This is a genomic window from Streptomyces iconiensis, assembly GCF_028657195.3.
In the GTDB taxonomy this organism is placed as follows: Bacteria; Actinomycetota; Actinomycetes; order Streptomycetales; family Streptomycetaceae; genus Streptomyces; species Streptomyces iconiensis.
The window spans coordinates 1-56,551 of the sequence record NZ_JANCPR020000029.1 but is presented as its reverse complement, the minus strand read 5'-3'; the positions used below and the strand labels follow the sequence as shown (position 1 = coordinate 56,551).

Genomic DNA, 56,551 nt, shown 5'->3' with positions numbered 1-56,551 from the left:
TCCCCCGTCCTCGTGCCTGACGAGGAGCCCGTCGCGGTCGCGCCCTTCCTCATCCCTCTCCTGCTCCTCGCTGCTTGCTCGGTGCATGTGGCCGTCCTCGTCGGAGAACAGCGCCTCCAGTGCCGGGTCATATCCGAGCGTGCCCTCACTTCGTCCCCCGGGCTGGTGCGCGACGTGAGCCAGCGAAGTCACCTTCAACACGCCTCTGGCCAAGGGAAGTGTGGTACCTGGTTGTCCGCCGAGCACCGTTGTCCATACGCGGCCGTTCCTGTCGACCGCCCCCAGTGCGATGAGAGGGCTCTGCGTCATCCAGGGCACGTACTCCATGGGCAGCCCGGGAGCCGTGGGATTGAATTCGTACGGCACCTTGAGAAGCCGGTGCATGGCTTCTTCACCCTCGTGCCACTGGGGCCGCGAGTGCGAAAGATTCGTCGTCATAGGCTCTTCTCCTCCCACGGTGGTTCTGCGAGAACCGCTGGGCTGTTCATCGTCGAGAACCCATGTTCTGGGCGTTGGTCCCCAAAGGTGCCTCGGTGCGGGGTTCCGGCCTGCTCGGGATCGCCGAAAGCACAGCCGCGCCGGCACTCAGGAGGGCGGTCCACGCCAGTGGCGCGGCGGTGGCGGCCATTCCCCAACGGAAGACGCTCGCGGTGCCCCACCTGCGTACCAAGGCAGCAGTCGGCACCGCACCCACCACGTAACCGAGTCCGTTCGCGGTGCTCAATGCGCCCGCGTCGGCAAGGGTCCACCCCAGATCACCCTGCATCGCCAGCACGAGCAGTCCGTAGGCGAAGCGGGCAAGTCCCAGCGCTGACGCGGTCCCCAGCGCCAGCCGCGCGGCGGTGGCCATACCCACTCCCAGGATCGAACCGACCAGTACCATCTGAGGCTAGCACGACGATCGAACCGGTTGGTACCATCACCTCATGCCTGTTGCCAAAGGTTCGACCATCGACCCCGAGCGAACCCGCGCCACGATCGTGCACGCGGCCACCCAGGTGCTGTACGAGCGAGGGCTGGACGGCATCGGGGTGGCGGAACTCTGCGCACGTCTTGGCGTGTCCAAGGAGACGCTCTACCGGCACTTCGGCACCAAGGACGGGCTGGTGCACGCCGTGCTCGACACGCGAAGCGACCGGGTCATCCACTGGCTGACGGATACGGTCTCATCGAGCGGAGACCGTCCTGCCGACCAGCTCACAGCTCTGTTCCGGGCTCTCCAGGGCTGGTACGACGGTCGTGAGTTCCGCGGCTGTGCGTTGATCAACGCCGCCGCGCAACACCACACCGACGCCGTCCGCGCCATCGCCGCGCGCCATGTCGAGCGTTACCTCGAACTGCTCACCGGCATCGCCAAGCAGGCCGGCGCCGACGATCCGCACCGCCTCGCGCTGCAACTGCTCATTCTTGCGGAGGGTGCCACCGTCGTGGCCGACCATCACGGCTCTGCGCGGGCGGGTGAGCTGGCTTGCCGGGCCGCCCTGGCTCTCCTCGCCGCTGCGGAGCGATCCTGACCAGTCCCGCGGGTCGAGCCCCAGCGAAGGAGTTCTTTATCTACCAAGATCTTCCGGGCTTGCCGATGGCTTTGAGGGTCTCGGGACGTTTGACGGTTTTGCCGACGTCGTAGCGGGGTGCCCTGTGTCTGTTCTTGGAGCCGGGTGGCCGTCCGGGGCCGGCGCCTTGGGGTTTGGGAACACGGGCTGGACACAGCATGTGGGGACGGATGTTCCTGAACCCGCGGCGAACACGGGCCGGGGTCGACCGCATGCCTGGATCTTCCTCGCCAGGTGCCGCGCTTAGCCGACCGGGGATCGAGGTTACGTCCCCGCCCCTGGTCGGGCGCGGGCGTCCGTGGCCAGGGTGGGTCGAGAACGGCCGCGGCCAGGGGTGCGTGGACCGCGCGGGGCAGAGCGTGCCCCATTCCCGGTATCTCCACCAGCCGTGCCCCGGCGATCACTTGGGCAAGATGGTCGGGGTGCGGCGCGGGGAAGACGGGCTCGGCCGGGGCGGAGATAACCAGGGTCGGCACCTCGGTGCGCGCAAGTTCCTCGGTGCGGTCCATGCCGGAGTGGTCCGCGCGCCCGTGGGTCATGGGCGCCTCGTAGCGCCCGGCGTGCTCGATGATGCGGCGCTCCAAGGTCCGGAACTCCTGGGAGTCGAAGGGGACCTGATCGCCGTTGAGCAGCCGCCAGTGCTCTACGCGATGGTCCAGCTCGCCCTCCGGGCCACGGTCCTCGTGGGGGTGGGACCACAGTTCGAGCACCCGTGCGTCGATGGGCGGCAGTCGGTCTACGGGAGTTCGGGAGCCGTCCGGGTGCGACAGTGGGGTGCTGCTGAGAGCGCCGGCGCCCATCACTGCCGCGCTGAGCAGCCGTTCGGGGTGATCGGCGATCAGCAGTTGGGTGAGCATGCCGCCCAGGGAGTGACCGACGATGTGCGCCCGCTCCACTTCGTACGCGTCGAGGACGGCGATCGCGTCCGAGGCGAGGTCGACGATGCGGTACGGGTGCGTGTCGAAACTCAAGCTGGAGCGGCCGGTGTCCCGGTGGTCGTAGCGGACGACGCGGTGGCGCATGGCCAACGCGTCAACCAGTCCCTCCGGCCAGCCCAGCCCAGACGCCCCGGCCACCATGATCAGCAACAGGGTGGAATCCCGGGGGGCGCCGCGCACCTCGGACCACAGCCGCACCGCCGGGTCGACCTGGACAGACCGCTGATTCATGGCACCGCTCCCTACATCCACGATGCGACGGCGAGACGAGCCGTCTCGTCATCTTGCGTCGTCATCATGACGCACACTTCCGATTTGATGCAATACGACTCGTCTCGTCTCGTTGCTGACCGGACACTCGAAGGGGTGCCAGAACTCATCTCGACACCTTCTGAACCCCGTCGCACACGAGCCGTGTGCGCCATCCGGTCCGCCCCGGCGGCGACAAACCATGTGCCTGACACAGGCGAGCAAGCATTACTCTGCGTGACGCCCGAAGATAAAGCACAAGCTGACTGCCAGGGAACTCTTCAGGGCGGCCACCCGCGAGGTACCGGGGCGGTGAAGGCTGGGCCGGGGCCGGCTGGTGGCTGCGGTCCGTCGAGGGCCGGGCGGACCACCGTGGCTTCGCGCTGCGCGTGTCACTGCTGCAACGGCGTGCTGGGCTGGTCGATCCACAGTCGCTGGCGGCCGTCGTCGTCCACGGTGATTCCGTGCCGGTCGATACCGGGGCGTCCGCTCTCACTCCATCCCCGGTACGCGGTCTCGATCTCCTCCCACAGTCGTCGGGGGCCGTGCTGGGCGACGCGGAAACAGCTGGCGTCCGATCCGTCGTAGTCGACGGCGGCCCAGGACGTCGCCTCCTCGTCGGCGACCCACAGCCGGGTGTGTGCCTCCTCGACCCCGGTGTCCCAGGAGTGCCAGGCGCCGGGCACGCGCAACCCGATGGCGAACTGCGCGGCCAGGTCCTCGCCCGCCACCCGCCAGGGCGACAGCGTGGTGCCGGTCACGGCGGGGACGTCGCGGGGTCCCCGGGCGTCGGCCAGGGAGGCGACCGTCCGGCCGCGCAGCCCCATGTAGGAACCGCCGGGGTGGAAGCGGCCCTCGGCCCGGTCGCGGTGCCGGTCAAGGACGAGGGTGCCGTACGGCAGCCAGGCCGTCGCGAACGGCGTGACGATGCGGCCCCCGTACCGGACCTGGGCGGTCCACGCGGCCGGGACGGTGCTGTGGACCGCGACCGTGGACAGGATCCGCGCGTACGGGGCGCCTGGCTGGTGGCCGCCGGTGCCGTCGGTCGCGGCCAGGGTGGGCTCGTAGCCCGCCGTGCGGAGCCGCTCCTTCGCGTCGTGGACGAGACCGGAGTCGATGTCGATGCTGGTGACCTGCGCGGCGCCGAGCCGATGGCACAGCAGCGCGGCGTGGAATCCGGTGCCGGTGCCCACTTCCAGGACCGGTCCGTCGTCGTCGAGTTGGGCCAGTTCCAGCATGCGCAGCATGGTGCTCGGCGCGGACGCCGCGGAGGTGGGTTCCTGGAAGCCGTCAGGGCCGGTGGCGAGTTGCACGACGAGGGTCTGATCGCGGTAGGCGGCCCGCCACCAGCGGTCCGGCTCCCTGCCCCGGTCGCAGGAGGCGTAGCCGCCCGCCCCGTCGCGCAGCCACAGCCGCTCGGGCAGGAACCGGTGCCGCGGGACCGCATGGAACGCGCGCACCCACTCGCCCGGGACCGGGTATTCCAGCCGCTGCTCGCACTCGGCGAGCAGCCGCGCCGTGCCGGCCCCGGCCGGGGCGCTCAGGGTCACTTCTGGTCCGGGCCGGGCTGGGGCTCGGACGGGGGCACCGGGCGGCCCGGCTGGTCCCCGTCGTCCCCGATCGGTGAGCGGTGTTTGCCGTCCATGGCGCCTCTCTTGCTCAGCGTGCCCGAACCGTATCGTCGCCGTTCGTCGCGGGACAGGCGCACGGGCGGAGCACAGGAGCACCGCTTCAGGGGCATGTTCGCGTGGCGCCCACTCCGGGACGGGGCCGTCGCGTGTGCGACGCCCGCTACCGTCCACCTGGGCGCAAGGTCCCCTCGCCTACCCCGTCGGGCAGTGGTCCGCCGAACAGCGACGGGCCTGGCGCCGGGGCGAACTGGCCGACCGGCTCCCGAGTTGCTGTCCGGAGCAGGCATGGTATGGGGTCCGCGTGTCGTCGGCAGGCCCGAGCCGAAGCGCCGGTTTCGAGGTCGTCGCCGCCGACTCGTCCCCCGCCGCGACGGCCCTCGCCCAGGAAGCGGACGACGGTCTCGGCGTCACGTACCTGACGGCACCCGCGGAGCAACTCGGCCTGCCGGACGACTCCTTCGACCTCCTGTACTGCGCCGACACCCTCGAGATCACCGAACGGCCGGACGCGGTTCTCGCGGAGACGGCACGCGTGCTGCGCCCCGGTGGAACCTTCGTCTACGACACCGTGAACCGCACCCTCATCGCTCGCCTCATCTACCTCGGCGCCTTCCAAGCTTTCCCTGGCACACGGATCATGCCCCGCGGCCGCTACGCCGCGCACCGGCTGCGCCGCCCGGCAGACCTCGCCGAGGCCCTCGACCAGGCGGGGCTGTCCGCGCAGGACGTCTCGGCGTTCAAGCCGCGCGACGTACGCAGCCTGGTACGCGTGACGCGCGGGCGCAGGCGCGGCACGCTGACCGACGAGCAACTGTCGGAGCTGGTCGACATGGTGCTCGAGCCTGAGGGCAGCCCGGTGGTGACATATCTGGGCCACGCGATCCACCCGGCATGAGCCACCGCCCGGTCCCGGTCCGGTCACCCATGGCGCACCTCAGAATGGCGTCGGTAGCTTTTGCCCAGCCGGCCTTGCTACGACGGAACCCGATGACGAAGTGGCCTTCTTCAGCCGTCGCCAGCAGATGAGACTGCAGGCCAACGAGACGAAGGCGTCGTGGAGTTCGCGGCGCCGTTCCCAGCGCACGGCCAGTCGTTTGAACTGGTGGAGCAGGGCGAAGGTCTGCTCGACGACGTAGCGGAGCCTGCCCAGACCCTTGATGTTCGGCCCCCCTTGCGGGAGATCACCGGCAGGATCCGGCGGCGCCGCAGTCGTACAGCCCTGGAGTCGTACGCCTTGTCACCCAGCAGGGAGTCGGGGCGTCGGCGCGGATGCCCCACCCGTCCGGCGATGGGCGGGACGCCGTCGGCCAGGGCCAGGGTCTGGGGGATGTCGTTGACGTTCCCCGCGGTGGTGACGGCATGCAGCGGGATGCTCCGGCCATCGCAGATCAGGTGGCGCTTGCTGCCCGTCTTGCGCCGGTCGACCGGCGATGGACCGGTCGCGGCTCCCCTTTTTCGCGCGGACATGGGAACCGTCCACGCAGGTGCGAGGCCAATCGGGCTCGCCGGCCGCGTTCAATTCTGCGAGCAACAGACGGTGCAACCCGGTCGAAAACGCCAGCCCGCTGCCACCGCTCCAGACGCCGCCAGCAGGTCTGTCCGAAGCCGAACCCCAGCTCCAGCGGCAGGAGTTGCCAAGCGATGTCCTCATGCAGGACGACCAGAATGCCCTGCAGACACCGCCGATCATCCACCGGCTTCGGACCTGGCGACCGTTCCGGCCAGGGCGGCAGCAGCGGCTCGATCAGCGCCCACAAGTCATCATCCACAATCAACGGCCGAGTCGTCACGCACCACGAACGGCCCGATCGGCACACAAGTCACGCCCCATCGGGACCGTTCAACAAGATCCTGTTACGAGCTCCAAGTATCGTTCCATCTTTCCGTTCTATCTGGAGGGTAATCAGGTACACGTCCTTCGGTCGGCAGAAAAGCCTGGCGGGTCGCACCAGATCGGTGGGAAAATTCTGCCCGCCGGGAAGAGTTTCGACTTTGGGTGCAAGGCAACGGACGATAAGTGCCGCCTCTGACTCAAGACCGTCACTGGCAACCACTGGTACGAGGCCACTCATATCGCACCCGTAGGTGACTTCACCACATCTGACATGACATCTGACATGCGGACTTGCTAACAACCGGTAACACAATGATGTGGGACGGCGCCGGTGGCCGTGCCAGTGTGGTGAGTTCGAAAAGCGTGGCGGCGTGCCTCCCTGGACTCAGACGGGCGCGCTTTCTGACCAGCAGGGGTTTCTGGATGGGTGGAGGTGCGTTACGCAGGGCGCGGCCCACCTCCGTAGCGGGGGACGGACCGTCTCGCGGTTCACCCCCAACGACGCGGCCAGCTCGCTCTTCGAGCGGCCGGCGTATCAGTGGACGTAGATCTCGGTGATGTCGACCGCGACGAACGTTCTCCTTGCCATCCGGGCTGCCATCGACCTTCGAAGGACATGCACAGCTCCGCGATGACCAGGTGCCCTCCGATCCTGAACGCCGCCGTACCCATGGCCAATCAGGAGAATTCAGGATGGGGAATTACGTGACGCTCAAACCACACCAGATGGGGAAAACTTGACCGTCGACAGATCCGAAAGCCACGATGCCAATGATCGTGGACTCGGCTGACAAGGGCCGCAAGAAGTGGACGGAAAGGTTCCCCGGAACACTTTCCAGATTGTTCTTGATGGCTGCCGCACCCCTACCGACCACTGAAAATAGCGACAACGGAAGATCGACTTACCAGTTGACACACCCGCGCACTGTTGCACAGGAGTCACCATGCTGGCACGCTAGCGAACGGCGGACGGTGACAACTCGATCAATTACGTCCACAAATGGCGTTCCCACTCGCGAGACCAGCACTGCCACATTCATCGGGCACTGACGTGATTGGATGACCTTCAATGAGTGCAATACGTGGTTTGATCGATGTGCGGGTAGATGATGCGACGAGTGGAATCCGAGACCTCATAGCGGGTCTTTCAAAAACTCCGCGCGTAATTCCGACGGTGTATGGGTACGACGAACGAGGGTCGGAAATATATGCGCAAATCTGCGACCTCAAAACTTACTATCCGTACCATGCCGAATGGGCGCTACTTACACGCAATATTGACTCAATTTGCGATCAAGCGGGCACCCGCGAAATAGTCGAATTAGGTTGTGGCACAGCCACAAAAACCGAACTTTTATTGAGTCGCATGGCCATCAATTCTCAAGCACCGCTAAGGTACGTGCCGATCGACGTGTCGGAAGAGATGCTGAGGAGGACATCCGTACGGCTCGCAGATTCCATTGAGAGCCTCGAGATCCACCCCATCGCTGGTGACTACCACAGCGGCCTGAGCATTGTCGGCCAGCGGCCGGAGGCATCGCGGTTGTTCTTGTTCATGGGCAGCTCACTGGGAAATATGAGCGAAGAGAAACGACGTGAGTTACTCGGCGACATAAGGTCGGCGGGCCGGCGCGGCGACCTTATGGCTATCGGCGTCGATTTCGACAAATCTCGCTCAACACTTGAGAATGCATACAACGATCCACCTGAATATGACCTATGGCACAATTTTTTGACCAATAGGCTAACATGCTTGAATCGCACGTTTGACGGTAACTTCGATCCGTCGGCGTTCGACAGCAGACTGACATACAATACGGACGCCTGTCGCATGGAAGCGCAGATCTGGCCACGGGTTGATGTCGAGTTCCGGCTCGACGGCCTGGATCTGCAAGGTGTGATCAAGGCAAATGAACGCGTGACTGTCGACACGTCGCACAAGTTCAAACCGGACGAGCTCAATGAACTGCTGAGTTCGACAGGCATGCGCATCATGGCCTCGTACGACGAGTCGGCCGTTAAGTACTCGCTGCTGCTCCTGGAAATGATGTGATACCAGATGGGTATGTAGACAAGCGGTCATTTGGCCGAGCAGGAAGCCACCAGCGCTCCCGCTGGCCAAGCAAGTTGACGCGGTCGCCCCCGGGCTCGGCAGGCCGTCTTGGTGAACGCGTGTTGGCTGGGAGATCACGGGAGCTTCACGATGACCGCTGGCACATCAGCGCGCAGGATGCCCGGCTTCATCGGCAGAATGGCGGGGCGCCGGGGCGGTGGGCGGACGGCGTCAGGGCCACCGGATCGCACGGTGCTCCTGCTGCTCGCGCTCTACGCATGCTGGGGCTCGGCGATTCCGGCGATGAAGCTCATGGTCGAGAGTGTGCCGCCGTTGGGCGGAGCGGCGCTCATCTTCCTGCTCGCCGGGATCGTGCTCCTCGGCGCCGCGCGCGGGCGTCCCCGGCCGACGGACGTACGACCACTGTGGTTCCTGGCGCTCGCCGGTGTGCTGCTGCTGGTGGGCGGACAAGGGCTCGCCACGGCAGCGCTTACTGCGGTGACCGCCAGCCTCGGGGCGATCCTCGCTGCAGCGATCCCGCTGTGGGTGGTGCTCCTGGGCGGGTTGATCGGAACGCGGGTATCGGTCGCGTCGCTGGTGCGCCTCGCGGCGGGGTTCGGCGGCATTGTGATCGTCGTGCTGACGGCACCAGGCAGTGCGATCGGCGGAGCGCCGTGGGCGGTCGCGGCATTCTGCGTCGCGCCGATCCTGTGGGCCGCGGGGAGCCTGCTGACGGCGAACGTCACCCAGCCGGTCGACCGAGTGGTCGCCAGCGCGGTTCAGTTGCTGGCCGGCGGGAGCGTGTTGCTGCTGGTCGCACTGTCGTTCGGTGAGTTCGACCCGACCGGGTGGTCGGACGTGAGCTGGACGTCGGCCGGGGCGGCGGTATTTCTGATCGTCTTCGACTCACTCGTCGGCTTCATGCTCTACACACGCCTGTTGGAAAGCACACCGGCGCCGCTGGTCAGCACCTACGCCTATATCACGCCGCTTGTCGGCGCCGCGATCGGCGCGACCATGCTTGACGAATCGCTCTGGGCCGGCGCATTCGTCGGCGGGGCCCTGGTGCTCGGCGCAGTCGCACTCGAACTGCGCAGGCGGTAAGGCCGAGAGCGTCACAGAGAATCGGCTCGTTTGCGGTAAAGCGTTCCTGCGTTCGGTGAATTCAGTCCGTTTGATCTTAGGGGGATCCGATGTGTGAATTCCAGGCGCAGGCAAGGGAATTCACTCTGTTCCGGCCGACCCTGCATCGGTCGATCCGTCTCGTGGCCGAAGCTTCTCGTGTCGAATCGTACGACAGGCGGCATCGCGCCGCGCCGGAGCTTAGAGTAAGGCGAACTCATCGGACGCGAAAGCGACTGACGATGACTTCGCATGCCGACCACCACATTTGACAGATACTCGTCGCACTCTTTCCTCGAACGCCGATACGTATGGCCGTCGCCGTTGTCGCGTCTTATCGCAATCGGGAGAGTTCACATGGTTTCAGCGGGAGATGTTTCAACCGAAAAGCCCGACCTGAACACAGCCACAATGATACAGAGCGCGCGCCAGGTAGTCGGCGACGACGAAACAGAACTCCACAACCTGGAGCCGTTGAAGCACCTTGTCCGCGCACTTGACGCAGAAGCGCGGCTGACACCGGCGGGACGCATCCGGGCACAGCGGTCGCTGATCCGGTCGCTGGTCGAGCAACTGGAGACCAGCCATCGGATCGCCGAGCGCCCCGAGATGACGAATCGGCTGTTGCGACCGATCATCATCACCGGGATGCTGCGCACCGGAACCACCTTTCTGCAACACTTGCTCGCTCAGCATCCCGGAATCCGGGCTCCGACGCTGTGGGAGATGATGGCCCCCGCCCGCCGCGACCCACCCGTGGAACTCATCACGCAGTGCGCGGCCTACATCGAGGAATACGATCGGATCGCCCCGAAATTCAAGCACATTCATCCGCTGCGCGCAGATCTTCCCGAGGAGTGCCATCGGCTGACAGGCAACACGTTCTGCGACCCGATTTTTGCACTGCGATATCACGTGCCCAGCTACGCGAAATGGCTGGACCGGCAATCCATGGTGCCGATTTACCGTTATCACCGCACGCAGTTGCAGATTCTGCTGGACCGGGCCCCCGGTGACCATGTTCTGCTCAAGGGGCCGTCGCACCTGTGGTATCTGGACGAACTGGCCGCGGTCTACCCGGACGCGTTGGTCGTCCGTATGCACCGCTCCCCCTCGGTGGCGCTGCCGAGCGTCTGCAGCCTGACCTCCGTCGTGCGCGGCGCCAGCGCGGACCCCGTGGACGACCATGAGATCGGCCGCTACTGGCTGGAACGGGTCACTCCGGTGCTCAAGGGCCTGCGCCGGGGAGCGGGTCCGTTCCAACGGCCACCACTGGACATCCGCTACGCCGACCTGGTCGCCGATCCCATGGCGGTGGTGGCCGGGATCTGTGCCGCTGCCGGGCTTCCGCTCACCGGGGCGGCACGCCAGCGCATGGACAGCTACCTCTCCTCCGGGGACGTGAAGGGGCAGCACACCTACCGCGCGGAGCAGTTCGGGCTCCGGGCAGGCCAGTTGGCCGACCGCTTCTCCGATTACCTCGACGAGTTCGCCATTCCGTCCGAAACCTGAGATCAAGGGAGTAGAAAGTGCCGCACAGTAGTCATTTGGAGCGTGCCCGAGTCCTGGCGCGTGACGTGAACGCGGACGTGGGTTCCGACCCGGTACGGATCGGAATCGTCACCCCACTGAGTGAACCCGGCGACAGCACGGCAGGCGAACTGGTCGTTCGGGGTGCCTGTCTGGGTGCGGAGTACGTGCGCGAGCACGGTGGTGCCCGCGACAACCGGGCGGTCGAGTTAGTGCTCTACGACGATCAGGCGACAGCGGCAGAGGAGGGCATGTTCCGCTCCGCGTCGGCGCAGATGACCAAGCTCGCCCTCGTCGACGACGTGGTCGCGGTGATGGGGCAGTGGCATCTGCGCACGACCCCATGGGTGGTCGACGTGGCGACGAAGTACAACGTCCCGATCTTCGTCGAGAACGGCTACAGCTCGATCACCGCGCAGAAGCGGAGCAATGTCTTCCGCTCGTACTTCAGCGTGGAGGACCGGGTGCCGTTGATGCTGGACTTCGCAGCCGTGCTGGGGCTCCGCACCGTGGGGATGGTGTGTGCCGACACCGCATTCGGCATCCACACCGGGGATGTCCTGGAACATTACGGCCGCACGCGGCACGGGATGGAGTTCCTGCGCCTGGACTACGAACAGGACGGCACACCGGACTTCGACGACCTGCTGGGAAAGGTCCGGGACTACCAGCCGGACCTGCTCATCAACGGCGGCGTGGTGCGGACCAACTACCAGATCATGCACGCCGCGGCGAAGGCCGGACTGCTGCCGGACACACCGTTGATGGTCCCCTTCAGTTATCCGCTGCGGTCCAACGACTTCTGGCGGCTGTCTGGGGCCGCAGGTGTCGGCGCGATGTGGCCCGCTATGCAGTATCGCCCGTCGTGGCCCGGGATGTCCGAGATCGGACGCTGGTTCACCGATCGCTATCGCCAGCGGTACGGGGAATTCCCGCCGGACACGGCGCTGACCCATTTCACCGATGTCACCATCGTCGCCGCCGCTAGCCGAGCGGCTAGGTCCACCGACCGGGCCGACATGATCGACGCGATGGAGGCCATGGAGTTCCCGACCTGGCGAGGCCCCATCCGCTACGAGCGCGGGCCGGCCCACTGGCACCATGCATCGCCCGATCTGGTGCTGCTCCAGTATCAGAAGCAGGGGCAGGGATTCGACGAATCAGCGATCGTCTACCCCCAGGACAAGGCCACGGCGCAATACGTTCCCGTGCGCTCAGCGACCGGACTCTGATGCCCGCGCCGAACCGGACAGTCGCCGAAACCCTGCTGCACAGCCTGCGGGCGCACGATGTGGACAGGATCTTCTGCGTGGCCGGGGAGAGCTATCTGCCGTTGCTCGACGCCCTGTACGACTCCGAGGTCGATGTGCTGGGGTGCCGGCACGAGGGCTCGGCCGGGTTCGCCGCCCTCGCCGATGCCAAGCTGACCGGCCGGGCGGGTGTGTGTCTGGTCAGCCGGGCCCCCGGCGCGGCCAACGCGGCTATCGCGGTGCACGCCGCGGCGGAGGACGCTACCGCGCTGGTGGTGCTGGTGGGTGATGTTCCCACCAGGGAGCTGGGGCGTGAGTCGTTCCAGTCCGGCAGGCCACTGGGCGACCTGACCAAAGCGGTGTTGACGCTGTATACCCCCGAGGCCACCGGCGAGACCGTCCGGCGGGCGTTCCGGGTGGCCGAGTCGGGGACACCGGGGCCGGTGGTGTTGCACGTACCGGAGGACGTGTTCGACCGCACCGGGGCCGACCAGCCGGCAGGCCGGGTCACGCTGGGGCACACGGTCCCCGGCGAACGAGACTTCGAATCAGTCCACGGCCTGCTCACCGCGGCCCGCCGACCGCTGCTGCTGGCCGGTTCGATGCTCGACACCGCGAGCGGCCGGACCCTGCTGCGGCAGACGTCCCAGCGGCACAGTCTCCCCGTGGTGACCAGCAACAAGAACCAGCACCTGCTGGAGAATCGCCATCGGTGCTACGCGGGCCACCTGCACAACTCCACACAGCCGCAGCAGCTCGCCGAGTTCGACCGCGCCGATCTCGTCCTTGCGGTGGGCACTCGGCTGGGGCAGATCTCGACGAGACGGCTGCGCTTCCCCCGCGGCCCAGAACCGGACCAGGCGCTGGTGCACGTCCACCCAGATCCGGCCCGAATCGGCCGGTACCACCGGGTCACCGCCGGGTTCGCGATGGATCCGGTGGACTTTCTCGGGCGACTGGACGCCGCCGGCCCGCCCCACCGGCTGCCGAACGGCCGCGACCGGTGGTGCGAGGGGCTGCACGCCCTCGAGGAGGACAACGCCCGGTGGGTCCCACCGGACTCCGGCGAGGTGACGGTCGGCGAGATCGCCTCGGCGCTGGACGAACTGACCGAGGGCGCCGTGACAGTGATCGTCGACTCCGGCACATTCACCAGTTGGACCTACCGCTTCCTCCGGTTCGCCCAGAGCGGCAGGCTGGTCGGCATCGACTCCAGCGCGATGGGGTTCGCTCCCGGAGCGGCGCTGGCCGTCGGGGCACGCACCCGCACGGTGCCCACCGTTGCGCTCGTCGGAGACGGCGGTTTCGTCATGAACGGCGGCGAGCTCGCGACCCTGTGCGAGCGGCGCCTCCCCGTGGTGTTCGTCGTGTCCGACAACGCCTCGCTCGGCACCATCCGGCTACACCAGCAGCAGCGCTACCCGGACCGCGGTATCGCCACCGACCTGGAGAACCCCGACTTCCCTCGACTGGCCCAGGCCTTCGGTGCGCTGGGGCTCGCTGCGACCACGGCTGACGAGGTGCGAACCGGTCTGGCCAAGGCGCTCGACCACCCGGGCCCCTCGCTCCTGTCAGTGCGCACCAGCCGCAAACACCTGACCCCCTACCACCACCTGTGACCGTCCGCCGGTGCCCGGGGATGCGATCGTCCCGACCGGCGAAGAAGGGGCAGCCATGCGATTCCACGACTCTATGCTTGACCTGGTGGGCCAGACGCCGCTGGTGCGGTTGGTCGGCGTCGCCGACGGCTCCGGGCCGCTGGTCCTGGCCAAGCTGGAGCAGTTCAACCCCGGGGGTTCGGTCAAGGACCGGATCGCGGTCGGCATGGTCACGGCCGCTGAGCGCGACGGCAGTCTGCGTCCCGGTGGCACCATCGTCGAGCCGACGTCGGGCAACACCGGCATCGGACTGGCCCTGGTCGCCGCCCGACGCGGCTACCGGTGCGTGTTCACCTGTCCGGACAAGGTCTCGCCGAACAAGATTGCCGCGCTCCGGGCCTACGGAGCCGAGGTGGTGGTCTGCCCGGCCGCCGTCCCCATGGCCCATCCCCGCTTCTACCGCAACGTCGCCGCCCGGCTGGCCGCCGAGATCCCCGGGGCTCACTGTTGCGACCAGTACAACAACCCGGCCAACCCGGCGGCGCACTATGCCGTCACCGGGCCGGAGATCTGGGAGCAGACCCAGGGACGCCTGACGCACTTCGTCGCCGGGCTGGGGACCGGCGGCACGGTCTCCGGCGTCGGCAGGTACCTGCACGAGGTGTCGGCGGGCGCAGTGCAGGTGATCGGGGCGGACCCGCAGGGATCCGCGTACAGCGGCGACGAGGTGCGGCCGTACTACGTGGAGGGCGTCGGGCAGCCGAGCATGCCCGACGCTTTCGATCCGGCCGTTCCGGACGAGATACTGACCATCGGCGACGCCGAAGCCATCCGGGTGACCCGGCGCCTTGCCCAGGCCGAGGGCATCCTCACCGGGGGCTCCGGTGGCATGGCTGTCGCCGCGGCGCTGCGGGTGGCCGAGCGCGCCGATCCGGACGCAGTCATCGTTGTGCTGATCCCGGATTCCGGCCGGGGCTACCTCACCACGATCTTCGACGACGACTGGCTGGCCGGGCGCGGCTTCACCGAGCCGGCCGATGGTGTGCCGGTAGCGGCCGCCATCGGCCCCGACCTCCCCGTGCTGCAACCACAAGAGCAGCTCGGGAGCGCGCTGCGGCGCATGCGGGGCACGAGGGCAGGCCACATGGCGGTCAGCGTGGCCGCACCGCCGATCAGGCTGCCGGAGATCGTGGGATTCGTCTCCGAGCACGACATCGCCGTACGCGTCGCGACCGGCCAGGCACGGTTGGACGCACCGGTCGCCGAGCACCTGATCGACCCGCTGCCCACGGTCGGCTGGGGCCAACAACTCGACACCGCAGCAGCGCGCATCGCCGAGCACGGCGCGTGCGTGGTGCTGCGCGACGGACTCCCCGTAGCAATCCTGACCGCCACGGACATGGCCGCCGCACTCGAACCCGAGCATGAGACCACAGGGAGTTCACTGTGAGGCCAGACCTGATCAAGTACGACGACCCGGTGGACGGCACCCGGGGCTGGCTGGTCTACCGCGACGTCCCGCAACGGCTTGCCGCAGGCGGCTGTCGGGTACAGCCCGGCCTGGACGCGGCCACCTTGGGCACGCTCGCCGAGCGGATGGCGCTCAAGCAGCGAGTGCTCGGCATCAACGTGGCTGGAGCCAAGTGCGGACTGGACCTCGACCCCGGCGCGCCGGGCAAGAGCGCGGTGCTGAGCCGTTTCTTCACCTTCCTCCACGACGAGCTGGTCACCCGCTACAGCATGGGGCCGGACATGGGCACCGGCTGGCTGGAACTCAACCGGCACGCCGAAGCGGTCGGCTTGCCGTCGATCAAGTATGCGATCAAGACGGCCCAGCGGCTCAGCGACGACGAGTTCGGGCGACGGATGGCCGTGCTCGAGGCGCCCGTGCGCGGGGTCCCGATCTCGGCCCGCCGTGCGGGGCACGCGCTGGCTCACGCCGCGATCGCCGCCGCCCGAGGTACCGGCACGCCAACCGTAGCGCTGCAGGGATTCGGCAACCTCGGCCGCGGAGCCGCGTGCACGCTGCTCGAGGCCGGGGCCCGGGTGGTGGCGGTCGGAGACAAACACGGCACCGTGGCCGACCCGGCCGGTGTGGACATCGCAGCCATGCTCGGTCGTCCTTCTGGAACCCCGGTTCCGGCGATGCCGTCCCGCGGCCGGGTGGCCCATCTGTTCACCGTGCCAGCCGATGTGCTCATCCTCGCCGGCCCATCCGACGCGATGACCACCGCGCAGGCAGCACAGGTCCCGGTCTCGACAGTCGTGGTGGGAGCGAACTGCGGCCTCACCGAGAGCATCGAACAAGCCCTGGCAGCACGGGACATAGTGGTCGTCCCCGACTTCATCGGCGGAATCGGGGGATCCGCCTCGATGGAGGTCCTGTTCAGCCCGCTCGCGTGCCCTGCCCCGCAGCAGGTGCTCGACGCGCTCACCGCCCTGATGAATGAACTCGTCGCGGATGTCCTCGCGCAAGCGCGCCGCAGCGGTGTCACCCCACGTGTCGCCGCCACACGCCTGGCCGCGGCCAGCACTGCCGAGCCGGAATCCCCGCCCTACGGCAGTTGCCCCTATCTCCGCTCGTCCCTGTCCACCGTCCGCTGACCCGGAGGTCTCTCCCATGCCGGAACACTGTTGGCACGAACGCGGCCACATCACCGACTCGCGGTTCTTCGGCAACCGCTATGCCACCGCGGCGAGCAGGCAGATTTTCTGTGACACCTGCCGAAAACAGCGCTGGCTGGATATCGAGGCGGCGCTGGCCCTGACCCAGAGCGAGCTGGGCGTGATCCCGGCCGAGGTGGCTGAGCAGATAGCCACGGTGGCCGACCTCGATCACGTTGACCTCGATCAGGTTCAAGCGGAGACCGAGCGCTCAGGGCACTCGCTGATCGGGCTGCTTCGCGTGCTGGAAACGGCATGCGGACCGACCGCCGGACAGTTCATCCACTTCGGCGCCACCACCCAGGACATCCAGGACACAGGACAGTCCCTGGAGATCAAGGATGTCCTCGACACGCTCTCGCCCGTGCTGGACGGCATCATCCGCAGCCTCACCGAGACTGCGGGGCGGCACGCCAGGACGATCGGCCTGGGCCGCACCCACGCTCAGCCGGCACTGCCGATGGCGTTCGGCCTCAAGGTGGCGGGCTGGCTCGACGAACTCCTCCGGCACCGGGAACGGCTGAGCCTTCTCCGTGCCCGCACCCCGGCCGCCCAACTGTTCGGCGGGGCCGGGACGATGGCCAGCTTCGACGGTCAGGGCCGGGCCACCCTGGAGCGGTTCGCCGAACGGCTGGGGCTGGTCGTTCCCGACCTCGGATGGCACGTGACCCGGGACCGGGTCACCGAATACGTCAGCACGTTGGCGATGGTCACCGGCACGTTGGCCCGGATGGCCGACGAGATCCGCACGCTGTCCCGGCCCGAGTTCGGCGAAGTCGAGGAGGCGTGGTACTCCGGCAAGGTCGGCAGCAGCACGATGCCGCACAAACGCAATCCCGAGCGCTGCGAACAGATCGTGGTGCTGTCCCGGCTGGCCGCCGCGCAAACCGGGCTGGCACTGACCGCGATGGTCGGCGACCACGAGCGCGACGCGCGCTCGCTACGCCTGGAGTGGGCCTGCGTACCGGACGTGTCGCACTACTGCCTGGCCGCAGCCGAGATCGCGACCGAGATCGTCACCGGACTGATCGTGCACCCCGACAGGCTGGCCGTCAACGTGGAGACGGTCACCGGACAGGTGATGTCCGAGCGGCTCATGTTCGCCCTCGGCGAGCACATCGGGAAGCAGCAGGCCCACGAGTACGTCTACCAGCTCATGCAGAAGGCCCGCAGCCGAGACGTCCCGGTCCGCAAGCTGGCCGCCGAGGACCCGGTGATCACCGACTGGTTCACCGACGCCGAACAGGAGCACCTGTTCGAGGCGGCCAGCTACCTCGGCGAATCGCCGGAGCTGACGATGCGGGTCGTGGAACGCGCCCGGGCTGCCGTCTCGTGACGGCTGCCGGATCAGCGGACGGAGCAATGAGTGTCGCCGTGGTGTCCGGGGCCGCGACCGGGATCGGCCGTGCCGTCACCGCCCGCCTCGTCGCGCGGCGGGCGGGGGAGGTGATCGTGGTGGGGCGCAGGCCCGACCGGCTCGCCGACCTCGCCGGTCAGCTCGGTCCACGCGTCGTGGTGGTCGCGGCAGACCTGAGCAAGCCGGACGGGACACGGCGCGTGCTGGCCGCGGTGGCCGGACGGACGGTGGACGTCCTGGTGAACAACGCTGGAGGCAACGCCGATCCCCACCGGGTGCAGGAACTGGACGAGGTGGCCGATGCCTGGTACGCCAACCTGCGCGCCAATGTGCTCCCTGTCGTCCTGCTCACCCACGCGCTGCTTCCGCTGCTTGCGCGGCCCGGCGGCCGGATCGTCACGGTCGGCTCGGTGGCGGCAGTACGTGGACCGGCTACCTACGGCGGGGCCAAGGCCGCGCTGCACCCGTGGTCTGCGGAGCTCGCCGCGCAGATGGCCGGCGACCAGATCACTGTCAACGTCGTGGCCCCGGGGTATGTCACGGACACCGAGTTTTACGGGGACCGGATGTCCTCGGACCTGCACGCGGACAGGTCGAGACGGTCACCGATGGACCGGGGGGCCACGCCGGAGGAGGTCGCTGCCACCATCTGCCATCTCGCCGGCCCTGACGCCGGGTTCATCACTGGTCAGGTCGTTCACATCAACGGTGGAGCACTTCTGCCCCGCCCCTGACGGCGGATCGGACACACCGGAGGAACCAATCGATGCCCCCAACGCACGAGCTGTCCTACCTGCAGCGTCTGGAATCCGAGTCGGTGCACATCCTGCGCGAGGTGGTGGCCTCCTTGGAACGGCCCGCGCTGTTGTTCTCCGGCGGGAAGGACTCGATGGTGCTGCTGTATCTCGCCGCCCGGGCGTTCTGGCCCGCACCGATTCCGTTCCCGCTGCTGCATATCGACACCGGACACAACTTCAATGAAGTCATCGCCTTCCGCGACCGGATGGTCGAGCGGTTCGAAGCGCGGCTGCTGGTGGCGCGGGTGCAGGACGACATCGACGCCGGCCGGGTGCTGGAGGAGACCGGCCCGCGCGCGACCCGCAACCGCCTGCAGACGGTCACCCTGCTGCGCGCCATCTCCGAGCACCGGTTCGACGCCGTTTTCGGCGGCGCCCGCCGGGACGAGGAGAAATCCCGAGCGAAAGAACGAGTGTTCAGCGTCCGCGACCAATACGGCCAGTGGGACCCGAAAGCGCAACGACCGGAACTGTGGCGCCAGTACAACGGGCACCATCGACCGGGCGAGCACATCCGGGTGTTTCCGCTGTCCAACTGGACCGAACTCGACATCTGGCAGTACATAGCGGAACAGGACGTCGAACTGCCCTCGCTGTACTACGCGCACCGGCGCAGCGTGCTGGCCCGGGACGGGATGCTGCTGGCCGAGAACACCTTCGTGCAGCCGCTGCCGGGAGAGGAAACGATCATCGAGTCGGTGCGATTTCGCACCATCGGCGACGCGACCTGTACCGGATGTGTCGAATCGTCAGCAAAAACCCCTGACGAAGTACTCGCCGAGGTGGCTGCCAGCACCATCACCGAACGTGGTGCCACCCGCGCGGACGACAGGATATCGGCCGCTGGAATGGAAGACCGCAAACGCGAAGGATACTTCTGATGGCGCCACTGCTTAGGCTCGCCACTGCGGGAAGCGTCGACGACGGGAAATCGACCCTCATCGGACGGTTGCTGCTCGACTCGAAAGCGATCCTCGAGGACCAACTGGCATCGATCGAGCAGCCCGTCGGACCGGACCTCGCCGCGCTCACCGACGGACTGCGTGCCGAACGCGAACAAGGAATCACCATCGACGTGGCGTACCGGTATTTCGCCACGCCGAAGCGGAAGTTCATCATCGCCGACACTCCCGGACACGTGCAGTACACCCGCAACATGGTGACCGGCACCTCGACGGCAGACCTCGTACTCACGCTGGTCGACGCTCGGTATGGCGTGCTCGCCCAGTCCCGGCGGCACGCGCTGATCGCCAGCCTCCTCGGCGTCAGCCACCTGGTGCTGTGCGTGAACAAAATGGATCTCGTCGGCTGGTCGCGGGAACGTTTTGAGGAGGTCCGCGACGAGTTCCTCCGCATGGCCGCACGCCTGGAGATCCCGGAAACGACCGTCATCCCCCTTTCGGCGCTGCGCGGGGACAACATCGTCCATCGCAGCACGGAGATGCCGTGGTACGAGGGTGCACCCCTGCTCCAGCACCTGGAGGAGGTGCCCATCACCACCGATCGCAACCTGACCGACCTACGCCTTCCGGTCCAGTACGTGATCCGGGGAGCCAACGGGTACCGCAGTTACGCCGGAACGATGGCCAGCGGGGTACTGCGGCGCGGCGACGAGGTCACCGTACTCCCCAGCGGCCTCACCACCACCGTCGAGGCGCTGCACGGCCCCGGTGGAACCGACCTCAACGTCGCTTTCCCATCGCAGGCGGTGGCGGTGCGGCTAACCGGCGAACTGGACATCGGACGCGGCGACCTGCTGTGCCAGCCGGACAATCGGCCCACGACCGGGCACGACTTCGATGCGGTGATCTGCTGGCTGACCGACGCGGGCGACCTCACCCCGGGAGCACACTACCGGTTACGCCACACCACTCGGTCGGTACGGGCCAAGGTACGTGCGTTGGATTACCGGCTGGACACCGACACGTTGCACCGTGACGTCTCGGCGACCGCGCTCTCGCTCAACGACATCGGGCGGATCAGCATTCAGACCCACCAGCCGCTGAACTTCGACGCCTACCGGCGCAACAGGGACACCGGAAGCTTCATCCTGGTCGACGAGGCCACCGGCAGCACCGTCGCCGCCGGCATGATCGACGACAAGCCTCTGCCGGCAAGCAACATCCGGTGGCATTCCTCCGCAGTGACCCGAGGGGGCCGCACCAGTACCGGGGGAACCGTGTGGCTGACCGGGTTGTCCGCATCCGGGAAATCCACCATCGCCACCGAACTGGAGCACCGACTGGTCGCCGAGGGCCGCGCCGTGTATCTCCTCGACGGCGACAATCTCCGCCACGGCCTGAGCGCCGACCTCGGGTTCAGCGCCGCCGACCGGACCGAGAACGTCCGCAGGGTGGCCGAGGTCGCCCGGCTGTTCGCGGACGCGGGCATCGTCGCCATCGTGTCCCTGATCAGCCCCTACCGCACCGATCGCGACCGCGCCAGGCACCTGCATGAAGCCGACGGCCTCTCATTCGCCGAGGTGTACCTGGACGCTCCTTTGCGGGTATGCGAGCAACGCGACCCAAAGGGACTCTACGCCCGCGCCCGAGCCCGGGAGCTTGTGGAGTTCACCGGCATCGACGCACCGTACGAGCCACCCACAGATCCCGAGCTCACCCTCCACCCGCACCGCGCGACCCCAGTCGAACTGGCCGAACAGATCGTCACCCTCATCGGCCAGTGGTGAGCATCCGGGGACCGGCAGCACAAAGCGCGCGGCCGCGACGGCATCAAAAGATCCCGTTGCCTCAACGGACTCATGGAGCCGCCACCCGCCGAGGCGGGCACGCGCACGAACCGTTCCACATCCCGATCACTCGCGACGGCGGCCTCGAAGACTCGCTCGCCCAAGCCGAACGCCCCGGCCGGCGATCGGATCATGCCAGACGCGAGTCGATCGAACGTACCGCCCATCGCCCACCCACTCGGGAGCCCAACCGTGCTTGCTGCCGCTCCAGTCCCACCGTTGGCGTCGCACCAGGTCCTGGTCTTCCTGCTCCAGGTCGCGGTCCTGCTGCTCCTCGCACTGTGCCTGGGGCGCCTGGCCAGCCGGTTCGGCCTGCCGGCCGTCGTCGGGGAGTTGCTCGCCGGAGTGCTGCTCGGTCCGTCGCTGCTGGCGCAGCTCGCCCCTGGCTTCTCGGAGTGGTTGCTGCCCCGTGAGCCTGCACAGATGCATCTACTCGACGCGGTCAGTCAGATGGCAGTGCTCCTGCTCGTTGGTATCACCGGCGTCCAGGTCGATCTTGGCGTCCTTCAACGACGACGAAGAACGGCGATCCGAGTCAGCCTCGCCGGCTTGCTGGTTCCCCTCGCGCTGGGGGTGGCCACGGGCTATGTTCTGGTCGACTCGCTGATGCCTGGTGGAACCGACCGGTCGGTGTTCGCCATGTTCTTCGGCGTTGCCATGTGTGTCAGCGCCATACCCGTCATCGCGAAGACGCTCACGGACATGGGTCTGCTCCACCGCGACGTCGGGCAGCTCACCTTGGCCGCCGGAACCATCGACGATGCGGTCGGCTGGTTCCTGCTCTCGATCGTGTCGGCGATGGCCACCGCGGGGCTGCACGCAGGCAGCGTTTCCTTGTCGGTTCTGTACTTGGTGGGCTTCGTCGCCGCGGCGTGGTTCATCGGCCGGCCCGTCGTCCGGTTCCTCCTGCGTCTTGCCACTCGATCGACCGAATCAGGCGTGACCATCGCCATCACGGTCGTCATCATTCTGCTGGGCGGCGTGAGCACCCACGCGCTCGGCATGGAAGCCGTCTTCGGCGCCTTCGTCGCCGGCGTCCTGGTCGGCACGCCCGGCGCCGCCGACCCGGCCCGACTTGCGCCGTTGCGCACCATGGTGCAGTGGGTCCTGGCCCCTCTCTTCCTGGCCAGTGCCGCTCTGCGAATGGACCTCACCGCGCTGCGGCACGGGGAAGTACTGGTTGGTGCCATCGTGGCACTGTTCATCGCTGTCCTCGGTAAATTCGCCGGCGCCTACATCGGGGCTCGCACCAGCCAGCTCACCAAATGGGAGGGCCTGGCGCTGGGGGCGGGAATGAACGCTCGCGGCGTCGTGCAAATGGTGGTCGCCACGGTCGGCCTGCGCATCGGCGTGCTCGACACCGCGTCCTACACCATCATCCTGTTCGTGGCCATCGCCACCTCGGTGACGGCCCCTCCGCTGCTGCGCATGGCCATGGCGCGAGTCGAACACAGCGCCGAAGAGCAGCTGCGCAAGAGCGAGCACGACGAGACCTGGTCGACAGCGGAGCCAAGACCACCGAAGTGCGCGTCGGCTACCCCAAGATCCGCAGAATCGCCGCCGGGGACATCCTGCACTTCACCAGCGAAGACGCCTCCCTCAACACCGGCATCACCGACGTGAAGGAGTACGGCTCCTTCCAGGCTCTGCTGGAGGCCGAAGACGCCGCCGCGATCGGCGGCCCGGACATGACCCCAGACCAGCTCACCACCGCGATCCGCGCCATCTACCCGCCCGAGAAGGAAGCCCTCGGCGTCTTCGCCCTGCACCTGACCCGGCTGCCCGAGTGACCGCTTCCCCTCCTCGAGGAGGGGAAGCAACGAGCAACCTGCCGCCCCGTCACCTCAAACGCCGTTGCAGTACTAGCGGTGGTTTGTTGACGGCGGGTCAGGGTCGTATTAGGCCGGTAGCAGAGGAACGTCGCCTCGCTGCCCAGGAGTTTGTGATGACCCGTCGTCTGCCGTGTCCGCCCGCTCCGGGCCCGCTGGAAGCCTATGCCGCACGCTTCGATGACCTGTTCTCCACACTGGCACAGCGCCACGGGTTCCGCGAGTACCTCGCGGGGCTGCTGCTGCCGCGGGACCGCAACAAGACGCTGACCTGCCTCGCAGGAACCGAACCCGTCACTGGTGCCCAACATCCCTCGGTGCAGCGGCTGCAGTTCTTCCTGTCCGAGTCGACGTGGGACCACGAGCAGGTCAACGCCCGCAGGGTGGCACTGCTGCTGGCCGACCCCGCGACGGCGGCGCACCCCGCCGGGGTGCTGGTGATCGACGACTCCGGGGACCGCAAGGACGGGAAGACGACCGCTCACATCGGCCGGCAATGGCTGGGCCGGCTGGGCAAGACCGACAACGGCATCGTCACCGTGACCACCTGCTGGGCCGACGAGAACCGCTACTACCCGCTGCACGCCGTGCCCTACAGCCCCGCCCACCACTTCCCCAAAGGCAAGAGCGACCCCGCCTTCCGCACCAAGCTGCAGATCGCCGCCGAACTCGCCCGCACAGCCAAGGCTGCAGGATTGACCTTCCGGGCCGTGGCCGCCGACTGCGCCTACGGCGACCAGGACGGCTTCCGCAGAGACCTCTACGCGGCGGGACTGCCGTTCGTCATGGCCCTCAAGCCGGGCCACGGCACCTGGGCCTACGGCAAGAATGCCTACACCCCCGTCGACGCCGCCCGCGCTCTGACCTGGACGGACCCCGAGCACCCAGGGGACTGGACCGCGGTGGAGCGCACCTTCCGCGACGGGCACACCGAGACCTGGTGGGCCGCCGACGCCCGCCTCGGCTGGTGGGGACCCGACGGAAACGTCCGCCTGGTCGTGGCCACCACCGACCCGGCCACGCTGCCCGCACAGTCGACCTGGTACCTGGCCACCGACCTGCCCCGCCCCGGCAGCCCACGCGGGGACGACAGCCCCGAACCGGCCGCCGACCTGCACGAAGTCGTCCGAATCTACAGCATCCGCCACTGGATCGAGCAGAGCTACAAGCAGGTCAAGGACGAACTCGGCTGGGCCGACTTCCAGGTGCGCTCCGACACCGCCATCCGCCGCCACCAGACCCTGGTCACCTGTGCGTTCTCCTTCTGCTGGGACACCTGGTCCGCCCAACCTCCGGAGCAGGAGCCCGTCGCCGTCCCCACGGTCGTGCTGGCTGCCACGCCGGTGGGACCAGACGAGAGGGGGACCAAGCAGACCCCACCAGCCCCAACCAGCCAGCTGGCCGCAGGCGATCCGCGCCGTCCGGGCCTGGCTCGACCCCTGGACCACCCTCCAACGCTGCTGGCGAGCCTGGACCAACGCGCCCCCGCCACCCGAACTCCAAGCCCTGATCAACGCCGTCGGCGCAGGTCACCCGCTTGATCTCTACTCCCCGGTTTAACAAACCACCGCTAGGTATGTTGTTCGGGGAGGTTGGTGACGCGGCCTGTAGTGCGGTCCAGATGCGACAGCCGGGCGATTCGGTATCGGCTGAGAACTCGGTGCACGGTGGCGGGGCTGAGGCCGAGCAGGTAGGCGATGCGGGCTGGGCCCCAGGGGCGCAGGACGCGGACTTTGATGATGCGCCGCTCGGTTTGTGTCGGCGTCTGACGGGGGCTGAAGTGCGGGCGGCTGGAGCGATCCGTCATCCCAGCTGCTCCCTGCTCGCGGTAGCGGTCAGCCCCCGTTTCGCAGTGGTGGGCGAGACTTGGAAGCGTTCAGCCGCGCGGCGGAGTGGCCATCGATCGTCGACCACGCACTGCGCCAAACGCAGGCGGCCGGTTTCGGTCAGGGGCGCGTTGCGGTGGGCCATGCCGGTCTTTCCGGCTCAGGGGATGACGATGGGCACGAGTGATGTCTCGTGCACCCCGCTGGTAGGTGGCGCCCGATCTGGTCCCCGATCGGAGGGGCGGCGTGAAGTCCGGCGCGATCGCCGGTGCGGCGTGAGAGGGGCGAGACACCCGCCGAAGAGCTGGTTCGGCGGGCACCTCGCCGTCCTCAGGCCGGGTCGGCGGGCAGAGCCGAGTACGGGTGGACTTCGATCCGCAGGGGCGGCTCGGCGAGGAGGGCGATGATCTCGTCGCGCAGCTCGTCGGCGAGAGGGCTGTTCTCGTAGGCGTCCTTGGCCTCGTGACTGCGGAACACCTCCATGTTCCACAGCACGTCGGGGTCGGCGTCCTCGCGGGCGATGATGAACCGGTCGGAGGACCCCGACTTCTCCATTCCTTCGGTGGCCAGCGCGAACAGCTTGTCGCCGAGTCCGGGCTTGGCGCGCATCTTGATGAGGTAGGCGGGCTGGTCCTGCAGTGCCATGTCTGTCTCCTTGTGTGTAGCGACGGGGCGTCTGGCGCGAGCCGCTCCTCCGCTACTGGTATACCGTTCCATAGCAAGTATGGAACAACGTTCTAATCATGTCAAAACGGATGTGGGCGCCGGGCTCGACCACGGCGGCCCCCGACGGAGTACGCCGCATCGATCTGCCCACCGGAGGCTGGTACTCGCCCTGCCCCTGCCCCGCCTCGAGATGGTTGCCATCACCCACGTCACCCACATCACCCCGCCCCTGCCTCACCTGTAGCCGCCCGGCAACCTGCGCAGCACGGCACGGTAGAGCTCAGTGCCTGGTCTCAGCGCGGAAGAGGGGCGCGTCGCCGGGGGACATCTCCAGCCGGGGCCGCACAGGGCGCACCGGGTGACGGAAGCGCCCCATGTCCACGGCGGCGTCGCCGGAGAACTCGAAGACCAACTCCGGGGCGACGCACCGGTGGTCGAGGATCTCGTCGGTGACCCACCCCGCGGAGAAGCGTGCGTGCTTCCACGGATGCCCGGACGCGCCCGGTGTGAGGAGCGCTCCGACCTCGCGGGCCAGGGGGCCGCGGACAGCGGGTTGGTGCGGGCTACCAGGCGCAGTGTGCCGCTGGTGTTGTAGCGGCCGAGCAACAGCGTGGTCGGTGCGGTGAGCGGGCCGGTGACCGCGCCGGTGACGGCCTCGGCGGTCTCCCGGGAGCGCAGCTTCGTCCAGGTGCCGCGCTCGCCGGGACGGTAGGGGGCCGAGAGGGGCTTGATGACGCAGCCCTCGCATCCGATCCGTGCCCAGGCCGGGTGCAGCCACTCGGCCGCCGTCTCCGGGTCGGTGGTGGCCGGGCACAGTGTCCACGGCGCGAGGAGGCCGAGCCGGGCGAACAGATCCTCCAAGAGGCTGCGGCGCTCGCGGTAGGGCAGCCGCATGGTTGCGTGGCCGTCGAGCTCCAGGATGTCGAAGACGATGACGTGGGCCGGCTGCTTGCGCGCAGCACGTTCGGCGCCGGCGCCCGTACGCCGCGCCCGCGCCTGCAGCGCGCCGAAGTCCAGCACCGCCTCGTCGGGGGCGAGCACGACCAACTCGCCGTCCAGGACGACGTCCTCGCGGGCGGCGAGTTCGCCGGCGGCGCGGGCGACCTCGGGGAAGGCCCGGCCCAGGCCGGAGCCGCGGCGCGCCTGGAGGAAGGAGGCGTCCGGGCGGGCGAAGACCAGGCAGCGGTGGCCGTCCCATTTCGGTTCGTACGACAGCCCGGAACGCCGGGGAAGGCTTTCAATGCTGCGGGCGAGCATCGGCTCGAGCGGCGCGGCCAGGCGCGTCCGGCTCACTCCTGGTGGGCTCTGGTCCGCAGACCCCAGGTGCTCCCCGGGCAGCCCGCGGGGAGGGGCGGGAAGGTGTGCCCGCGCACGTCGGTGCTCCAGTGGTGCTCCTGGCCGCAGTCGCACTCGTAGATGCCGCTGGCCGGGACGGTCTCCCCCGGCCGGTACCGCTCGTTTTTCTCCATATGCCACGTATAGCCCGGGATGCTCCGGCTCACCTCCCGGGTGCCCGGCGCTTCCGGGTGCGCCCGTAAGGCGTCCGCCGGTGGATGCCGTCGAACAGTGGTGCGCCCGGGGCATGTTGCTGTTGTAACGGGTGGGGTGAGAGAGATGTCTGTGACGAAGTGGACAGGTCTACGCCGGAGTGTAGGTAAACATGATTTCCATGTGGTGCCGGTCACAACTCGTTCGTGAATGTGCAGGTGAGGGGCACTAACCGTGTGTGGCCGGTCACCGTGGGCTTTTTCCTTCCGGAGCACTTCCACGTTTGCCCCTTCCCGAACGCTTAGCTGGTCACCGAGGACATCGAAGTCCTCGGGCACAAAGCCAAGTTGGCCGACGGGGGAGCGCCGACAGTGCCTCCGGATGAAAGGAATCACTCTGTGTTGCAGATGCTGCTGATCGGTGTGCTGGCGGCCACAGCCGCTCGGGTGTTCGTGCCGGACGCCGTACGTCTGGTGCGGCGCGGACTGGCCGCGGGCGTCATGGCGGGGGTCGCGTCACTGACCGAGCGCGGCCGCGACGCCCGCCCGCAGCCCCCGGCCTCCGAGGCCGGCCTGAGCGCCGAAAAGGGGGAGCGGGCGTGACGCACCCCGGGGATGACCCCAGGACGCTTCGTGCCGCCGCGCAGGAACACCGGCGCCGGCTGGCCTTCCGCGCCTTCCACCGGCACTATCAGCGCGCCTACCTCCACTACGCCGAACTCCAGCTCGGCGACCGCCAGGCCTGCCGCTCGCGTGGTCCACCTGGTCTTCCTCAGCCTCCTCAAGGGCTGGAACCGGCTGGTGGAAGAGGCCAACCCGCACGCGAGCGCCTGGGCCCATCTGAAGGAGGCCGTGAACGAGGTCCTCCTCCTGGAGGACCGCCCCTCCGCCCTCCCCGAGACGGCGCTCTTCGCCAGGGTCAGCAGGGCGGTGCTGGAGGACACCCGCGGCGAGTTCGCCGCGATGGAGAGCAGCGTGGGCCTTTACCCGGCCATCGCCCGCCTCCCCGCCCGCCAGCTCGACACGGTGGTCCTGGACTACGTCCTGAGCTACACCACCGCGAAAACCGCCCGCATCATGGGAGTCGACGAGGCCACCGTGCGCTCCCACCGCCAGCACGCCAAGCAGCGACTCGCCCAGGAACTCGGCATCGAGCTGGGCGCCAACCGCGACGAGAACTGAGGAGCACCGCCCATGCCGCCCACCCTGGACGAACTCCTGAAGGACGCCTACATCCCCTTCCTCGACGCGGAACTCGAAGGGCAAAAGGAGCGGGCCGCCTACCGCAGAGTCGTCGACGACTACGCCGACACGGTAGAGCGCGGCACCGGGGGCGGATTCCCACAGCCCGCGCTCGGCCCGGCCTCCCTCGGCCCTTCCCCCGGCGCGGGCTTGGCCGCGCCCTCTCCCCGCCGGGAGAGGGCCGCCCGGGAACTGCGCGCGCTCGCCTCGCTGACCATCCGCGCCCCCCACGCCGCCGAACGCATCCAGAACCTGGCCGCCACCCACCAGATCGACCCGGACAGCGCGTTCGTCTTCGCCTGCCTGCTCCACCTGGCCGACCGCGACGAGCAGGCCGAGTTCCTCTGGCAGTTCTCCGCCGGCGCGGGCAAGCCCGCCTCCGCGGAATGCCTCTACCTCCTCCACACCACCCGGGGGAACTGCGCACCGGCCAGCACTGGGCCTCCCAGGTCACCGAGCTGGAGTCCGAGGAACGGGGCTCCGAGATCATCCACACCGTCCCGGTCACCGCGCCCGGGCCCCTGACCTCGCTCATGCTCCTGCGTATCTGGTACGCCCTGCGCAGTCAGGAGACCGGCACCCTGACCATGGCCGCCTTCCACACCTGCACCGGAACCCTCTCCCGTGCCATGACAGCCGCGATTCAAAGCCTCAAACCCGAGGGGCTGGACGAAGGCGGACTGATGCCCTGGCCCGACCGCGGCCTCGCCGCCCAGATGCACCGTGCCCTGCCCTGACCGCACCAGCCGGGGAACGCCGGGCGGATGACAGAATCGCACACGTGAGCGAATCAGATCTTCCGCCCGACGTTCCCCGGCTCGAGGTCGTACGGGAGTGGCTGGCCGACCAGCACGCTCGCAGTGTCGTGCTGGAGACGTCCCTGCGCCTCCAGCTGGAGCGTACGGACGCCGCGCTGAGCGCTGCCCGCGACCGCGCCACGCGTACACAGGCCGGAGAGCGCTACCGGCTCCTCCCCGTACGCCTCCGCCCCGGCCACAGCGAGCTCCACCGGGACTCGTGCCCCACCCCCGGCGGCGCGGTCCTCACCCGGCCGAGGCGAAGGACGCACTCACCGACGAAAAGGTCGGCCCCGGACTGGAGCTGTGCACCACCTGCCGCCCCCAGGACGCACTCAACTGACTGGTTGTCCCGTTCCCGCCCCGCGGCTCGCGCCGGGTCGGTAGTTTCGCTGCCCATGAGTGTGCATCGCGCGTCACCGGGTGAGCCGTGGCCCGGCTGGATGACCAGCCGGGCGGCCCAGGCCGCCTACGGCGAGCACCTGGTCCGTATCGGCGAACTCATCCCGGTGCTGCTGTTCATGCACGCCCGCGACCGCAAGGACCTGGCAGACGCGTACCGCGACTCCCGCCCGGGCCTCGATGTGAAACTCGACCTTCTGGCCCTGGATTCCCGGGACGACCTGCTGGAGACTGCGGCCGTCCTGGACGCGCTCGCCCTGTGCCACGGCCACGGCGGCTACCTGCCGCGCCCCTACAAGGAGGACTCCCGCAACCCGGTACCCCGCGACGTGGAGCTGCGCACCGACGCCTCCGATCTCGCCGGCGACCTCGTCGCCCACGACCGCGAGCACAAGACCAGCACAACCGGAGCTGTCCCGCCGCCCCTGAAGGACGGCTGCAGCGACGCCGAACGGGACGCGGTCCGTTCGTACGCCCGCCGGGAGTGGATCGCTTCCCTGGAGAACTGAGCCACGCTCCAGGCGGCACCCGGCGGGCTGATCTCCGAAGCGGCAACACGGGGTTCGCACGGCCTGGTTACAGGTGTTCGACCGGCGGGACGATCCTGGTGATCTCGATCAGGCCGAGCCGGGGGAGAGGCAGGACGAGGACCCAGCCGCCGGTGGGAAGGTCGATGCGGCGCACGCCACCGGGCCCACCGTGGTCCGGGCCGTGGCCGATGTCGGTGATGTCCACGCCCACCTCGGCGAGGCCTTTGAGGTCTTCGGCGGTCCGCTCGGCGGCGGCGACGATGTGCTCGGGCAGCCCGTCAGTGACCTGGGCCCGGTCGGGCGTGTACTCCCAGTCCCAGCCGCTCACGCCCGGCGGGCCTCCTGCCCGGCAGCATGCTGGAGGCCAGCGAGCTCGGCGAGCAGCGGCCGTACGGCCTCGCGGGTGTCGGCCTTCTCGGCCTGGCGGGCGAGTTCTTCCATGCGGCGGGCGGTGCCGAGGCGTTCGGCGGCGACACGCTCGGCCCACTGGCCGAGGATCTGCCGCATCGGGGTGGGGGAGAGCTGGTTACGCGCGGCCGTCTTGGCGGCGGCGAGTTCGCGGTCGAACTGCGGCAGTGCCTGCGGATACAGCGCGGTGAGGGCATCGCGCAGGGCGTCGGCGGTCGCCGGCGGCTGCGGAATGCCCGGACCGTGGTCCGCTGTCGCTTCGCTCACAAGCCCCTCCCAGTCCCAGGTTCCACCACCGCTTCACCCTATCGGGAAGCGGCCGGTCACAAAGCCGGCTTCCCAGGCCCGCCGCCAAGCGGATGCTGCTCCCTTCGAAGCTCCACCGCCTGCGCCCCGCTTCTCGGCTCACGGTTCGGCCTTCCAGCCGGACAGTGCCGCCATCTCATCCTCGGCGAGCACGGCCAGCTCGCTGTCCAGATCGCGCATCCACGGCCGAACCTCTGCAACGGCTGGGGTCGATGCCAGAAATCAGCACCTTCGGCCTCGGGGAACAGCGGAGCAGCCGATATCGGCTGCTCCGCTGTTCCCCGAGGCCGAAGTCGAGCCAGTACTCTCCTGCCTTGTCATGGTCATACTGTGTGCGACCGATTCGTGGGGGCGTCATGGTCTGGGAAGCAGGTACATCCGCTGGTGGCATGGACAGGGCCGGACAGGTCAGGGTGCGGGCGGTGGTCCGCGATGTGGTTGCGGTGGTCGCACCGGCCGAGCTGGTCCTGGTGGACGGCTTAGCCCTGTTCGACGACGCGACGGCGGTGCGGCGGCTGAGTGGCCGTGGTGGGCGTCGGGAGCCTCTCGGGTTCGGTCTGGGCGAGATGGCGGCGCTTGTGACGCCGGTGGTGTGGCTGGTGCTTGACCAGACCGTGAGGAAGTTCGCGGAGTCTGCGGTGGACGGTTCACTCAGGGGCGCCCGGGGGTTGTTGCGCAAGGCGTTACGCAGGGCTGACGAGCCGCTGGTCATTCCCCCGCTGACTGCTGGGCAGCTCGCCGAGGTGCGCACGCGCGTGCTGGAGAGCGCGTCGCACCGCGGGTTACCCGTGGAGTGTGCGGAGGCGGTCGCTGATGCGGTGGTGGCCAGGCTGGCGTTCACGTCGGCGGGCGCGGCTCCGGAAAGACGGGAGGATCCAGCTGACGGCAGCCCCTCGGGCGGAAGCTGAGGGGCATGGCCACCGACGGATCTCTTCGGGCGTGGTCGGGCGAGCGGGCGCTACCGGCCGGCACGACCATGCGTTTTGTGCTGCTGGTCGTCCTGATGCTCGCAAGTGGCGTCTCTCTGGTGCCGGTGGCGTTCACCGCCGCTGGGCTCAACAAGGGCGCCAGTTGCTTGAGCGCGGCCGGTGTCGGCACGGGTGAGGTGCCCCCTGGTGACGTTCTCCGCAGCGCTGCCTACCGGGCGTGCGTCGACGAGCACGGAATGGTGTCCTGGTGGGTCGGGCCTGCGGTGCCCGGTGTTCTGGTGGTCCTGGCCTGCGGGCTCTTCTTCGTCCTTCCTCTCTGGAAAGCGCGCGGGAACCGGGTCGTCTCCCTGGAAGCGGTGGATCACGACGGCCAGATCCTGCGGCACTTGACGCACTTGGCACAGGCGACCGGGCTGAAGCGGATGCCGCGCGTCGTCGTGGACCCGTCCGCCGCCTCGACCGGCGCTGCGGTGTTCGGACGCACCGGCCGTCCGACAGTGTGCCTGCACGGTGGTCTCCTCGCTCGCAGAACGACGGTGCCGGAGGACTTCGACGCGGTGCTGCTGCACGAGCTGGCCCACATCCGTAATCGTGACGTCACGCTCACCTACGCCACCGTCGCGCTGTGGAGGACGTTCATCGCGGCCGTACTCGTCCCCTACGCGGTGGGTTTCGCCATCCTCGTCTTCAACTCCTATGCTCCCGAGACGCCGCCCTATGAGGTTCTGCTTCCGGCGTGGCGTGCCCTTGTTCTCCCCGTGTTCATGACGGTGGTCGTCTACCTCGCGAGGTCGGACGTTCTGCGTAGCCGGGAGCTCCAAGCCGACCTCACCGCTGCCCGTTGGGGTGCGAATCCACGTGTCTGGGGTTTCGTCGAGCCGGCTCCGCCCGCGCGGGTGCTGCCTGGCGCGCTGCGCTCGTTCACGGAAGTCTGGCGCACGCACCCGCGGTGGGACTTGCGGCGGGAGGCCCTGGCCGACTCCACGCCGCTGTTCGAGGTGCCCGGTCTGCTGATGTTCCTGACGGGAGCCGCCGTTGTCATGGTCAACGGGCAGCTGTGGTTCTTCGCCGGGAGCTCCCACCGCGTGGGCCAGTGGGAGTGGAACGTGGCGATGGCGCTTCCTTGCGCCGTGCTGGTCACCGGGATCGCGGGCACGGTCCTGTGGCGTTCGACGGTACATCGGCTGCTGAACGGGCGGCGCAGGCTCTCCGGGGCGTGGGCGGGTCTGTGGCTCGGCATCGGAATGACGGTCGGTGAACTGTTCGGGAACCGGATCGCCATCTTCCGGTGGCTGCCCGGCGAGCCCGTGGTGCTGCTGCTGTTGGCACTCGCGGGACTGACGTTCACCTGGTGGGTAACCCAGTGCTCCCATCTCTGGGTCACTGCCTGGCGAGGTCGGACGATCCGCACGCCGATGATGCTGACGCTGGCGGGAGCGTGCCTGGCACTGTGCGCATGGTTTTGGTGGTGGCAGAACTACGGCGTGATCCTGGCGAACGTACCCGGACTCCTGACCAACGTCCCGGGGGCAGGAAACGACGGACTGGTGCTGGACCCAACAGGGGAAAACACCGCGATCCTCACCACGGCTGAACGTGCGGTGGCGCTGCTGAGCACCACCGTCGCGGTCCCGCTCGCGCTGCCGGCGGTCGCCGTGCTGTGGCTGCTGCCGCTGCTGGCCTGGACGGTTCACCCTCTGTCCGCAGTCCGTCGACGCGACACGGCGCCGGACCCCGACAAGCCGTTAATCCCTGACGGGCCTCTGCCGCCACTGCGCCGAACCTTGTCCGCCGGACTGTTCGGCGGAGTTGCGTGCTGGGCCGGCATCGTGGGGATCAAGGCCCATATGCATGCCTGGCAGCCACCGGTCCGGCTCCGGGGGGTTGCCGGTGCTCTGCTGTACCAGTACGGGATGAGCGCTGCTCTTCTTGCGGGAGCCGCGGTCGCGGCTCTCACCGCGAGTCTGCTCGCTGGCCGCTACCGGCTGATCGCCGCGCTTGCCGCGGCCCATACCGCCGCGCTGGCGGGCTACAGCGGAGTGTGGGCGCTGACTGCGTCGGACGGTTGTCTTCAGGGCATCAGCACGTTCCTCTCCACCTGCGGTTGGAGGCCGGCCGGGACCTGGCAGGCATTCCAGTACCTCCTGGGCATGCTCCTCATCCTCGTCACCATCGGAGGCATTGTCGCGGCCGCGGCCATCTCCGTCGCCCGACGGGCATTTCGGCGGTCGACCCACCCTGCGGCCTCCGCTCAGGCCGGGTACGAGTCCCGGAGGCTGAACCTGCGCCGCCTGGCCGTAGGGGCGCTGTGCGCGGGAGCCATCGGGGTTCCCGCTGCTCTTCTGTCCTCGCCGGAACTCCATGGCAACAGCGCCACAGCGCCGGGCAGAGCGAGGCCCGTTACACACCCGCGGTTCGCAGCCCAGGAAGCGTCAGTGCAGGCAGAAGCCTGGTACAGCTTGGGCGGCCTAGACCTCCTCGCCCGCTACGACGACAACCTCGGGAAGCTGCGTGCTCTGGGGCCAGAGGCACAGAAGTCCTCGGACGGTGCTGCGCTGATCACGTCCCGACTCCCGGTGATCTGCACCGAGTTCGGGAAGATCGCCAAGGACGCCGACGCCTACTTCCCCGCCCCGGCCCCTCAGATCCAGCCGAGCTGGAAGACCTTCATAACGCAGGCGGCCAAAGGCAGTGAGGACTGCCTGACCGGTCTCCGTCGAAATAATGCCGCCCTCCTCACCGCCGGGGTGAAAGAGATCAATCAGGCGACACGTGCCGCCGACACGATCAAGGCATGGATAACCTCGACCAGGACAGGACGCCCCTGACCTGAACAGATGGCGGAGGGGCGTACGGCAGGGGCTGCCGCAGTGCGGCGAGGGGGGAGCCTCATCCAGAGGCGGGCCAGCCCGGCACCACCCGCCTGCTGCCCCGCCTGCTGCCCCGGCTGCTGCCCCGCCTGATCAAGGGCCGTACCCGCGGGCCGGTGTTCGTCACCCACCGCAAGCCAAGCCCCGGGAAGGTCGTCAGCCCGCGCGACGTGTGCCCGGACACCGGGCTGGTCCGGCTGTCGTACGGGCAGGCTCGCGCCCTCCTGGACGCGCACACGGCTGTCGGGGGCGTGGCGGGAACGGGCTGGGACCTGCACGAGTACCGGCACTTTGTCTCTAACTTGATTCTGTCGGGGATCTTGGAGTTTCGTGACGCGGCAGCATGATCAACGGGCATGCTCGGGTGGTTCCGATGACCGTCGCAGCCGTCGAGGTGCCCGTTGTCCCTCCGTCCCCGTTCCGGTGAGCAGGTCCCGTCTCTGACTGCGCAGGTCGCGCGGGCGAGCAACCCGGGCGGCACGACGGCGATATGGGTGCGGGACCGCCTCGACGGTCTGTGGTGCGACGAGGATTTCGTCGACTGGTACCCGTGTGACGGGCGTCCGGGGCTCTCGCCCGCTCAGCTGGCCACCGTCTGTGTGCTGCAGTTCCTGCTCGGCCTGTCGGACCGGCAAGCCGCCGAGGCGGTCGGATGCCGCATCGACTTCAAGTACGCCATGGCCATGGAGCTGGACGATCCCGGGTTCCACCACAGTGTGCTGACCGACTTCCGCGGCCGTCTCGCCGAAGACGACCGTGCTGACGGCCTCCTCGATCTCGCGCTCGCGCGTCTCAAGGAGGCCGGGCTGGTGCGCGAGCGCACCACGCAGCGTACCGACTCCACCCACGTCCTGGCCGCGGTACGCGACCTGACCCGCATGGAGCTGATCACCGAGGCCGTCCGCGCCGCACTCGAAGAAGTCGCCGGTTCTTCCCCGCACCTGCTCGACGGACTGGTTGACGAGGACCGGGGGCTCCGCTACGGCCGGCCGGTCCGTCTGGGCAAGAACCCCACCAAGCCCAAGACCAGGATCCTGGCCACCGGTGATGACGCCGTCCGGCTCCTGGAACACCTCGACCGGCACGGAGCAGACCGCGCGTCCGGTCCTCGCATCCAGGCCCTGCGTCAGATCATGGTGCAGAACTACCACCGTGACGAGGCAGGGCACCTGCTCTGGCGCACTGCCGAGAAGGAAGGCGGGCCCGGACTGCCGCCCTCGTCCCGGGCGATCGTCTCTCCCTACGACACCACGGCCCGCTACGCACGGCACGGACACATCATCAGCTGGAAGGGGTTCGCCGCTCACCTGACCGAGGCCTGCGCTCCCGACGGCCCCAATGTGATCACGGACGTGGCCACCACAGCGGCCACCACCCACGACAGCCAGGTCCTGCCCGGCATCCACACCCGCCTGGCGCGTCGCGGGCTGCTGCCCGCCGAGCACCTGGTCGACGCCGGCTACACCTCCCTGCCCCACCTGGAACAAGCCGCCCGTGATCACCAGGTCACCGTCTCCGGGCCGCTGCGGAGCAACCCCACCCGCCAGCACCGCCGGAACGAGGGTTTCGCCCGGGACGACTTCCACATCGACTACGACCGTCAGCAGGTCACCTGCCCGAAGGGGCAGGTCAGCGCGGGCCGGCACGGCCCCTATCCGACCTCCTCGCCTACTGCGGCCCCGCTGATCGTGGCCCGGTTCGCCAAGAGCCAGTGCCGTCCCTGCCCGGCCCGCGCCCAGTGCACCAGCACCGCCGACAGCGCCCGCACCGTGGGCTTTCCCCCGCGAGAACTCCGTGACCTGCAACTCCACGTCCGCGCCGAACAGCAGACGCCCGAGTGGAAGGCCCGATACGCGGTCCGTTCCGGGGTGGAGGGCACGGTCAACGAGTTCGCCCACGGGCACGGCATGCGGCGCTGCCGCTACCGGGGACAGGGGAAGGCACATATCCAGCACGTCCTGACGGCCATCGCCGTCGACATCGAGCGACTCAGCGGACTGCCACCGGCCGAGGAAACCCTCATGCCCCGACGACCGACCTCCTTCCAGAACTACCTCGACCAGCGCGAGATACCCCGGCTGAAGTCCTGGCGAACCCTGGGCACCTGACCTCGGAAGCCCCAAGATCCCCGACAGAATCAAGCTAGTGGCGCCGCGCGGGTGGAGCGATGAGCGGCGCGCGATCCTCCCGAGCCAGGGCGCTGACGGCAGTAGTTGAAGCCAGTAGGTGGGCTGGGATGTAGGGGTGGAAGTGGGCTGGGGTTGCAGGTTGGGTGAGAGCGGGCCGGGCGCTTTCCGGTGGGGCGGCAGGTGGCTGGACTGACGTTGCTCTCAACTTCGTTGAGAGCAACGGGGTTTCTTGCAGATGCTCTCGTCTAATGGAGACCTTTCAGAATGATCTTGCGTGGCACGTTGGGGAGAGGTATCTGAGCGCGGTGTAGGGGGTGTTGGTGGCACGGGCGAAGCCGTGGGAGGTCTCTGACGAGTGGTGGGCGGTGATCGAGCCGCTGCTGCCCAGGCATCAGCGCGGTTTTGGCATCCGGGCCGACGGCGGATCGATGACCGCAAGACGCTGCAAGGCGTCTTGTTCGTGCTCTGCATCGGTATCCAGTGGGAGTACCTGCCGCAGGAGCTGGGCTTCGGGTCGGGGCCGACGTGCTTGCGGCGGCCGGCCGAATGGCAGGAGGCCGGTGTGTGGGAGGAGTTGCAGCGAGTGCTGCTGGCCCGGTTGCGGGCGGCGGACCGGCTGGACTTCTCCCGGGCGACGGTGGATGCCTCGCACGTGCAGGCGAAGAGGGGGCGAAGCCGCCCAAAAGCCGGACCGAGTCCGGTTGACCGGGGACGGCCGGGCTCGAAGCATCACGTCCTGACCGACACGCACGGCACCCCACTGCGGGTGTCACTCACCGGCGGGAACCGCAACGATGTGACCCAACTGCTGCCGCTCGTCGATGCGGTACCGGCGGTACGCGGAAGACGGGGCCGCCCGCGCCGCAGGCCCCGATGACTGTACGCCGACCGTGCCTGCGACCAAGACATCTACCGGCACCGACTCCCCGAGCGGGGCATCACACCAGTCATCGCCCGCCGCGGCACCGAGCACGGCTCCGGCCTGGGCCGCACCCGCTAGGTCGCCGAAGCGGCCATCGCCCGGCTCCACGGACCCCGCCGCCCGCGCACCCGCTGGGAGACTCGCGACGACATCCACGACGCCTTCCTGCAACTCACCCACTGCATGATCCGCACCCGCAAGATGCCCACATTCTGAAAGGACCCATGACAGGCAGGACATCGCAGCAGGATCTTGCCACCGTGCTGAAGAGACTCACTCAGATCACGCGCGGTTGGGCCAACTACTTCAAGCACGCGGTCGCCAAGCATGTCTTCGACAGGCTCGACGCCTTCGTGTGGTGGCGTCTCATCCGCATGCGGCGGGAACGTCACCGATGGAGTTGCGGCGACGTCCGCCGCCGCTTCACCACCGCCACCGGGCCGTGGCGACCCATCGCGGTAGACGGGATCGAGCTGTTCCGGATCGCATTGGTCACGGTCAGCCGCTATCGATACCGGGCCAGCACGATCCCCAACCCATGGCAGCCTGCGCACCCCGCCTGACGGCAGAACCGTGGAGAGCCCGTTGCGTTGAGAGACGCACGGCGGGTTCGGCGAGAGGTCCGGAGAAACGGACCGGGAGCAATCCCCGCACCGCGCTCCGGGTCTACTCAGCGGAGGACTGACTCACTGTAATGTCATGTGCTCATGACGCTGACCGGTATGACCAGTAGAGAGGGGCTGCATTGAGCCAGTACTACGACATGGGTGACCAGACCCTATGGAACCCGTCCAACGGGGCGTCCCGGCTGTTCATGAGTCAGGTGAGCGTCTACCAAGCCGAGCTGGGTCTGCCGTCCGGTATCGGGCCCATGCAGGCTGACGAGTGCCGGATCGACCCCCTTGTGTTCAAAGCGTTCGTCGACGCCCTGCTCGCGTGGCACCGGGAAACGAGTCACGCAGTCATGGCTGCCCTGTCCGAGGGGTTCGTTGCCACGGTGCTGGTCCTGGCGGAGCGAGCAGGCATCGAGATGAAATGGCAGCCGGCGGGCTTCGCTGAGGTCGGCGGCCTCAGGGATGTTCTGGTCCCGACGGTCCCGGGCCCCTCTGAGGGGGCTTGGGCAGCCGCCCTTCAGCAGAAGTCACGCGAGCTGGGCCGCTTCATGGCGGCGTAAGCCTGGTCTGCCAACACCCGCGAAGGGCTCGGAAGCCATCAGAAGGCGATGTTCTATGAGTAGAGCAGGACACGATACGCTTGCGGGGAAGATCGAAGCTGGCTCGGCCGACATCTGGCGCTTGAGCATTTTGATCCGGTTGACGTGTCCTTCGACGACGCCGGAGTTCCAGGGCAGGGTGAGGTCGGCCGTGACGGCATCACGGTCGCGGTCGATACCTGCGGCCAGGGTGTGGAGGAGCGGCAGATTGTCCTGCCGAACGGCGTCGAGCTATTCCGGTAGATGTTCGCCCTCGCGCTCGGTGGGCATCCGGGCAAAGGACCGGACGTGCCTGGTGAGGGCGTCCAGTTCCGGGCAAGTTGTTCGTTCTCTGCGAGACTATCGGGGTTCCGCAGAATTCATTCGGAGACCGACCGCATGGTCGGCGGCCGGGCGAAAACCGGTCCAGTGAGAGGCGTTTCTCCCGCAGGTAAGGCTTGTCCCGTAACTGCTGGTGACGGATGAGACGATCTCGTTGTGGCTGGTGTGATCGCGGCGTCGGAGCTGTCCTGGATAGCTCCGTTCGCTGGGTTGAGTGTGCGTCAGTTCGGGAAGTTGATCACCGCGCTCCGGCGCGAGGGCGCCGATCCGGTGCGCAGGGGCCGGCCGTGGAGCCTGCCGCTGGAGGACCGTGTACTGCTGGTCGCCGCCTACTGGCGCACGAACCTGACTCTGCGCCAACTGGCGCCGCTGTTCGGGGTGTCGAAGCCGGCCGCCGACCGCATCATCGACCACCTCGGGCCCGCGCTTGCCCTCCAGCAGCGCAAGCGGTTCCGCAAGGACGCCGTGCTGATCGTGGACGGCACCCTGGTCCCCACCCGCGACCACGCCGTCGCCGAGCAGTCGAAGAACTACCGCTACTCGACCAACCACCAGGTCGTCATCGACGCCGACACCCGGCTCGTCGTCGCCGTCGGCCGCCCGTTGCCCGGCAACCGCAACGACTGCAAGGCGTGGGAACTGTCCGGCGCGAAGGGCGCCGTCGGCAAGACGATGGTCATCGCGGACGGCGGCTACCGCGGCACCGGCCTGGTCATCCCGCACCGCCGCGAACCCGGCCAGGCCCAACTCCCCGACTGGAAAGAGGAACACAACACCTCCCACCGCAAGGTCCGCGCCCGCGTCGAACACGCCTTCGCCCGGATGAAGACCTGGAAAATCCTCCGCGACTGCCGCCTCAAGGGCGACGGCGTTCACCACGCCATGCTCGGCATCGCCCGCCTGCACAACCTCACGCCGGCCGGATGAGCGGGCAACGACGCTGGCCAACCAGCATGCCGTAGATCATTTACGGGACAACGCTTAGGGCAAGGTGGTCTCGCCCAACGACTTCACCGACTGGGGCGAGGCCAGAGACCCGCTTCGAGACTTCGAAGACCGCTACAACGCCACGGCAAAGCCATTCCAGTGGAGGTTCACCGCCTCCGACCTGGACGATCTGCTGGCCAGGCCCGACCGGCACACCGCCGATCGCCACGAAGAATCCTCCGTCGCACTGACGGCATGATCACCCCCCCCGAAGAACTTACGGCGCCGACCACTTAGCGGTGGGGGCGGCGGGGGCGGGTTGCAGGGGGGCCTGGCTCGCGTACGGGGTGTTGGCGGGGGTACTACGACGGGCGTACGCGAGGCGTGCCTGGTAGGCCTGTTGCTTGCTGTTCGGGGGTGATGGCCGAGGTGGGGGAGATGATCCGGCCGTAGAGGTAGCCGGGGAGGTCGCCGGAACGTAGCAGGGGTGCGGGGTCGGCGAGGGCGGCGGCGAACGCGGCGGTGGCGTGCGCGGGTGCCTCGCTGTCGATTTGGGCGCCCCACACCCACTCTGCGCCGCCATCGTCATGGTGCAGCATCGTTTCGGCTTTCCACCGGAAGTGCGGGGCGCCTTGGGCGCTGGGGACACGGATGAGTGCGAGGAGCGCGGTGTTGTCCGGGAGATGGCGAAACGGTTGTCCTCGCGATGTCCGAGTCGCCAGCCGTCGTCGTTCAGGTTCTCCCAGATCGCTGCACAGCGGGGCCGGTCAGGTTGTCGGTGAATGCCCCGACGAATTCCACGGGCGTGTTCGCGCCGAAGGACGCTTGCCACCGGCGGTCGTGGCGACCGGGGGAGGTGATGCGCCACCAGCTGTCCCGTGGTTCGGGCTCGTTGGGCTCCAGCGCGAGTTGCACCTGTTGGTCGGGGCTTTGTAGGAGGACGTGGGGGAGCCGGGGGCGGAGTGGTCGCTCCATCCGGCGGCCAGCAGGTACTCGGTCACGTGTCGGGGGTCGCCTTGCACGGCCAGATGCCGCGGGGCGATCTCACGGAGTGTTTGCGGGCGGTTGGTGGGGCTTAGGAGAGGGGCCGTTGGCCCGGGAGTGGAAGTCGTGGTGGCTCACAGCAACTCGCAGGGGATGAGGCCAGGTTCAGCTTCGGCGGGGGCGTGACGCCGGGCCGGTTCGGGCCCTTGGGGGAGGAGCAGGGGCGGGAATAGGAGGAGGCGGGGCTGCGGCTGCCACTCTTGCCGTCGGAAGAGGGGCTGTACCCGGGCAGCGGCGCCTGCTTCGGCGATCGTTGTGCAGCGGCCACAGACGCCTGCGTAAGCCGCCCGTGCGCACGCAGTGGTCACCAGCGGATTCGCCGGAAGGATCGGTGTGAAGGCGGAACGTGGGTATGCCGGGGGTTGTGCTGTCGGTGCTGTTGCGCGGAGGTGCCGGGTCCGGGCAGGCGTGCCGATGCGGGAATGCCGGTCGTTGTGGCTCGGGGTGCGGGTGACCTGTCGGGTGTTGGGAGTTATACAGACGGGCGGGTGCGGATCGGGCGGGCTTCCAGTTCCTGGGCCACCTCGTCCCCGGTCAGGGCGTCGGCGGTCAGTAGCCGTCCCCGTCCAACGAAAGGCCCCATGTTCGTGACCGAACCCCAGCCCGGCAGACCGCGTACACCGCAACTGGACTGCCGGCTCGACGGCTTCGCGGCGGACGAGCGGACCGCCGAGAACTTCCTGCACCGCATCGGCGGGTTTGAAGAAGACCTCATCCCGATCGCCGAGCATCACCTCGCGGAGGCACACGCAGCTTCTACGTCCTGCACGACTCGGACGCAACCTTCTGCCACCCGGGTGCCTCCCAGTTCGCTGGTCTGGTCCTGGAACGGGACTTTCGAACCCGCACGTTCCGCTTCGAGCACACGGCGTTGCCGCTGCCCGCGATGGCGCAGTCCTGGCTCATCCACCGCGGCTGCCCGCCCGACGCCATCGGCCTCAACCCTGGCCTGGGACCCGCGTCGGCCGACGAGACGACCCGGGCCCTGGAGCGGCGCCTCGCGCGGGATGGGGATGGGCTACAGCTACACCCATGACGACCCGGACGACATGGTGATACTCGCCGTGCTGCGCGCGCTGGACGGGCGGCCCTCGCCCTACCGCGTCGTGGTCATGGAACTGGACACCCAGGCGTGGACCCACACCCTGCGCGAGGGGGGCTTCCCCACCCGTAGAGGAGCCCTGCAGTGGTGCATGGACCGGATTGCTGGCGCTTCGGGGCCGCTTCCACCGGTCAGGCCCGCTACGCCGTGCCTACGCCCTGGCACCGCGGCACCGGCCGCTGGCTCGCACCCGCCCGGTAGGGGGCGCTGACCCTCTCGGGGGCCGGTTCGGGGCGTGATGCCAGTGACTCCTACCGCCCGGGACGCCGTTTCCCGGAGCGCTGCTGCCTCCACCCGGGTCAGCCCAGCAATGAACTTCTACCGCTCCCTGCCCCGCCCCGGGGCTGCCCTTTCCGCCGCTTGACCGAATCGGTGGCGAAGAAGGGGAAGTCTGCTCGTGCTGATCAGTTGGGCCCCGCGCCCGGACGCGTCTTGCTCACTCCCCACCGCGGTATCGCTGACCGGATCCTCCCGCACTCAACAATCCGCCCCCCTACCGAAAGGTGCCACGATGCCTGCCGACCTCAACTCGCCGCGAAGTCCCGCCTGGGGAGAGGCCCCCGTCGCTCCCTCCGCCAGCCCCAGGCGGTAGCGCCCTGCTCGCGATGACCGGCCGTCTCGCGCCTCTGCCCGAACACCGATACGTCAACCACCCCGGCTGGCGGCTCCGATGGGCTCAGTTCGCCCATGTCACACAACCGTTGTGGCAGCACCTCGGCTTGGTCTGCGACGTCGACTTCGGCGAGCTGTGGTACGTCCGCGCCGACCTGCCCGACAGCACCTGCCTGCTCATCAGCGGACCGACCAACAGCCCTCACCACCTCGACCACCGGCACGGCTGGCTCGTCACCCACCAGGAGGATTCCTCCGGCCCCACCTACGGGGTGCTTTACAACTCCTGCCCGGGCCAACCGGACGGCCCCCACCGGCACTTCGGCGCAGAAGTGGAGCCCATGCTCTTCGCCATCGACGCCTACTGCGCCGAGATGGGCATCGCCTTGCCGCGTCCAGCCCCTCACAACCCGCGCTCACTCGCCCCCCGCCGGCTTTCGCTCACCGGACGCCTCCCCGCCGCCGAGCTGGATTCCCGCACGCGGGCGGAGATCTTCGCCCACGCGGCCGAGGTCGACTTCCAGCCCACCAGCCTCGGCGCGACGGCGCTGGTCCCGCTGGGCGACGCCGTATACCGCGTCGTCGTCCAGGACCGCTATCGGGCACGGGTGGACCTGCGTTGGTGTCAGGAGCAGCCCGAATATCTTGCCGAGTGGGCCAGCCCCGCTCAGGACGCGGTCGTTCGCCTGCCCTGGACCGGCAGCGACCTGTCCGTTCTCCGCCGCGCCCTGGGCCTTCTCCGGTGCCGCCGGGTACGCCTCCTCAGGCACGCCGCAAAACCTGAGCCGCCCTCTGGACCAGTGCGGAAGGGGCGGCTTGGTGTCGGCAACCGCACGGTGGTGCGAGGCGGCGGGTTGACCACCGAGGGCACACGGCGGTCCGGCTGAACGCAGCTCACGTACGGCTCGCGGCATGAGGGGTCAGGCTGATGTTCGGCCTCTCGGCGGTCAAGCAGAGCTGAGTGCGCGTCCGCTGATTGCCTGTGTCCGGCATGGAAGTGTTGTGCTGGCCTGCCAGTACCTCGCATGACGTAGCAGGTTCCGGCAAGGGAGGATACGCCGACAGGCCGGGACACTCGGCCTCTGAGCGGCGGGGGGCGGGGGAGATGACCGAGCTGAGGGAAGTGACGGGCTTCCGGGCCGGGGTGACTCGGGTCTTGGGGCTGCTGGTGATCGTGGTGTCCGTGGTCCCGGCGGTGGGTTGCGCCCTGGTGTTCACTGACTTGCTGCCCGCCCACGTCGCACGGTACGAGGAGTACCGTGCGGCCGAGCGCTGCGCGGTCGGCTCGACGCCGGATGCGTGGTGGGAGGACTGTCTGCGGGAGGTCGAGCTCAACATCGTGGACACGGTGGTCGATCGCGGGGGGAGGAGCAGCGAGTTCCGGGCGACCGTGGACAGCCAGCGGTTCCAGGGCGAGCTGGAGTTCGGCGATCCCGGACCGCTCCTGGAGGCGCTCCAGGAGGGCGACAAGGCCGTTGGTACGGTCTGGCGCGGTGACGTGGTCGCGCTCACCAAGGGCGGGGTCCGACAGAAGACGTCCGATGAGCCGCGCGACGAGCCCCAGATGTTCGCCGCCGGCGGCACGGGCCTTGGCCTGCTCGCGGTGCTCGGCCTCGTCCTCGGCGCGGCACGTCTCCTCGCGCCGCGCAGGCCCGGCCGCTTCACCTGGAGCGGGGCCGGCAAGGGGCTGTTTTTCACCAACCTGGCAGCCACCTTCGGTGTGGGGCTGCCGGCGGTGTGGCTGGGCATTCCCTGGCAGCTCGTGACGCCGGTGATCGTGGCGGTCGTGCTGCTAGGTGCGGGCTTCTTCCTCCTGAGCGTCCGGGACTAGCTCGCGCCTGAGACCACGAGCGAATCGACCAGATCTCCTGAGACGTGGGCCAGATCCCTGGAGACGGGACAGCCCCGCCCCTCTCCGCTGAGCCCAATGGGTCCGTAGGTTCTCACCTTCGCTGTCAGGTGCCGATGCTGTGACCTGGGGCTCCGCTCGCTGTCTCAGACCGTGTCACTCAGCCGGAGTCTCAAGGGCGTGTCATTTCCTACGGCCAGCTGGCCGAAAGGGAACTGCGGGACGCGCAGCTCACCGGAGAGGAGCCGCTCCTCAGCCCGCCGCCACGGGGCGCCCGGCTGGCGCGGTTGCCCTCGACGCAGCCCCCCCCCCGCGTCCCCGGGGGCGGCCGGATGGCAGCGGCGTCGCGCCCGTGGCGGCTCTCGTCGCGGAGTTGACGACCCACGCCGCCGCGCCTGTGCGGGTGTCCGGACGTAGCTTCCGGTTATGGATGACGACAGGGCCGGAGCTGCTGTTGCCGGACACCCTGCGCATCGGAGTCGCGGACCTGTGGGCGAACGGCGACCCGACCTGTCGGCTCCGGTGCCGCCAGCCGCCGAAGGCTCCGAGCGAGGCCAGGGGCCCGGTCTCCTCACGTACTTCGTGGTGCGCTGCGGCGTACTGGATCGGCCGCCTTCGGGCCAGACGGCGTGGGCGGAGGTCGACCTCTGAACTCCCGTAGCAGCCGAGCGGGTTCCGCTTCGGCCTCGGGCCGGCACGCGGGGAATCGACTCCGGCTGGTCTGTTGTAGCCCGGTAACAGGGACCGTGAGCGCTTGGAGCTCCACCCGTTCGTGTGATCCACTCCCCAGTGCCCGTGAGGAACTCGAAGCGCAACGCTTTGCCACGGTCGGACACGACCCCGGCCGACCGCGGGGCCGGTCCGACCAGCCGCGCTCCGCGAGTAGCGGGCCCGTGCGCCGCAGAGGCTCGCACGCACCACTGCACGTATGCACGTATGCACGTAAAGGAGAGAAAACATGCGCAAGTTCCAGCGCTCAGCAGTCGCCGCCGCCAGCATCCTGGCCTTCTCCAGCCTCGGCATCGGAGCCGCCCAGGCCGCCGACCTCCCCTTCTTCGACACGCAGGGCGACGCCGCGACGGACTGCCACACGAAGGAGACCCAGAAGATAGCGGACGAGGCAGTGGGCCACCACGTCACGGTCGTCCACTGCGAACGCGAACCCCAGAACCCGGGCAGCATGCTGGTCTTCTACCGGGGCTGAGGCCGAGGCGGGTCACCTCCGGCCCTCTCCACCGAGGCCCCGGTCTCCTTGGCTGCGCGCACGTTGGAGAACCGGACGCCGCACCCGCACCGGGCGTTCCGTCGACGTGCCGGACGAAGGCGGCTCCTCCACCCCCTGCGCGGGGGCCGGGGAGGGGCCGCCTTCGTGTTGCTCGGTGACGTGGGGACTGACGCTCCTACCGACCTCTGAGCAGGCTGGCGGCGTCCTCGGCGGCGAGGTCGAGGGCGTCGCCGAGGTAGGCGGGGGTGCGTCCGCCGGCGCTGGCGAGGGCGCCGGTTCCACCGCCTCCTCCGCCGATCGCCTTCGGGGCGCGGGCGGGGACGGGCGCGGCGGTGGGGCCGTCGTCGACGAGGCTGGGGGCCAGCGCGGCGGCGAGTTGCGCCTTGCCGTCGTGCTCGATGCCGAGGACCACGATGGCGGGCCCGCAGTGGATCTCGGTGGCCATGGTGCGCAGTTCGGCAGGGTGTCATCGGTGATCTTCTCTGCGATGACCCAGCCCCCGGGCACCTGGCGACGGACCCCGCGTTCACTCGCACATGAGCCTTGGCGAGGTGCCGCCCCTCATTCAGGAGGGGCCGGTCCGCGCGCCCTGACGGCCACCGACGAGGCGGGTCTGGCCGCATAGCAGGCATAGGCCGGGCCCGTGCTTGGCGTGCCGTGGCTGTGGGCATTGGCCCAGCTTTCAGCGGCGCTCCTCAATCCGGCGTAAGAAGCCCGGTCTTCCCGAAGGAGGGGCCGGGCTTCTGGCTTTTACTCCGGAGTGCGTATGGGCCGTGAAAGTCGGAGGGGAAATCCGAGCTGCTTCGTTGCCCGAAAACACCCGCGGGCTGAGCGCTGGGCGGGGGTTCGCGGCACAAGCGCTCGCCGGGCTGGGGCCGGACGCTGACAGGCTGTTGGTCACCACCCCGCCGCAGATCGGTAAGAGCGTCCTCGTCTCCGAGCTGCTCCCGATGTGGTGGCTCGCCTGCCGCCCCGCAGACCGCATCGCCATCGCCTCGTACGCGGGCAGCCTCGCGACGAAGAAGTCCCGCGCCGTGCGCCGCCTGGTGGCCGATCACGGCGAGGCGTTCGGCCCGCACCTCCAGCGCGGCGAACAGACGGCGTACGAGTGGTCTTTGACTGGGGGCGGCGGGGTGCGCGCGGTCGGCGTCGGTGGCGGCCTGACGGGTTACCCGATCACTGGGGTCGGGATCGTGGACGACCCGCACAAGGACCGGCGTGAGGCCGACTCCGCGCTGATGCGCGAGCACGTGTGGGACTGGTGGAGCAGCGTCTTCCTGTCCCGGCTGCGTCCCGGCGTGCCCGTCGTCCTCGTACAGACCCGGTGGCATCCCAACGACCTTGCCGGGCGGGTCCTGGACCACGAGGGCACCGTGGCCGAGGGTGGCCGGTGGCGGGTGGTGCATCTGGCCGCGCTCGCCACCCAGGAGACGACCCACTGGGTCGCGCGGTTGGGGAGCCGCTGACATCCGGCGCTCGCCGACGAGGCGCGCGAGGAGCTGCTGGCTCACTGGCACGACAAGCGGCGCACCAGCACGCCGCGCGACTGGGGCGCGCTGTACCAGGGTGACCCGCAGCCCGCCGCTGGTGCGCTGCTCACCCATGCGGACACGGCCGCGGCCTACTGTCCGGCGCCGCCGGAGGCGGTGCGGCGTGCGGTCGCGGTGGACCCGTCGGGCGGTGGGAAGGACACGGCCGGGGTGGCGGCCGGCTTCCTGGGGGTGGATCAGCGGCTGTACTTCACGCACGACCGTACGCGGCGGATGTCGTCGGACCAGTGGGCTCGTGCCGCGTGCGCGCTGACGTATGAGACGGACGCGACGTTGATACTGGTGGAGAAGAACTACGGCGGGGACATGGTGACTGGCGATCCGCACGGCGTGGGATGCGCTCCAGCGTGAGGGGACGATCGGGGCGGAGGCGCTGCCGCCCTTCGTTCAGCCGGTCACCGCGCGGGCCGGGAAGTTGCTGCGGGCCGAGCCGGTGGCGCAGCAGTGGCGGGAAGGGCGGGTGCGTCTGGCGGCGCATCTGCCGGAGTTGGTGAATGAGTGGGTGTCGTGGCAGCCGGGTTCGGACTCTCCGGTTCGGATCGACGCGAGCGTGTATCTGGCGTACGGGCTGTTGCGGGCGCCGAGTTCGCGTGAGGCGATCTCCTCGGCGGCGGGGGTGTCGCTGACTTCGGTTGGTCGGGCCCGGGGCAGTTTGGGCGCCGTTCAGATCCGGCGCAGCTGAGGCCCCGGCTCGGGGCCTCAGCCTTCAGACAGCGCGGGTCTGTCAGCAGTGGTTCAACGAGCCGCCTTCATAGGTGACGTTGTCCCCGGACGTCCAGCCTTGGGTCTGAGTCCCGGCCTTGCGCCCGTAGACCCAGACATTGCCGTAGTAGTTGTAGACGTAGCACCACACGTAGAATTTCGTCCCGCTGCTGATGCGCGCGACGTCTCCGCACTCGGCTGCGGGACGCGTCTTGAGGTTGTAGGTGCCGTTGAAGTAGCCCCAGGACGACGAGTTGTTCGTGTACGACCGGTAGTCGCAGGGACTGGCTGCCGCTCTCGCCTCTCCGCTGCCCGTTGTGCTCGCTGCTGAAGCGCCCGTGACGGTGCCTCCCAGTAGACAAGCCGTTGCCCCCAATAAGGCGACGATCTTCCGTCTGACTCGCATGAAGCCTCCTGACAGTCGGGTGGTCCGCGCAGCACACTATTTCGCCCCCAAAACTTCGCAACACCCCCTTTTGAGACACACAAAACCACTGCAAACGCACCATGCCCGACCCGGGGCCAAGGCGTACGTGCCCCTACCGTGCGCCCGTGGCCCACCAGATCATCCTCGCGCTACCCGGCAAGCAGGACGTGAACCCGGGCTCGCGCGCGGAGGCGTGCGCGGCCGTCGCCGAGTGGGACGCGAAGAAAGCCGGGTCCAAGGCGTCCTGACCACCACGAGAGAGGAACTGATCATGGGATGTAACTGCGGAGGCCGCTCCGGCGGCCGGGCCACCGCGTCTGGAACTGCTGGCACTGTATGGCGGCACTCGACCCGCACGGCGGACACGTCGACTACGCCAGCGAAGACCGCGCCCGAACTGCGCAGCGGGCGCGGGGCGGGGAGGTTGAGGAGGTTAGCCCCCGCACCGGAAGGGCCGTCGGAGCCGGTCAGCAGCCGCTCGGCCTGTGGGGCCCCGAGCCGGGGCCCCACAGGGAGATGGGGTGTTCAGCGGTGCTGAATCCACCAGAGCAGGAACATGACTCCCGCCGGCCCGACGTGAGTTGAGGCCCCACGTACGAGTCCGTGGCCTGCTGTCTTACTCAGAGCACGGGCGTGCATACGGGTTCTATTCCAGAAACTTGATGGTTTTAGTTGTGCTGAATGGCTAAGCGTTGTCCCGTAAATGATCTACGGCATGCTGGTTGGCCAGCGTCGTTGCCCGCTCATCCGGCCGGCGTGAGGTTGTGCAGGCGGGCGATGCCGAGCATGGCGTGGTGAACGCCGTCGCCCTTGAGGCGGCAGTCGCGGAGGATTTTCCAGGTCTTCATCCGGGCGAAGGCGTGTTCGACGCGGGCGCGGACCTTGCGGTGGGAGGTGTTGTGTTCCTCTTTCCATGCGGGGAGTTCGGCCTGGCCGGGTTCGCGGCGGTGCGGGACGACCAGGCCAGTGCCCCGGGCGGTACCGATCAGCTCTGAGAGTGCCGCTTCAATACGGGTCAGCCGATCCAACTCGTGCACCGCAGCCAGAACTATGGCGTAGCTCTTCCCGGAGCCCTGTGCCGTGCATACCACCCGGTTCGTCGGGTAACGAGACGGCCGGGAAGGCGTCTTGTGTCGTGGAGCGTTCGACTGGCTTCTCCGGAGTGAAGGGGCCGCACATGCGGCGGTCACTCTGCTCGGGGCGCGGCGCTTCGTTGGGTACGTCCTGCAGCCGTCGGGCTGCTGCAGATGGTGGTGCAATGGCACGTAGCCGGGTCCGCATGACGGTCGTGCGTACCAATCGGATGGGAGAGGTGCGCGGTTGGTCACGCTCACCGGTCCTCCCACCTGTCGCATGGCCAGTTCGGCCGCACTTCACTGACGTGTGCGGCAGGTGCAACCCCTACTCGCGGCTGAGTGCCGGGGACCCACGCCAAGCCCTCCTCCGCCTCGCCCGCCATCGCATCAACGTGCTCTACGCGATGCTCCGCGACGGCACCCTCTACGAACCATGCCCGCCATCGAGGTCTCCGCCTGCTGCGCGTTCGCGTAGAGCACATGCCTCGCCGGCTCATCGGGCTGGTCGCCAGCGCAGTCTCCGCTGCCGTCGTATGGCATCTCGCCCGATAGCCGCGCACCCTTCATCCCTGAAGCGTTCGCGCAACGGCCACGGCGAGGTGGCCGCAGCGAAGACAGCTGACCGCGAGCACCTGTTCCGGAAACATCAGGAGTCATGCGCGTCCTGGATGACGCGAGGTCTGGCGTGTGTGTGAGAGAGGTCAGCGCACGCGTCCGAGGTGGATCGCACTGACGCGGATCTGCTGCCCGTTGATCTCGTACATGACGCGGTAGGCACCGACGTGGATGCGTAGCAGGTCGGCGCTGCCGAACGCTCCGTCGGGCCGCGGGTTTTCGGCGAGGTGGTCGACGGCGGTGAAGACCTGCCGCACTCCGGCGGGGTCGTCCTTGGCCAGCCGCTCCGCCTGGGCGAGCGCCTCGGGCTCCCAGACGACCTGATAGCTCACGCCCCAGCTCCGCCGAACACGCGGCGGCGCGCCTCCTCGTGCGGGACACCGGCGTCTTCGCCGCGTGCCTGGCGGGCGCGGTAGGCGGTAAGTGCCCGCAGTTCCTGCAGTTCGAGGGCGTCGGCGGGGCTGACCAGTACCGCGACAGTCTGTCCGTGGTCGGTGATGGCGGCCGGCTCGCGGGTGGCGCTGACTTCGCGTGCGATGGCGCCCAGGCGGGCGCGGGCTTCCACAATCGAATAGGCCGTCTCCGTCATGCACACCACCTTACAGAAGTGTGCACATCTGCGGGTGATGTGCACCTCCGACCAGCGACGACGGTCCCGGCAGCCTCGCCAGCAGACAAAGTGCCCTTCTCTCAGCAGACGAAGCCGCTGTGCGTCGCCTACGCCGAGCCGAAGACGGGGCGGCGGCCCCGGGATCGCCGCCAGGTCTTCGACGGCATCTGGTGGCGGGCCCGGACCGGATCGCCGTGCGGGTGTGCGGACTGGCGAGGAGGGCCGCCGTATGCGGGTCGCCTACACCAGCCCGGCCCACGTCCCGGGGTTCCGGTCGCGTGCGCGGTGACGGTCACCCAGCGGCGGCTCCTCGCCGGCCCAGCACACTGGGGGTCGGGGGTCGGGTCATGTTACGGAAGGGGAGCTCGCTGATGGCTGAGCTGATCGCGGAATCAACTCGGTATGTGGGTGTGGAGTTTCACGAGTTCTGTGTGCAGGAGGCTGACGTCGATCTGGTTCCGGTCCCGTTCCCGGACGATGCGGACGACTGGGAGGGCTCATCGTTTCTGAGGTCCTTCGAGATGCGGGTCGATGTGCGCAGTGGCGGCCACACCCACAGCGCGACGCTGACCTCGCAAATCTGGGACGCACGACCTGAGGAACGGCCGGATGCGGTGTGGGAGGCCGGCGAGGAGACGCAGATCCTCTGCCCGTCGGGCGAGCTGTCCTTCGTCACGGTGAGCGGTGCGCAGCCTGAGCCCCTGGAGTTGGGGGTGCTGGAGCGGCAGTGGGGTCTGCGGGTGTACTGCCGGGGACGCGATGAGGCGGCTGTTCTGGCCCGGGAAGGTGTCCCGCACGGGGTGGAGCAGTATCTGCTGCGGTTCTGGCCGCTGTAGGCCGCCCGGCAGAAAGGCCGCGGAGGGCGGCCTCCCTGCCGGGATGCGGGAAGTGGGCTACTTCACGCTTACGGTGAAGCCGTCATCGGACCCGTCGATGATGCGGTTCTTCTGGTAGAACCCCGCGATGATCTTGCCGCCGCGGTTGTTGTCATCCGCGGGGATCGGCAGCACGGAGTAGTTGTCCGCCGGTGCGTTCTTGTCGTACCGGGGCTGAGCGGAGCCCTGGTACGTCGAGGACGGAGGGAATTCGTCGCACTCGTACTTGCCGCCCTCGGAGTAGTCCTTCCCCCAGGTGTCCTTGCATGTCTTGATGGACAGGTTCCGGTTGGCCTCTCGGCGCTTCTCCTCGAACAGGCGCGTGAGCGGACGCTTCGCGGTGCTGCCGGGGATGTCCTTCTTCGGGTTCTTCGGAGTGGTGCTGCCGGGGCTGGTGTACGCCCTCTTGATGTGCTCGGCGGCTTCCTTCTCCAGCGCGTCCTGCCGAGCCCCGAGCCGTGGGCCGCGCCGCGTCGGGCGATCATGGTCTTGATGCCGCGCTTCCACAGCAGGCGGCGGTACTTGTCGAAGTCGTAGCCCCGGTCGGCATACAGGTGCCGCGGCTTGCGGCGAGGCCGTCCCCGCTGCCCCCGGATCGGCGCGATCGCGTCGAGCAGCGGCACCAGCTGGGTGACAAGGTAGGTTCCGGCCGGTTCCCGGAGCCGGTCCGGGTGGGGTTGCCGACCGTGAACTTGAGAACGATCAGTCCCTGTTGGCCTCGTGGGAGGCGGGCTGTCCGCTCCTGGGGGAGGTGCGGCGGGTGATGCGCCTGATCATCCCGCGCCGGCGCGGCTCGGGGGTTGCCCCACGGGGTCACCGGGCGGCGACGGTGGTCACGGTGGAGACCGTGGCGGTCAGCAGCATGGCTCCGGTCAGGGCGAGGGGCAACGGCGCTTTGAGCGCTGGATGGCGGTAGACGGCGTGGCCGAGCACACCGACGGCCATCAGGCCGACCAGAAGCAGCAGCAGGACAACCACCAGAGCAAGCATGGACACGGGTTTCCCCCTCGGAATCAGGCACACGGACGGTCCGCGTACAAGACGGGGCAGAGCGCCAGGACGTCGTGCCGTGGGCCGGCAGGGAGGATCGTAGAACGTGACGAGTCCCCCGGACGGCGGTCCCTGACGGGGCGCGCGGCAGGACCAAGGACCGGCGGGTAGGCCCCGCAGCCCCGAACCGACCAGCGCTGTTGCGCTCTTGCGCCGCGGCTGCGGTCCTCTCAAAGTCCTCAAGAGAGTCGAACGCCTTGCAGAGCAGCGGCCGGGACAAGGCTCAGGATCATTGGTATGGGGTTAGTCTCGCGACCCCGGCCCGACCAGCGCCTTCACGTGCCGGTCACGCTGATCGGATCGATTGGTCCCCGCAGGTCAGTAACGGGCCCTGATTGGCTTGAGCTGGGCCGATGGGAGCCGATGGCCAGCCGGTGCACTCTGCCACGGCGCTGACGTCATTGGCCCCCCTGATGATGGGTTTCAGGGGTCCGCCGCGAGCCCGGCCGAGGCGCCCCGTGTGCACTTGTACACGGGCACAGGTGCTCGCTCTTCACGCGCGGCCCAACTTTTCAGTCGTGGCTGGTGAACGTGGGCTGAAACGCATAATGATTGGTCAGCCACTGACCCACCGGCCGCTGCCCCGAGACGGAGGGCTCGCACTGCCCCATGCAGCCCCGCGGGGCTAATCAGCGGTCTGCCAGTGCCTCCGGACCGTACGACGGCCCATCCAACCCATCAACAACGCAGGACCCCCCCGGGGCATGTACTCGACAAGGGGAGGGAGTCATGCCAACTGCGAAGGCCGGTAACCCCGTTGCGGGGTACGAAGACGGTAATGGGGGAGAGCGGTAGCGGCCCGCGCCCAGGGCGGTGTCGGCATCAGCAGGTGCAGTGCTTCCTTGGTACAGAAACAAGGCCGCAAGATCCGCTACGGCCGGCTTCTTGTCGAGGCCCTCGGACCGGACCGGACACCGCTCCCGTTCGACGGCCTCCGCGCGAGCCTGAGAGGTCGTGGACAGCCCGCCGTTGCGATCGGGCTCGGCAGCGAACGAACGCTGGGCGTTGAACAGTTGACCGGGTGGCACCGGCTGGGCAGGCTCCAGGACGACCCGCCTGCCCTACCGGGAGAGGTACGAATGACTTCTCACCTGCACGCGCTCTGCTTCGACGCCCACGACCCGGTCCGTCTCGCGCGTTTCTGGGCGGACTTTCTTCGTTGGGAGACGGCTGAGGGCTCCTCCGACGGCATCACGCTGCGGCCGAGCGATGACACCGGGTTCCGGCTCTGCTTTCTCCCGGCCCGGGAGCGGAAGACAGGCCAGAACCACATGCACTTCGATCTGACGAGCACGTCCCTCGACGACCAGGAGCAGGTGGTGGAGAGGGCGCTCCAACTCGGCGCCCGGCACATCGACATCGGCCAACGCCCGGAGGAGGGGCATGTGGTGCTCGCCGACCCCGAGGGCAATGAGTTCTGTGTCATCGAGCCGGACAACAGCTTCCTCGCGGAGTGCGGTTTCATCGGCGCGCTGGCGAGCGACGGTTCGCAGGAGACCGGGTACTTCTGGAGCCGGGCGCTGGGCTGGCCGTTGGTCTGGGACCAGGACCAGGAGACCGCGATCCGCTCACCGCACGGCGGTCCGAAGGTCACATGGGGTGGTCCACCCCTGATGCCGAAGACGGGCAAGGAGCGGCTGCACTTCGACCTCGCTCCACCGGCCGGCAGTGACCAGCAGGCGGAGGTCGACCGGCTCGTCTCCCTGGGGGCGACGCGCATCGACATCGGCCAGGGGGACGTCGACTGGGTGGTGATGGCCGACCCAGACGGTCACGAGTTCTGCGTGCTGACCCCCCGATAAGCACCGGACCAATCGGTTTCCTGATCGGTTGCTCGTCCTGGTGTCGCCGTCCGGGATCGTGCGTCTGCGGTCACCGGAACCGCCTCCGTCGGCCAAGGTGCACCCACCTCGCGATCGGGCAGAGGTCTTTGCGGGAAGTGCAAACCGGGGCAGGGTGGACGGATGAGTGATGGCGCCGATGCGGTGCTTGCAGTGGTCGGTCCCCGGCTGCGCGAGCTGCGCCGCCGACGCGAGATCAGGGCAGCTGACCGGATCCTCCGGTGGCGCCGTACTGGCCCGTGGCGGAACGGCAGCACCTGCGCGGACCGGTGGCGTCGGTACGTCTTCGCCGCCCAGGACGTGGCGCCGGAAAGGGCCGGGTCCCAAGCCCGGGACGCCTGCCGCACACACGTCAGTAGTCACATACTCGGCGGCTGCTGCTCCACTCCGTTCGCCGCCCTGAGCGAGGACGTGCTGATGCTCTTCTGGGACCGCGGCAGGTGTCAGTGGCTGTTCAGTCGACGTCGCACAACGCAGCGCGCGACGGACCCGCGCGCTCTTCACGGTCACCGGATTCGCCATCACCAGCGCCTGTCTCTGGTTCGAACCTCCTGCCGAGCGCAGGAGGGTGCGATGTCAGCGAGGGCGAGCCTCCCCCTGGGAGCTGTCGGAACTCGGCGATACCAGGTGTTCGTCACCGGAAGGGCGATGGCCTACACCGCCCTGGAAGAGGTCCACGGGGGGCGGTCTCCCGATGATCGGGGAGGTGACGCGGGCGGCCTCGCGTCATCGACATGGCACCCGCTATCTGTCACGTCTTGACGACAACGGGGGAGACGAACGTTCCACTCTGCCAGTACAGGCACTCCGGTGGTGGCTGCACAGCGCAGAGGTGCCACGAAATCTCCTGGAACCCGGCCTCTTGCAGCGGCCCCATATGTGACTCCAGCGAATCACTCTCGTCCGAGTAATAGGTCAGAACTCCCCCCGGACGCAACAGGCGATGAGCTTCCCGAAAGAATAGGAAGTGGCTTCTGTGAACTTCCTCTCGGGTGAGAGGGTAGGTGTCGAATAGGATTCCATCGAAACATCCTCCGGGCAGGCTCGGGCAGACGTCCTGCCAAAGCCCAGACAGGGGTCGCACAGGGCGATCAGCCGAGCGGGCGAATGCGCATAGTCGATCGAATACATCCGCATTCGCCTCGATAATGACGTGCTCATCTACATTCGCCTGCTGAACGTAACCCGCAGAGATTCCGAGGCCGAACCCCACTTCGAGCACCCGCCCCCTTCGCGACGTGGCAATGCGAGCGAGGTCTGCCATGTAGGGATCCTCCCAATCCTCCATGACAGGGTGACCAAGAATCTTGAGACAACCCGGACCGAAATCCGCTTTGGCGTCGACCCACTCCCCGGGGGTTGCGGGGAGTGGGATCTCATCTTGACTGCTGGGGGGTTTCTGGTTGATGGAATTCATCGCCAGATTTCCGATCGCCAATGACCTTAGGATCTGCGGATATTCAGCACTTGAACCCTGCCCTTCGAGGCAGGCGGCAATCATCTCGCCACTCGAAAGAGTGATTCTTCATTTCTCGTGCGGACCTTTTGTCTGGAGTGGAGGTCGTCTGACTCGCTGCCCGACCCAGGGGCCCACGGCACCGTGTACCCGCGCGCTGGCATTGCCGCGACAGTGATCGGTATCCAGCACCGGTGGGGTAGCGGAAGGGGCTACGACGCATCCGAAGACGGGCGGTGGCTCGTCTTAGAGGTCCTTTCAGAGTGATCTTGTGTGGCACGGTGGAGGGGTAGGTGATCGCGCTCGTTGGGGGTGAGGATGGCTCGCGCGAAGCCGTGGGAGGTCAGCGATGAGCTGTGGGCGGTGATCGAGCCGCTGTTGCCGGAGC

The 56,551-nt window shown here is 68.3% G+C and carries 56 protein-coding genes and 9 pseudogenes (1 of these 65 cut by a window edge); 40 read left to right on the top strand and 25 right to left on the bottom strand.

Annotation, left to right across the window (positions count from 1 at the left end):
* Positions 1-438: the 5' end (the start) of a pyridoxamine 5'-phosphate oxidase family protein gene (locus tag NMN56_RS26495; protein ID WP_274043174.1), read on the bottom strand. Its footprint begins 1,620 nt before the window's first position; 438 of the gene's 2,058 nt are visible here — the first part of the coding sequence; the start codon lies at positions 436-438; its stop codon lies beyond the left edge, outside the window.
* A gap of 46 nt (positions 439-484) precedes the next feature.
* Positions 485-850 (bottom strand): YbfB/YjiJ family MFS transporter, encoded by a 366-nt coding sequence (locus tag NMN56_RS26490; protein WP_274043173.1) that lies wholly within the window; start codon positions 848-850, stop codon positions 485-487.
* 76 nt (positions 851-926) lie between these two features.
* Between NMN56_RS26490 and NMN56_RS26485 the strand changes: the two genes are divergently transcribed.
* On the top strand, positions 927-1,514 hold the full coding sequence (locus NMN56_RS26485) for a TetR/AcrR family transcriptional regulator (protein ID WP_274043172.1): 588 nt from the start codon (positions 927-929) through the stop codon (positions 1,512-1,514).
* A 40-nt stretch (positions 1,515-1,554) separates the two neighbouring features.
* Here the strand turns inward: NMN56_RS26485 and NMN56_RS26480 are convergent.
* The 3 genes and pseudogenes from NMN56_RS26480 to NMN56_RS26470 form a co-directional block, all read right to left on the bottom strand.
* Positions 1,555-1,764, bottom strand: a pseudogene (locus NMN56_RS26480) (NF041680 family putative transposase); the annotation flags it as partial.
* Between the two features lie 100 nt (positions 1,765-1,864).
* Positions 1,865-2,722: pseudogene (locus tag NMN56_RS26475) on the bottom strand (alpha/beta fold hydrolase); the annotation flags it as partial.
* Positions 2,723-3,132: 410 nt separating this feature from the next.
* Complete coding sequence (locus NMN56_RS26470) at positions 3,133-4,290, bottom strand: methyltransferase domain-containing protein (protein WP_274043171.1); 1,158 nt, start codon at positions 4,288-4,290, stop codon at positions 3,133-3,135.
* A gap of 382 nt (positions 4,291-4,672) precedes the next feature.
* Between NMN56_RS26470 and NMN56_RS26465 the strand changes: the two genes are divergently transcribed.
* Positions 4,673-5,266, top strand: coding sequence for a class I SAM-dependent methyltransferase (locus tag NMN56_RS26465; protein ID WP_274043170.1), 594 nt, complete (start codon positions 4,673-4,675; stop codon positions 5,264-5,266).
* 39 nt (positions 5,267-5,305) lie between these two features.
* Here NMN56_RS26465 and NMN56_RS26460 read toward each other — a convergent pair.
* A pseudogene (locus NMN56_RS26460) lies at positions 5,306-6,161 on the bottom strand (IS5 family transposase).
* Between the two features lie 1,113 nt (positions 6,162-7,274).
* Here NMN56_RS26460 and NMN56_RS26455 point away from each other — a divergent pair.
* The 14 genes from NMN56_RS26455 to NMN56_RS26390 all read left to right on the top strand — a co-directional run bounded on the left by NMN56_RS26455 (position 7,275) and on the right by NMN56_RS26390 (position 24,695).
* Complete coding sequence (locus NMN56_RS26455; protein ID WP_274043169.1) at positions 7,275-8,258, top strand: L-histidine N(alpha)-methyltransferase; 984 nt, start codon at positions 7,275-7,277, stop codon at positions 8,256-8,258.
* A gap of 252 nt (positions 8,259-8,510) precedes the next feature.
* Entirely contained in the window at positions 8,511-9,362 is an 852-nt protein-coding gene (locus NMN56_RS26450; RefSeq protein ID WP_274043168.1) for an EamA family transporter, read from the top strand.
* A 375-nt stretch (positions 9,363-9,737) separates the two neighbouring features.
* The gene (locus NMN56_RS26445; RefSeq protein ID WP_274043167.1) at positions 9,738-10,892 is read left to right on the top strand and encodes a sulfotransferase family protein; all 1,155 of its coding nucleotides are present in this window, start codon (positions 9,738-9,740) and stop codon (positions 10,890-10,892) included.
* Positions 10,893-10,927: 35 nt separating this feature from the next.
* Positions 10,928-12,142 (top strand): ABC transporter substrate-binding protein, encoded by a 1,215-nt coding sequence (locus NMN56_RS26440; protein WP_283742511.1) that lies wholly within the window; start codon positions 10,928-10,930, stop codon positions 12,140-12,142.
* The gene (locus NMN56_RS26435; RefSeq protein WP_274043165.1) at positions 12,142-13,779 is read left to right on the top strand and encodes a thiamine pyrophosphate-binding protein; all 1,638 of its coding nucleotides are present in this window, start codon (positions 12,142-12,144) and stop codon (positions 13,777-13,779) included. The genes NMN56_RS26440 and NMN56_RS26435 overlap by 1 nt, the downstream gene beginning before the upstream one ends.
* An 85-nt stretch (positions 13,780-13,864) precedes the next feature.
* Complete coding sequence (locus NMN56_RS26430) at positions 13,865-15,208, top strand: pyridoxal-phosphate dependent enzyme (RefSeq protein WP_430542715.1); 1,344 nt, start codon at positions 13,865-13,867, stop codon at positions 15,206-15,208.
* A complete protein-coding gene (locus NMN56_RS26425) occupies positions 15,205-16,362 on the top strand; it encodes a Glu/Leu/Phe/Val dehydrogenase dimerization domain-containing protein (protein ID WP_274043163.1) in 1,158 nt (385 codons plus the stop codon). Before NMN56_RS26430 ends, NMN56_RS26425 begins: the two co-directional genes overlap by 4 nt.
* A 16-nt stretch (positions 16,363-16,378) precedes the next feature.
* Entirely contained in the window at positions 16,379-17,758 is a 1,380-nt protein-coding gene (locus NMN56_RS26420; protein ID WP_274043162.1) for a class-II fumarase/aspartase family protein, read from the top strand.
* Positions 17,759-17,784: 26 nt separating this feature from the next.
* Positions 17,785-18,513 (top strand): SDR family NAD(P)-dependent oxidoreductase, encoded by a 729-nt coding sequence (locus NMN56_RS26415; RefSeq protein ID WP_274043161.1) that lies wholly within the window; start codon positions 17,785-17,787, stop codon positions 18,511-18,513.
* A gap of 32 nt (positions 18,514-18,545) precedes the next feature.
* Positions 18,546-19,457, top strand: coding sequence for a sulfate adenylyltransferase subunit CysD (gene cysD / locus NMN56_RS26410; protein ID WP_274043160.1), 912 nt, complete (start codon positions 18,546-18,548; stop codon positions 19,455-19,457).
* Complete coding sequence (cysC, locus tag NMN56_RS26405) at positions 19,457-21,265, top strand: adenylyl-sulfate kinase (RefSeq protein WP_274043159.1); 1,809 nt, start codon at positions 19,457-19,459, stop codon at positions 21,263-21,265. Before cysD ends, cysC begins: the two co-directional genes overlap by 1 nt.
* 279 nt (positions 21,266-21,544) lie before the next feature.
* Positions 21,545-22,948: a cation:proton antiporter gene (locus tag NMN56_RS26400; RefSeq protein ID WP_274043158.1), complete on the top strand. Its 1,404-nt coding sequence runs from the start codon at positions 21,545-21,547 to the stop codon at positions 22,946-22,948.
* Positions 22,849-23,115: an ASCH domain-containing protein gene (locus tag NMN56_RS26395; RefSeq protein WP_274043157.1), complete on the top strand. Its 267-nt coding sequence runs from the start codon at positions 22,849-22,851 to the stop codon at positions 23,113-23,115. The genes NMN56_RS26400 and NMN56_RS26395 overlap by 100 nt, the downstream gene beginning before the upstream one ends.
* 155 nt (positions 23,116-23,270) lie before the next feature.
* Positions 23,271-24,695, top strand: coding sequence for an IS701 family transposase (locus tag NMN56_RS26390; protein ID WP_274043156.1), 1,425 nt, complete (start codon positions 23,271-23,273; stop codon positions 24,693-24,695).
* Positions 24,696-24,751: 56 nt separating this feature from the next.
* Here NMN56_RS26390 and NMN56_RS26385 read toward each other — a convergent pair.
* From NMN56_RS26385 to NMN56_RS26370, 4 genes and pseudogenes are all read right to left on the bottom strand, one after another.
* Positions 24,752-25,125, bottom strand: a pseudogene (locus tag NMN56_RS26385) (helix-turn-helix domain-containing protein); the annotation flags it as partial.
* 185 nt (positions 25,126-25,310) lie between these two features.
* Complete coding sequence (locus NMN56_RS26380) at positions 25,311-25,625, bottom strand: putative quinol monooxygenase (RefSeq protein ID WP_274043155.1); 315 nt, start codon at positions 25,623-25,625, stop codon at positions 25,311-25,313.
* 255 nt (positions 25,626-25,880) lie between these two features.
* Positions 25,881-26,903 (bottom strand): ATP-dependent DNA ligase, encoded by a 1,023-nt coding sequence (locus NMN56_RS26375; protein ID WP_347178660.1) that lies wholly within the window; start codon positions 26,901-26,903, stop codon positions 25,881-25,883.
* Between the two features lie 32 nt (positions 26,904-26,935).
* Entirely contained in the window at positions 26,936-27,115 is a 180-nt protein-coding gene (locus NMN56_RS26370) for a hypothetical protein (RefSeq protein WP_274043154.1), read from the bottom strand.
* A gap of 417 nt (positions 27,116-27,532) precedes the next feature.
* On the opposite strand from NMN56_RS26370, the gene NMN56_RS26365 reads away from it, so the two are divergent.
* The 4 genes from NMN56_RS26365 (at position 27,533) to NMN56_RS26350 (ending at position 29,112) form a co-directional block, all read left to right on the top strand.
* Entirely contained in the window at positions 27,533-27,736 is a 204-nt protein-coding gene (locus NMN56_RS26365; RefSeq protein WP_274043153.1) for a hypothetical protein, read from the top strand.
* A 150-nt stretch (positions 27,737-27,886) separates the two neighbouring features.
* Positions 27,887-28,315, top strand: coding sequence for an RNA polymerase sigma factor (locus NMN56_RS26360; protein WP_274043152.1), 429 nt, complete (start codon positions 27,887-27,889; stop codon positions 28,313-28,315).
* A 12-nt stretch (positions 28,316-28,327) separates the two neighbouring features.
* Complete coding sequence (locus tag NMN56_RS26355) at positions 28,328-28,900, top strand: hypothetical protein (protein ID WP_274043151.1); 573 nt, start codon at positions 28,328-28,330, stop codon at positions 28,898-28,900.
* 8 nt (positions 28,901-28,908) lie between these two features.
* The gene (locus NMN56_RS26350) at positions 28,909-29,112 is read left to right on the top strand and encodes a hypothetical protein (protein WP_274043150.1); all 204 of its coding nucleotides are present in this window, start codon (positions 28,909-28,911) and stop codon (positions 29,110-29,112) included.
* 53 nt (positions 29,113-29,165) lie between these two features.
* Here NMN56_RS26350 and NMN56_RS26345 read toward each other — a convergent pair whose 3' ends face one another.
* A complete protein-coding gene (locus NMN56_RS26345; RefSeq protein WP_274043149.1) occupies positions 29,166-29,384 on the bottom strand; it encodes a hypothetical protein in 219 nt (72 codons plus the stop codon).
* 8 nt (positions 29,385-29,392) lie between these two features.
* Here NMN56_RS26345 and NMN56_RS26340 point away from each other — a divergent pair, with 8 nt between their 5' ends.
* Positions 29,393-29,515: a hypothetical protein gene (locus NMN56_RS26340; protein ID WP_274043148.1), complete on the top strand. Its 123-nt coding sequence runs from the start codon at positions 29,393-29,395 to the stop codon at positions 29,513-29,515.
* 55 nt (positions 29,516-29,570) lie between these two features.
* Positions 29,571-30,083, top strand: coding sequence for a hypothetical protein (locus NMN56_RS26335; protein ID WP_274043147.1), 513 nt, complete (start codon positions 29,571-29,573; stop codon positions 30,081-30,083).
* Positions 30,084-30,150: 67 nt separating this feature from the next.
* On the opposite strand, the gene NMN56_RS26330 is transcribed toward NMN56_RS26335, so the two are convergent.
* Complete coding sequence (locus NMN56_RS26330; RefSeq protein WP_274043146.1) at positions 30,151-30,432, bottom strand: hypothetical protein; 282 nt, start codon at positions 30,430-30,432, stop codon at positions 30,151-30,153.
* Positions 30,429-30,779 carry a hypothetical protein gene (locus NMN56_RS26325; RefSeq protein ID WP_274043145.1) on the bottom strand — a complete coding sequence of 117 codons (351 nt, stop codon included), beginning with the start codon at positions 30,777-30,779 and terminating at the stop codon, positions 30,429-30,431. Before NMN56_RS26325 ends, NMN56_RS26330 begins: the two co-directional genes overlap by 4 nt.
* A 428-nt stretch (positions 30,780-31,207) precedes the next feature.
* Here NMN56_RS26325 and NMN56_RS26320 point away from each other — a divergent pair, with 428 nt between their 5' ends.
* The 7 genes and pseudogenes from NMN56_RS26320 (at position 31,208) to NMN56_RS26290 (ending at position 38,842) form a co-directional block, all read left to right on the top strand.
* Positions 31,208-31,726 (top strand): hypothetical protein, encoded by a 519-nt coding sequence (locus NMN56_RS26320; protein WP_274043144.1) that lies wholly within the window; start codon positions 31,208-31,210, stop codon positions 31,724-31,726.
* Between the two features lie 5 nt (positions 31,727-31,731).
* Positions 31,732-34,575, top strand: coding sequence for a M48 family metallopeptidase (locus NMN56_RS26315; protein ID WP_280842752.1), 2,844 nt, complete (start codon positions 31,732-31,734; stop codon positions 34,573-34,575).
* 116 nt (positions 34,576-34,691) lie between these two features.
* Positions 34,692-34,907 (top strand): annotated as a pseudogene (locus tag NMN56_RS26310) (site-specific integrase); the annotation flags it as partial.
* Positions 34,908-35,018: 111 nt separating this feature from the next.
* Positions 35,019-36,725: an IS1182 family transposase gene (locus tag NMN56_RS26305; RefSeq protein ID WP_274043142.1), complete on the top strand. Its 1,707-nt coding sequence runs from the start codon at positions 35,019-35,021 to the stop codon at positions 36,723-36,725.
* Positions 36,726-37,066: 341 nt separating this feature from the next.
* Positions 37,067-37,884 (top strand): annotated as a pseudogene (locus NMN56_RS26300) (IS5 family transposase).
* An 8-nt stretch (positions 37,885-37,892) separates the two neighbouring features.
* A complete protein-coding gene (locus NMN56_RS26295) occupies positions 37,893-38,231 on the top strand; it encodes a group II intron maturase-specific domain-containing protein (protein ID WP_274043141.1) in 339 nt (112 codons plus the stop codon).
* Positions 38,232-38,413: 182 nt separating this feature from the next.
* Positions 38,414-38,842, top strand: a complete 429-nt coding sequence (locus tag NMN56_RS26290) for a DUF6086 family protein (protein WP_274043140.1) — start codon at positions 38,414-38,416, stop codon at positions 38,840-38,842.
* A 70-nt stretch (positions 38,843-38,912) separates the two neighbouring features.
* Here the strand turns inward: NMN56_RS26290 and NMN56_RS43330 are convergent.
* Positions 38,913-39,199, bottom strand: a pseudogene (locus NMN56_RS43330) (ISL3 family transposase); the annotation flags it as partial.
* A 159-nt stretch (positions 39,200-39,358) separates the two neighbouring features.
* On the opposite strand from NMN56_RS43330, the gene NMN56_RS26280 reads away from it, so the two are divergent.
* On the top strand, positions 39,359-40,129 hold the full coding sequence (locus NMN56_RS26280) for a transposase (RefSeq protein WP_274043139.1): 771 nt from the start codon (positions 39,359-39,361) through the stop codon (positions 40,127-40,129).
* 64 nt (positions 40,130-40,193) lie between these two features.
* The gene (locus NMN56_RS26275; protein ID WP_274043138.1) at positions 40,194-40,388 is read left to right on the top strand and encodes a hypothetical protein; all 195 of its coding nucleotides are present in this window, start codon (positions 40,194-40,196) and stop codon (positions 40,386-40,388) included.
* A gap of 103 nt (positions 40,389-40,491) precedes the next feature.
* On the opposite strand, the gene NMN56_RS26270 is transcribed toward NMN56_RS26275, so the two are convergent.
* The gene (locus tag NMN56_RS26270; protein WP_274043439.1) at positions 40,492-40,782 is read right to left on the bottom strand and encodes a DUF317 domain-containing protein; all 291 of its coding nucleotides are present in this window, start codon (positions 40,780-40,782) and stop codon (positions 40,492-40,494) included.
* 79 nt (positions 40,783-40,861) lie between these two features.
* Entirely contained in the window at positions 40,862-41,104 is a 243-nt protein-coding gene (locus tag NMN56_RS43325; RefSeq protein WP_430542714.1) for an SPDY domain-containing protein, read from the bottom strand.
* Positions 41,105-42,186: 1,082 nt separating this feature from the next.
* Between NMN56_RS43325 and NMN56_RS43065 the strand changes: the two genes are divergently transcribed.
* The 4 genes from NMN56_RS43065 to NMN56_RS26250 all read left to right on the top strand — a co-directional run bounded on the left by NMN56_RS43065 (position 42,187) and on the right by NMN56_RS26250 (position 45,940).
* The gene (locus NMN56_RS43065) at positions 42,187-42,486 is read left to right on the top strand and encodes a hypothetical protein (protein WP_347178658.1); all 300 of its coding nucleotides are present in this window, start codon (positions 42,187-42,189) and stop codon (positions 42,484-42,486) included.
* Between the two features lie 394 nt (positions 42,487-42,880).
* Positions 42,881-43,774 (top strand): hypothetical protein, encoded by an 894-nt coding sequence (locus NMN56_RS26260; RefSeq protein ID WP_274043137.1) that lies wholly within the window; start codon positions 42,881-42,883, stop codon positions 43,772-43,774.
* A 269-nt stretch (positions 43,775-44,043) separates the two neighbouring features.
* On the top strand, positions 44,044-44,718 hold the full coding sequence (locus NMN56_RS26255; protein WP_283742510.1) for a hypothetical protein: 675 nt from the start codon (positions 44,044-44,046) through the stop codon (positions 44,716-44,718).
* 976 nt (positions 44,719-45,694) lie between these two features.
* The gene (locus tag NMN56_RS26250) at positions 45,695-45,940 is read left to right on the top strand and encodes a hypothetical protein (RefSeq protein ID WP_274043135.1); all 246 of its coding nucleotides are present in this window, start codon (positions 45,695-45,697) and stop codon (positions 45,938-45,940) included.
* 196 nt (positions 45,941-46,136) lie between these two features.
* Here the strand turns inward: NMN56_RS26250 and NMN56_RS26245 are convergent, their stop codons facing one another.
* Positions 46,137-46,406, bottom strand: a complete 270-nt coding sequence (locus NMN56_RS26245) for a hypothetical protein (protein WP_274043134.1) — start codon at positions 46,404-46,406, stop codon at positions 46,137-46,139.
* Between the two features lie 361 nt (positions 46,407-46,767).
* Between NMN56_RS26245 and NMN56_RS26240 the strand changes: the two genes are divergently transcribed.
* Complete coding sequence (locus tag NMN56_RS26240; protein WP_274043133.1) at positions 46,768-47,427, top strand: terminase large subunit domain-containing protein; 660 nt, start codon at positions 46,768-46,770, stop codon at positions 47,425-47,427.
* Positions 47,428-47,607: 180 nt separating this feature from the next.
* Positions 47,608-47,862 carry a hypothetical protein gene (locus NMN56_RS26235; RefSeq protein WP_280842751.1) on the top strand — a complete coding sequence of 85 codons (255 nt, stop codon included), beginning with the start codon at positions 47,608-47,610 and terminating at the stop codon, positions 47,860-47,862.
* A gap of 373 nt (positions 47,863-48,235) precedes the next feature.
* On the opposite strand, the gene NMN56_RS26230 is transcribed toward NMN56_RS26235, so the two are convergent.
* Entirely contained in the window at positions 48,236-48,619 is a 384-nt protein-coding gene (locus tag NMN56_RS26230; RefSeq protein ID WP_274043131.1) for a hypothetical protein, read from the bottom strand.
* A 146-nt stretch (positions 48,620-48,765) separates the two neighbouring features.
* On the opposite strand from NMN56_RS26230, the gene NMN56_RS26225 reads away from it, so the two are divergent.
* Positions 48,766-48,888 (top strand): hypothetical protein, encoded by a 123-nt coding sequence (locus tag NMN56_RS26225; RefSeq protein WP_274043130.1) that lies wholly within the window; start codon positions 48,766-48,768, stop codon positions 48,886-48,888.
* 495 nt (positions 48,889-49,383) lie between these two features.
* Here the strand turns inward: NMN56_RS26225 and NMN56_RS26220 are convergent.
* The 3 genes and pseudogenes from NMN56_RS26220 to NMN56_RS26205 all read right to left on the bottom strand — a co-directional run.
* Positions 49,384-49,611 (bottom strand): annotated as a pseudogene (locus NMN56_RS26220) (transposase); the annotation flags it as partial.
* Positions 49,612-50,417: 806 nt separating this feature from the next.
* On the bottom strand, positions 50,418-50,663 hold the full coding sequence (locus NMN56_RS26210) for a type II toxin-antitoxin system RelE family toxin (protein WP_274043129.1): 246 nt from the start codon (positions 50,661-50,663) through the stop codon (positions 50,418-50,420).
* The gene (locus NMN56_RS26205) at positions 50,660-50,920 is read right to left on the bottom strand and encodes a type II toxin-antitoxin system Phd/YefM family antitoxin (protein ID WP_274043128.1); all 261 of its coding nucleotides are present in this window, start codon (positions 50,918-50,920) and stop codon (positions 50,660-50,662) included. The genes NMN56_RS26210 and NMN56_RS26205 overlap by 4 nt, the downstream gene beginning before the upstream one ends.
* 392 nt (positions 50,921-51,312) lie before the next feature.
* Between NMN56_RS26205 and NMN56_RS26200 the strand changes: the two genes are divergently transcribed.
* The gene (locus NMN56_RS26200) at positions 51,313-51,777 is read left to right on the top strand and encodes a hypothetical protein (RefSeq protein WP_274043127.1); all 465 of its coding nucleotides are present in this window, start codon (positions 51,313-51,315) and stop codon (positions 51,775-51,777) included.
* Between the two features lie 57 nt (positions 51,778-51,834).
* Here the strand turns inward: NMN56_RS26200 and NMN56_RS26195 are convergent, their stop codons facing one another.
* The 3 genes and pseudogenes from NMN56_RS26195 to NMN56_RS26185 form a co-directional block, all read right to left on the bottom strand.
* Positions 51,835-52,323 (bottom strand): NucA/NucB deoxyribonuclease domain-containing protein, encoded by a 489-nt coding sequence (locus NMN56_RS26195; protein WP_274043126.1) that lies wholly within the window; start codon positions 52,321-52,323, stop codon positions 51,835-51,837.
* A pseudogene (locus tag NMN56_RS26190) lies at positions 52,248-52,451 on the bottom strand (IS5/IS1182 family transposase); the annotation flags it as partial. The pseudogene NMN56_RS26190 and the gene NMN56_RS26195, both read right to left, overlap by 76 nt.
* A gap of 178 nt (positions 52,452-52,629) precedes the next feature.
* Positions 52,630-52,812: a hypothetical protein gene (locus NMN56_RS26185; RefSeq protein WP_274043125.1), complete on the bottom strand. Its 183-nt coding sequence runs from the start codon at positions 52,810-52,812 to the stop codon at positions 52,630-52,632.
* Between the two features lie 1,133 nt (positions 52,813-53,945).
* Here NMN56_RS26185 and NMN56_RS26180 point away from each other — a divergent pair.
* The gene (locus NMN56_RS26180) at positions 53,946-54,668 is read left to right on the top strand and encodes a VOC family protein (RefSeq protein WP_274043438.1); all 723 of its coding nucleotides are present in this window, start codon (positions 53,946-53,948) and stop codon (positions 54,666-54,668) included.
* Between the two features lie 790 nt (positions 54,669-55,458).
* Here NMN56_RS26180 and NMN56_RS26175 read toward each other — a convergent pair.
* Entirely contained in the window at positions 55,459-56,208 is a 750-nt protein-coding gene (locus tag NMN56_RS26175) for a class I SAM-dependent methyltransferase (protein ID WP_274043124.1), read from the bottom strand.
* Positions 56,209-56,551 lie beyond the last annotated feature (343 nt).

Coding starts and splice junctions, on each gene's coding strand:
- NMN56_RS26355 (WP_274043151.1), top strand. CDS start 28,328: ATGCCGCCCACCCTGGACGAACTCCTGAAGGACGCCTACATCCCCTTC.
- NMN56_RS26335 (WP_274043147.1), top strand. CDS start 29,571: ATGAGTGTGCATCGCGCGTCACCGGGTGAGCCGTGGCCCGGCTGGATG.
- NMN56_RS26375 (WP_347178660.1), bottom strand. CDS start 26,903: ATGCTCGCCCGCAGCATTGAAAGCCTTCCCCGGCGTTCCGGGCTGTCG.
- NMN56_RS26350 (WP_274043150.1), top strand. CDS start 28,909: ATGCTCCTGCGTATCTGGTACGCCCTGCGCAGTCAGGAGACCGGCACC.
- cysC (WP_274043159.1), top strand. CDS start 19,457: ATGGCGCCACTGCTTAGGCTCGCCACTGCGGGAAGCGTCGACGACGGG.
- NMN56_RS26205 (WP_274043128.1), bottom strand. CDS start 50,920: ATGACGGAGACGGCCTATTCGATTGTGGAAGCCCGCGCCCGCCTGGGC.
- NMN56_RS26295 (WP_274043141.1), top strand. CDS start 37,893: ATGACAGGCAGGACATCGCAGCAGGATCTTGCCACCGTGCTGAAGAGA.
- NMN56_RS43325 (WP_430542714.1), bottom strand. CDS start 41,104: ATGGAGCGACCACTCCGCCCCCGGCTCCCCCACGTCCTCCTACAAAGC.
- NMN56_RS26230 (WP_274043131.1), bottom strand. CDS start 48,619: ATGCGAGTCAGACGGAAGATCGTCGCCTTATTGGGGGCAACGGCTTGT.
- NMN56_RS26245 (WP_274043134.1), bottom strand. CDS start 46,406: ATGGCCACCGAGATCCACTGCGGGCCCGCCATCGTGGTCCTCGGCATC.
- NMN56_RS26490 (WP_274043173.1), bottom strand. CDS start 850: ATGGCCACCGCCGCGCGGCTGGCGCTGGGGACCGCGTCAGCGCTGGGA.
- NMN56_RS26485 (WP_274043172.1), top strand. CDS start 927: ATGCCTGTTGCCAAAGGTTCGACCATCGACCCCGAGCGAACCCGCGCC.
- NMN56_RS26200 (WP_274043127.1), top strand. CDS start 51,313: ATGGCTGAGCTGATCGCGGAATCAACTCGGTATGTGGGTGTGGAGTTT.
- NMN56_RS26370 (WP_274043154.1), bottom strand. CDS start 27,115: ATGGAGAAAAACGAGCGGTACCGGCCGGGGGAGACCGTCCCGGCCAGC.
- NMN56_RS26380 (WP_274043155.1), bottom strand. CDS start 25,625: ATGGCACTGCAGGACCAGCCCGCCTACCTCATCAAGATGCGCGCCAAG.
- NMN56_RS26420 (WP_274043162.1), top strand. CDS start 16,379: ATGCCGGAACACTGTTGGCACGAACGCGGCCACATCACCGACTCGCGG.
- NMN56_RS26320 (WP_274043144.1), top strand. CDS start 31,208: ATGGACAGGGCCGGACAGGTCAGGGTGCGGGCGGTGGTCCGCGATGTG.
- NMN56_RS26390 (WP_274043156.1), top strand. CDS start 23,271: ATGACCCGTCGTCTGCCGTGTCCGCCCGCTCCGGGCCCGCTGGAAGCC.
- NMN56_RS26455 (WP_274043169.1), top strand. CDS start 7,275: ATGAGTGCAATACGTGGTTTGATCGATGTGCGGGTAGATGATGCGACG.
- NMN56_RS26435 (WP_274043165.1), top strand. CDS start 12,142: ATGCCCGCGCCGAACCGGACAGTCGCCGAAACCCTGCTGCACAGCCTG.
- NMN56_RS26180 (WP_274043438.1), top strand. CDS start 53,946: ATGACTTCTCACCTGCACGCGCTCTGCTTCGACGCCCACGACCCGGTC.
- NMN56_RS26315 (WP_280842752.1), top strand. CDS start 31,732: ATGGCCACCGACGGATCTCTTCGGGCGTGGTCGGGCGAGCGGGCGCTA.
- NMN56_RS26415 (WP_274043161.1), top strand. CDS start 17,785: ATGAGTGTCGCCGTGGTGTCCGGGGCCGCGACCGGGATCGGCCGTGCC.
- NMN56_RS26175 (WP_274043124.1), bottom strand. CDS start 56,208: ATGATTGCCGCCTGCCTCGAAGGGCAGGGTTCAAGTGCTGAATATCCG.
- NMN56_RS26260 (WP_274043137.1), top strand. CDS start 42,881: ATGACCGGCCGTCTCGCGCCTCTGCCCGAACACCGATACGTCAACCAC.
- NMN56_RS43065 (WP_347178658.1), top strand. CDS start 42,187: ATGGGCTACAGCTACACCCATGACGACCCGGACGACATGGTGATACTC.
- cysD (WP_274043160.1), top strand. CDS start 18,546: ATGCCCCCAACGCACGAGCTGTCCTACCTGCAGCGTCTGGAATCCGAG.
- NMN56_RS26445 (WP_274043167.1), top strand. CDS start 9,738: ATGGTTTCAGCGGGAGATGTTTCAACCGAAAAGCCCGACCTGAACACA.
- NMN56_RS26250 (WP_274043135.1), top strand. CDS start 45,695: ATGCGCAAGTTCCAGCGCTCAGCAGTCGCCGCCGCCAGCATCCTGGCC.